The sequence below is a fragment of the Psychrobacter sp. T6-4 genome (assembly GCF_052258425.1).
Lineage (GTDB): Bacteria > Pseudomonadota > Gammaproteobacteria > Pseudomonadales > Moraxellaceae > Psychrobacter.
In genome coordinates this window covers 57,672-113,459 of record NZ_JBQQEZ010000007.1, presented here as the reverse complement: position 1 = coordinate 113,459, position 55,788 = coordinate 57,672, and the positions used below count along the sequence as shown (strand labels likewise).

Annotated in this window: 66 protein-coding genes and 1 tRNA gene (1 of these 67 cut by a window edge); 13 read left to right on the top strand and 54 right to left on the bottom strand. The window is 44.7% G+C overall.

Annotated elements, in window-relative coordinates:
- Positions 1-1,120, bottom strand: partial view of an acetolactate synthase 3 large subunit gene (locus ACTXGE_RS06780; protein ID WP_435951014.1) — the 5' portion only. It extends 593 nt beyond the left edge of the window; the window shows 1,120 of its 1,713 coding nt (coding positions 1-1,120); its start codon is at positions 1,118-1,120; the stop codon falls past the left edge of the window.
- Between the two features lie 895 nt (positions 1,121-2,015).
- Between ACTXGE_RS06780 and ACTXGE_RS06775 the strand changes: the two genes are divergently transcribed.
- Entirely contained in the window at positions 2,016-2,516 is a 501-nt protein-coding gene (locus ACTXGE_RS06775) for a DUF4124 domain-containing protein (RefSeq protein WP_317200629.1), read from the top strand.
- A 42-nt stretch (positions 2,517-2,558) separates the two neighbouring features.
- Here ACTXGE_RS06775 and ACTXGE_RS06770 read toward each other — a convergent pair whose 3' ends face one another.
- Positions 2,559-4,289, bottom strand: a complete 1,731-nt coding sequence (locus ACTXGE_RS06770; RefSeq protein WP_443542556.1) for an NAD(P)H-hydrate dehydratase — start codon at positions 4,287-4,289, stop codon at positions 2,559-2,561.
- Positions 4,290-4,382: 93 nt separating this feature from the next.
- Here ACTXGE_RS06770 and queG point away from each other — a divergent pair, with 93 nt between their 5' ends.
- Positions 4,383-5,609: a tRNA epoxyqueuosine(34) reductase QueG gene (queG, locus tag ACTXGE_RS06765; protein ID WP_443542557.1), complete on the top strand. Its 1,227-nt coding sequence runs from the start codon at positions 4,383-4,385 to the stop codon at positions 5,607-5,609.
- Positions 5,610-5,688: 79 nt separating this feature from the next.
- Here queG and lysM read toward each other — a convergent pair whose 3' ends face one another.
- From lysM to ACTXGE_RS06735, 6 genes are all read right to left on the bottom strand, one after another.
- Entirely contained in the window at positions 5,689-6,198 is a 510-nt protein-coding gene (lysM, locus tag ACTXGE_RS06760; protein WP_317200626.1) for a peptidoglycan-binding protein LysM, read from the bottom strand.
- 247 nt (positions 6,199-6,445) lie between these two features.
- Positions 6,446-6,682: an acyl carrier protein gene (acpP, locus tag ACTXGE_RS06755; protein ID WP_317200625.1), complete on the bottom strand. Its 237-nt coding sequence runs from the start codon at positions 6,680-6,682 to the stop codon at positions 6,446-6,448.
- Positions 6,683-6,861: 179 nt separating this feature from the next.
- Positions 6,862-7,590, bottom strand: coding sequence for a 3-oxoacyl-ACP reductase FabG (gene fabG / locus ACTXGE_RS06750; RefSeq protein ID WP_317200624.1), 729 nt, complete (start codon positions 7,588-7,590; stop codon positions 6,862-6,864).
- Complete coding sequence (gene fabD / locus ACTXGE_RS06745; RefSeq protein ID WP_317200623.1) at positions 7,587-8,555, bottom strand: ACP S-malonyltransferase; 969 nt, start codon at positions 8,553-8,555, stop codon at positions 7,587-7,589. The genes fabG and fabD overlap by 4 nt, the downstream gene beginning before the upstream one ends.
- A 411-nt stretch (positions 8,556-8,966) precedes the next feature.
- Positions 8,967-9,149, bottom strand: coding sequence for a 50S ribosomal protein L32 (rpmF, locus tag ACTXGE_RS06740; protein ID WP_010196743.1), 183 nt, complete (start codon positions 9,147-9,149; stop codon positions 8,967-8,969).
- Positions 9,150-9,461: 312 nt separating this feature from the next.
- A complete protein-coding gene (locus ACTXGE_RS06735; protein ID WP_317200622.1) occupies positions 9,462-10,040 on the bottom strand; it encodes a YceD family protein in 579 nt (192 codons plus the stop codon).
- A gap of 214 nt (positions 10,041-10,254) precedes the next feature.
- Between ACTXGE_RS06735 and ACTXGE_RS06730 the strand changes: the two genes are divergently transcribed.
- Together ACTXGE_RS06730 and ACTXGE_RS06725 are read left to right on the top strand one after the other, a co-directional pair.
- A complete protein-coding gene (locus ACTXGE_RS06730; protein WP_435951013.1) occupies positions 10,255-10,875 on the top strand; it encodes an elongation factor P hydroxylase in 621 nt (206 codons plus the stop codon).
- 214 nt (positions 10,876-11,089) lie between these two features.
- Entirely contained in the window at positions 11,090-11,710 is a 621-nt protein-coding gene (locus ACTXGE_RS06725) for an L-threonylcarbamoyladenylate synthase (RefSeq protein ID WP_443542559.1), read from the top strand.
- Between the two features lie 69 nt (positions 11,711-11,779).
- Here ACTXGE_RS06725 and rplQ read toward each other — a convergent pair whose 3' ends face one another.
- The 33 genes from rplQ to ACTXGE_RS06560 form a co-directional block, all read right to left on the bottom strand.
- A complete protein-coding gene (gene rplQ, locus ACTXGE_RS06720) occupies positions 11,780-12,139 on the bottom strand; it encodes a 50S ribosomal protein L17 (RefSeq protein ID WP_075102287.1) in 360 nt (119 codons plus the stop codon).
- A gap of 19 nt (positions 12,140-12,158) precedes the next feature.
- Positions 12,159-13,166, bottom strand: a complete 1,008-nt coding sequence (locus ACTXGE_RS06715; protein WP_062533658.1) for a DNA-directed RNA polymerase subunit alpha — start codon at positions 13,164-13,166, stop codon at positions 12,159-12,161.
- Positions 13,167-13,247: 81 nt separating this feature from the next.
- Complete coding sequence (gene rpsD / locus ACTXGE_RS06710) at positions 13,248-13,889, bottom strand: 30S ribosomal protein S4 (RefSeq protein WP_317200619.1); 642 nt, start codon at positions 13,887-13,889, stop codon at positions 13,248-13,250.
- Positions 13,890-13,937: 48 nt separating this feature from the next.
- The gene (gene rpsK, locus ACTXGE_RS06705; RefSeq protein ID WP_010196728.1) at positions 13,938-14,327 is read right to left on the bottom strand and encodes a 30S ribosomal protein S11; all 390 of its coding nucleotides are present in this window, start codon (positions 14,325-14,327) and stop codon (positions 13,938-13,940) included.
- Positions 14,328-14,347: 20 nt separating this feature from the next.
- A complete protein-coding gene (rpsM, locus tag ACTXGE_RS06700; RefSeq protein ID WP_317200618.1) occupies positions 14,348-14,704 on the bottom strand; it encodes a 30S ribosomal protein S13 in 357 nt (118 codons plus the stop codon).
- Positions 14,705-14,944: 240 nt separating this feature from the next.
- A complete protein-coding gene (gene rpmJ / locus ACTXGE_RS06695) occupies positions 14,945-15,061 on the bottom strand; it encodes a 50S ribosomal protein L36 (RefSeq protein ID WP_010196721.1) in 117 nt (38 codons plus the stop codon).
- 32 nt (positions 15,062-15,093) lie between these two features.
- On the bottom strand, positions 15,094-16,425 hold the full coding sequence (secY, locus tag ACTXGE_RS06690; protein WP_317200663.1) for a preprotein translocase subunit SecY: 1,332 nt from the start codon (positions 16,423-16,425) through the stop codon (positions 15,094-15,096).
- A gap of 19 nt (positions 16,426-16,444) precedes the next feature.
- Positions 16,445-16,885 (bottom strand): 50S ribosomal protein L15, encoded by a 441-nt coding sequence (gene rplO / locus ACTXGE_RS06685; RefSeq protein WP_443542562.1) that lies wholly within the window; start codon positions 16,883-16,885, stop codon positions 16,445-16,447.
- Entirely contained in the window at positions 16,885-17,064 is a 180-nt protein-coding gene (gene rpmD / locus ACTXGE_RS06680) for a 50S ribosomal protein L30 (protein ID WP_201623017.1), read from the bottom strand. The genes rplO and rpmD overlap by 1 nt, the downstream gene beginning before the upstream one ends.
- Positions 17,065-17,094: 30 nt before the next feature.
- On the bottom strand, positions 17,095-17,604 hold the full coding sequence (gene rpsE, locus ACTXGE_RS06675; protein ID WP_317200615.1) for a 30S ribosomal protein S5: 510 nt from the start codon (positions 17,602-17,604) through the stop codon (positions 17,095-17,097).
- Positions 17,605-17,606: 2 nt separating this feature from the next.
- A complete protein-coding gene (gene rplR / locus ACTXGE_RS06670; RefSeq protein ID WP_317200614.1) occupies positions 17,607-17,957 on the bottom strand; it encodes a 50S ribosomal protein L18 in 351 nt (116 codons plus the stop codon).
- A gap of 11 nt (positions 17,958-17,968) precedes the next feature.
- Positions 17,969-18,502: a 50S ribosomal protein L6 gene (rplF, locus tag ACTXGE_RS06665; RefSeq protein WP_317200613.1), complete on the bottom strand. Its 534-nt coding sequence runs from the start codon at positions 18,500-18,502 to the stop codon at positions 17,969-17,971.
- A gap of 272 nt (positions 18,503-18,774) precedes the next feature.
- The gene (gene rpsH / locus ACTXGE_RS06660) at positions 18,775-19,173 is read right to left on the bottom strand and encodes a 30S ribosomal protein S8 (RefSeq protein ID WP_317200612.1); all 399 of its coding nucleotides are present in this window, start codon (positions 19,171-19,173) and stop codon (positions 18,775-18,777) included.
- A 10-nt stretch (positions 19,174-19,183) separates the two neighbouring features.
- Positions 19,184-19,489, bottom strand: a complete 306-nt coding sequence (rpsN, locus tag ACTXGE_RS06655) for a 30S ribosomal protein S14 (protein ID WP_317200611.1) — start codon at positions 19,487-19,489, stop codon at positions 19,184-19,186.
- A 12-nt stretch (positions 19,490-19,501) separates the two neighbouring features.
- On the bottom strand, positions 19,502-20,038 hold the full coding sequence (gene rplE / locus ACTXGE_RS06650) for a 50S ribosomal protein L5 (protein WP_317200610.1): 537 nt from the start codon (positions 20,036-20,038) through the stop codon (positions 19,502-19,504).
- 21 nt (positions 20,039-20,059) lie between these two features.
- Entirely contained in the window at positions 20,060-20,377 is a 318-nt protein-coding gene (gene rplX, locus ACTXGE_RS06645) for a 50S ribosomal protein L24 (protein WP_317200609.1), read from the bottom strand.
- An 8-nt stretch (positions 20,378-20,385) separates the two neighbouring features.
- Positions 20,386-20,754: a 50S ribosomal protein L14 gene (gene rplN, locus ACTXGE_RS06640; RefSeq protein WP_317200662.1), complete on the bottom strand. Its 369-nt coding sequence runs from the start codon at positions 20,752-20,754 to the stop codon at positions 20,386-20,388.
- A gap of 177 nt (positions 20,755-20,931) precedes the next feature.
- On the bottom strand, positions 20,932-21,207 hold the full coding sequence (gene rpsQ, locus ACTXGE_RS06635; protein ID WP_317200608.1) for a 30S ribosomal protein S17: 276 nt from the start codon (positions 21,205-21,207) through the stop codon (positions 20,932-20,934).
- The gene (rpmC, locus tag ACTXGE_RS06630; RefSeq protein WP_317200607.1) at positions 21,204-21,401 is read right to left on the bottom strand and encodes a 50S ribosomal protein L29; all 198 of its coding nucleotides are present in this window, start codon (positions 21,399-21,401) and stop codon (positions 21,204-21,206) included. Before rpmC ends, rpsQ begins: the two co-directional genes overlap by 4 nt.
- The gene (rplP, locus tag ACTXGE_RS06625; RefSeq protein WP_443542567.1) at positions 21,401-21,814 is read right to left on the bottom strand and encodes a 50S ribosomal protein L16; all 414 of its coding nucleotides are present in this window, start codon (positions 21,812-21,814) and stop codon (positions 21,401-21,403) included. Before rplP ends, rpmC begins: the two co-directional genes overlap by 1 nt.
- A gap of 3 nt (positions 21,815-21,817) precedes the next feature.
- Complete coding sequence (gene rpsC, locus ACTXGE_RS06620; protein ID WP_435950370.1) at positions 21,818-22,540, bottom strand: 30S ribosomal protein S3; 723 nt, start codon at positions 22,538-22,540, stop codon at positions 21,818-21,820.
- 3 nt (positions 22,541-22,543) lie between these two features.
- Complete coding sequence (rplV, locus tag ACTXGE_RS06615; RefSeq protein ID WP_025644408.1) at positions 22,544-22,873, bottom strand: 50S ribosomal protein L22; 330 nt, start codon at positions 22,871-22,873, stop codon at positions 22,544-22,546.
- Between the two features lie 10 nt (positions 22,874-22,883).
- On the bottom strand, positions 22,884-23,159 hold the full coding sequence (rpsS, locus tag ACTXGE_RS06610; RefSeq protein ID WP_317200605.1) for a 30S ribosomal protein S19: 276 nt from the start codon (positions 23,157-23,159) through the stop codon (positions 22,884-22,886).
- Positions 23,160-23,171: 12 nt separating this feature from the next.
- Complete coding sequence (rplB, locus tag ACTXGE_RS06605) at positions 23,172-23,999, bottom strand: 50S ribosomal protein L2 (protein ID WP_317200604.1); 828 nt, start codon at positions 23,997-23,999, stop codon at positions 23,172-23,174.
- 11 nt (positions 24,000-24,010) lie between these two features.
- Positions 24,011-24,361, bottom strand: a complete 351-nt coding sequence (gene rplW / locus ACTXGE_RS06600) for a 50S ribosomal protein L23 (RefSeq protein WP_317200603.1) — start codon at positions 24,359-24,361, stop codon at positions 24,011-24,013.
- Positions 24,358-24,960: a 50S ribosomal protein L4 gene (rplD, locus tag ACTXGE_RS06595; RefSeq protein WP_435950369.1), complete on the bottom strand. Its 603-nt coding sequence runs from the start codon at positions 24,958-24,960 to the stop codon at positions 24,358-24,360. The genes rplW and rplD overlap by 4 nt, the downstream gene beginning before the upstream one ends.
- Before the next feature lie 14 nt (positions 24,961-24,974).
- Positions 24,975-25,613, bottom strand: a complete 639-nt coding sequence (gene rplC / locus ACTXGE_RS06590; RefSeq protein ID WP_317200601.1) for a 50S ribosomal protein L3 — start codon at positions 25,611-25,613, stop codon at positions 24,975-24,977.
- 40 nt (positions 25,614-25,653) lie between these two features.
- Complete coding sequence (rpsJ, locus tag ACTXGE_RS06585; RefSeq protein WP_025644420.1) at positions 25,654-25,965, bottom strand: 30S ribosomal protein S10; 312 nt, start codon at positions 25,963-25,965, stop codon at positions 25,654-25,656.
- Between the two features lie 432 nt (positions 25,966-26,397).
- The gene (locus ACTXGE_RS06580; protein WP_443542571.1) at positions 26,398-28,038 is read right to left on the bottom strand and encodes an Rne/Rng family ribonuclease; all 1,641 of its coding nucleotides are present in this window, start codon (positions 28,036-28,038) and stop codon (positions 26,398-26,400) included.
- A 108-nt stretch (positions 28,039-28,146) separates the two neighbouring features.
- A complete protein-coding gene (locus ACTXGE_RS06575) occupies positions 28,147-28,809 on the bottom strand; it encodes a Maf family protein (RefSeq protein ID WP_443542572.1) in 663 nt (220 codons plus the stop codon).
- A gap of 42 nt (positions 28,810-28,851) precedes the next feature.
- Positions 28,852-29,337 carry a rod shape-determining protein MreD gene (mreD, locus tag ACTXGE_RS06570; RefSeq protein ID WP_317200598.1) on the bottom strand — a complete coding sequence of 162 codons (486 nt, stop codon included), beginning with the start codon at positions 29,335-29,337 and terminating at the stop codon, positions 28,852-28,854.
- Positions 29,338-29,434: 97 nt separating this feature from the next.
- Positions 29,435-30,385, bottom strand: coding sequence for a rod shape-determining protein MreC (gene mreC, locus ACTXGE_RS06565; protein ID WP_443542574.1), 951 nt, complete (start codon positions 30,383-30,385; stop codon positions 29,435-29,437).
- Between the two features lie 106 nt (positions 30,386-30,491).
- The gene (locus ACTXGE_RS06560) at positions 30,492-31,529 is read right to left on the bottom strand and encodes a rod shape-determining protein (protein ID WP_317200661.1); all 1,038 of its coding nucleotides are present in this window, start codon (positions 31,527-31,529) and stop codon (positions 30,492-30,494) included.
- A gap of 563 nt (positions 31,530-32,092) precedes the next feature.
- On the opposite strand from ACTXGE_RS06560, the gene gatC reads away from it, so the two are divergent.
- The 6 genes from gatC (at position 32,093) to ACTXGE_RS06530 (ending at position 36,918) form a co-directional block, all read left to right on the top strand.
- Entirely contained in the window at positions 32,093-32,416 is a 324-nt protein-coding gene (gatC, locus tag ACTXGE_RS06555) for an Asp-tRNA(Asn)/Glu-tRNA(Gln) amidotransferase subunit GatC (protein ID WP_317200596.1), read from the top strand.
- A gap of 57 nt (positions 32,417-32,473) precedes the next feature.
- On the top strand, positions 32,474-33,970 hold the full coding sequence (gene gatA / locus ACTXGE_RS06550) for an Asp-tRNA(Asn)/Glu-tRNA(Gln) amidotransferase subunit GatA (protein WP_443542576.1): 1,497 nt from the start codon (positions 32,474-32,476) through the stop codon (positions 33,968-33,970).
- Positions 33,971-34,054: 84 nt separating this feature from the next.
- Positions 34,055-34,393 (top strand): hypothetical protein, encoded by a 339-nt coding sequence (locus tag ACTXGE_RS06545; RefSeq protein WP_443542577.1) that lies wholly within the window; start codon positions 34,055-34,057, stop codon positions 34,391-34,393.
- Positions 34,394-34,736: 343 nt separating this feature from the next.
- Positions 34,737-36,233: an Asp-tRNA(Asn)/Glu-tRNA(Gln) amidotransferase subunit GatB gene (gene gatB / locus ACTXGE_RS06540; protein WP_443542655.1), complete on the top strand. Its 1,497-nt coding sequence runs from the start codon at positions 34,737-34,739 to the stop codon at positions 36,231-36,233.
- Positions 36,234-36,325: 92 nt separating this feature from the next.
- Positions 36,326-36,402: transfer RNA gene (locus tag ACTXGE_RS06535), tRNA-Pro, on the top strand.
- A gap of 210 nt (positions 36,403-36,612) precedes the next feature.
- Complete coding sequence (locus ACTXGE_RS06530) at positions 36,613-36,918, top strand: addiction module antidote protein (protein WP_443542579.1); 306 nt, start codon at positions 36,613-36,615, stop codon at positions 36,916-36,918.
- A gap of 204 nt (positions 36,919-37,122) precedes the next feature.
- Here ACTXGE_RS06530 and ACTXGE_RS06525 read toward each other — a convergent pair whose 3' ends face one another.
- Positions 37,123-37,425 (bottom strand): monooxygenase, encoded by a 303-nt coding sequence (locus ACTXGE_RS06525; RefSeq protein ID WP_443542580.1) that lies wholly within the window; start codon positions 37,423-37,425, stop codon positions 37,123-37,125.
- A gap of 90 nt (positions 37,426-37,515) precedes the next feature.
- Entirely contained in the window at positions 37,516-38,250 is a 735-nt protein-coding gene (gene bioD, locus ACTXGE_RS06520; RefSeq protein WP_443542582.1) for a dethiobiotin synthase, read from the bottom strand.
- 178 nt (positions 38,251-38,428) lie between these two features.
- Between bioD and ACTXGE_RS06515 the strand changes: the two genes are divergently transcribed.
- On the top strand, positions 38,429-39,652 hold the full coding sequence (locus ACTXGE_RS06515) for an 8-amino-7-oxononanoate synthase (RefSeq protein ID WP_443542583.1): 1,224 nt from the start codon (positions 38,429-38,431) through the stop codon (positions 39,650-39,652).
- Positions 39,653-39,688: 36 nt separating this feature from the next.
- Here the strand turns inward: ACTXGE_RS06515 and bioA are convergent, their stop codons facing one another.
- Positions 39,689-41,032: an adenosylmethionine--8-amino-7-oxononanoate transaminase gene (gene bioA, locus ACTXGE_RS06510; protein WP_443542585.1), complete on the bottom strand. Its 1,344-nt coding sequence runs from the start codon at positions 41,030-41,032 to the stop codon at positions 39,689-39,691.
- A gap of 157 nt (positions 41,033-41,189) precedes the next feature.
- Between bioA and ACTXGE_RS06505 the strand changes: the two genes are divergently transcribed.
- A complete protein-coding gene (locus ACTXGE_RS06505; protein ID WP_443542586.1) occupies positions 41,190-42,125 on the top strand; it encodes a DUF1853 family protein in 936 nt (311 codons plus the stop codon).
- Positions 42,126-42,141: 16 nt separating this feature from the next.
- Here the strand turns inward: ACTXGE_RS06505 and ACTXGE_RS06500 are convergent, their stop codons facing one another.
- The 9 genes from ACTXGE_RS06500 to ACTXGE_RS06460 all read right to left on the bottom strand — a co-directional run bounded on the left by ACTXGE_RS06500 (position 42,142) and on the right by ACTXGE_RS06460 (position 53,019).
- Positions 42,142-43,398, bottom strand: coding sequence for a hypothetical protein (locus ACTXGE_RS06500; protein WP_443542588.1), 1,257 nt, complete (start codon positions 43,396-43,398; stop codon positions 42,142-42,144).
- 132 nt (positions 43,399-43,530) lie between these two features.
- Positions 43,531-44,991 (bottom strand): hypothetical protein, encoded by a 1,461-nt coding sequence (locus ACTXGE_RS06495; RefSeq protein WP_443542590.1) that lies wholly within the window; start codon positions 44,989-44,991, stop codon positions 43,531-43,533.
- A gap of 229 nt (positions 44,992-45,220) precedes the next feature.
- Positions 45,221-45,751, bottom strand: coding sequence for a DUF2726 domain-containing protein (locus ACTXGE_RS06490; protein ID WP_443542592.1), 531 nt, complete (start codon positions 45,749-45,751; stop codon positions 45,221-45,223).
- 187 nt (positions 45,752-45,938) lie between these two features.
- Positions 45,939-47,168, bottom strand: coding sequence for an SPOR and LysM peptidoglycan-binding domain-containing protein (locus ACTXGE_RS06485; RefSeq protein ID WP_443542593.1), 1,230 nt, complete (start codon positions 47,166-47,168; stop codon positions 45,939-45,941).
- 237 nt (positions 47,169-47,405) lie between these two features.
- Positions 47,406-48,764 carry a bifunctional tetrahydrofolate synthase/dihydrofolate synthase gene (folC, locus tag ACTXGE_RS06480; protein ID WP_443542595.1) on the bottom strand — a complete coding sequence of 453 codons (1,359 nt, stop codon included), beginning with the start codon at positions 48,762-48,764 and terminating at the stop codon, positions 47,406-47,408.
- A 192-nt stretch (positions 48,765-48,956) separates the two neighbouring features.
- Positions 48,957-49,832 carry an acetyl-CoA carboxylase, carboxyltransferase subunit beta gene (gene accD / locus ACTXGE_RS06475; protein ID WP_443542657.1) on the bottom strand — a complete coding sequence of 292 codons (876 nt, stop codon included), beginning with the start codon at positions 49,830-49,832 and terminating at the stop codon, positions 48,957-48,959.
- A gap of 286 nt (positions 49,833-50,118) precedes the next feature.
- Positions 50,119-50,943, bottom strand: coding sequence for a tryptophan synthase subunit alpha (trpA, locus tag ACTXGE_RS06470; protein ID WP_443542596.1), 825 nt, complete (start codon positions 50,941-50,943; stop codon positions 50,119-50,121).
- Between the two features lie 98 nt (positions 50,944-51,041).
- Complete coding sequence (trpB, locus tag ACTXGE_RS06465; RefSeq protein ID WP_443542598.1) at positions 51,042-52,295, bottom strand: tryptophan synthase subunit beta; 1,254 nt, start codon at positions 52,293-52,295, stop codon at positions 51,042-51,044.
- A 64-nt stretch (positions 52,296-52,359) separates the two neighbouring features.
- Positions 52,360-53,019 carry a phosphoribosylanthranilate isomerase gene (locus tag ACTXGE_RS06460; protein WP_443542600.1) on the bottom strand — a complete coding sequence of 220 codons (660 nt, stop codon included), beginning with the start codon at positions 53,017-53,019 and terminating at the stop codon, positions 52,360-52,362.
- Between the two features lie 185 nt (positions 53,020-53,204).
- On the opposite strand from ACTXGE_RS06460, the gene ACTXGE_RS06455 reads away from it, so the two are divergent.
- Entirely contained in the window at positions 53,205-54,815 is a 1,611-nt protein-coding gene (locus ACTXGE_RS06455; protein WP_443542602.1) for a cryptochrome/photolyase family protein, read from the top strand.
- Between the two features lie 32 nt (positions 54,816-54,847).
- Here the strand turns inward: ACTXGE_RS06455 and ACTXGE_RS06450 are convergent, their stop codons facing one another.
- Positions 54,848-55,591, bottom strand: coding sequence for a DUF4230 domain-containing protein (locus ACTXGE_RS06450; RefSeq protein WP_443542603.1), 744 nt, complete (start codon positions 55,589-55,591; stop codon positions 54,848-54,850).
- Between the last annotated feature and the right edge of the window lie 197 nt (positions 55,592-55,788).

The window sequence follows — 55,788 nt, the reverse complement described above, 5'->3', positions numbered from 1 at the left end:
TCTGCGGCTTGATACCGTTTTCTGTGCTGGTGTCATAGCGCAAACCATGGCGCTTGCGCCACTCATTAATTTGCGACCACCAGTCTAGTAGAGCATGTTGATCAAGCTGCTTGTCATCACCGATACTATCGAGCATATCTGTTAGTACCGACTTAACGTCGCCTACAATTGGGATATGAGCAAAGATGGTCTTTGAGATAGACGCTGGATCTATATCGATATGGATAATGGTGGCGTTAGGACAGAACTTTTTGACATTGTTGGTGACGCGATCATCAAAACGCGCACCGACTGCCAAAATAACGTCTGCATGATGCATGCTCGTATTGGCCTCGTAAGTACCATGCATACCTAACATACCCAAAAATTGACGGTCCGAACCTGGGAACGTACCCAAACCCATCAAGGTATTAGTCACAGGTAAGTTCAAACGATGCGCAAGCTCAGTCAGCTCCGCGTGTGCTTTGCTCCAGATAACGCCGCCACCTGCATAAACTACAGGACGTTTTGCCGCAAGCAAAGTCTCAACCGCTTTTTTGATCTGCCCGCTATGACCCTTGATTGACGGCTGATACGAGCGCATAAAGACGTCTTTTGGATATTCATAAGCATACTTTTCGCTCGGCGCGGTCATATCTTTTGGTACGTCTATGACGACAGGACCTGGGCGGCCTGTCTGCGCGATATAAAATGCTTTTTTGACGATCATAGGGATTTCGCTGGCATGACGCACCTGAAAGCTATGTTTGACGATAGGGCGTGATACCCCAATCATGTCGGTCTCTTGAAAGGCATCTTCGCCGATCAGGCTACTTGGCACCTGACCTGAGATCACAACCATAGGTACTGAGTCCATAAACGCAGTAGCGATAGCCGTTACTGTGTTGGTGGCTCCTGGGCCTGAAGTTGCAAGTACGACGCCAGTATTACCAGTCACTCGAGAGTAAGCATCGGCCATATGACCTGCTGCTTGCTCATGACGCACAAGGATGTGCTCAATGGTTTCTTGCTGAAATAGGGCATCATAAATATGAAGAACCGCACCGCCTGGATAGCCAAAGATGTACTTGACCCCTTCATCGGTCAAAGACTGCACCAAAATCTCAGCCCCAGAGAGCATTACAGGCTCTTGACCTTCAGCAATGCGTTGCTGCTTTTCTTCAAAGTTCTTGGCGGCATTAGCCGTTTGCGTGTGCCCGGTCATATTCGGACTTTGCGTGGTTTGCGTCACTGTCATCACCTTTTGTTCGGCGCAGACTTACTACTTAATCATAAAAACAACCACGCCTAAATGCGGCCATTCGTACTCAAAAATAATGAGTCTTTGTCTATATAAAGAATAGATATTTGCTATGTCAAAACATCATCACTAAAAAAACTGTCATTAAGACAATGATGTTTGAGCACAGTAAATTTTAGGATCAGTGTTGAAGCAGCGGATTATCGGTATACAGTGACAAGATGCTAGGCATCTATAAAAGAGGCTTATTATTTATGTTGCGCATAGTAGTGACAACTGCACTGATAAAAACAGGATCAGCAGTTATGCTAATACTACAATACAAAACACTTTTATCAGCAGGCATTACTGTGACAGTACGCTGTATTGTACTTGCCATCCATGCAAACATCGCGTTTGATGTTTATAAATAATAAGTTTATCTTAGTCATTGTAGACAGATAAGTCCGGAGACGATGTATATAACAAACATATCATCATCACAAAGAAGAAAAAACCACATAAGCTACCGATAAGTAACTTGTGGTCTTTGTCCTCAAGTGCCACGGCAATAAAGTAAAAGCCGCTCACTGACCAATCAACTGCTAATATTTTCAATGGTTCAAGCGCTATTGTCAAGAAAAACTTCTAACACTTGCGTCTAACTATTGGTTATTATAGCAAGGATATCTGTATCGACGGTCTGTTGGCATAGAACACCGTCATAACCTACTCATTAATATAGATATAAACGCTTCAAACTACATCTCTTCAAACTATATAAAGGATCGTTGCTATGGCAAATGTGCCTACCACTATTGCGACTAAGCTATTTGTAATACTCGCTATGCTCTGTGCTTTGCTGCTATCTACGAGCATGACTCACGCTGTGCAAGTTTATAAGTCGATTGGCGCCTATGGTGAAGTCAAGTACAGTCAGCACGCGCCGCAAAATGGCAAAAATATTGAAGTTATCGAATTTCGTAGTGATGGTCGACAAAATAATGCCGGTCAAATGGCAGGCAAAACCAATAGCGAGCAAAACAATAGTGCCCCAGATGCAGAGCAGCAGCGCGTGGCGCAGCTAGAGGCGCGTATAGAGGAGCAAGAAGCTCAAGCGAATGCTCAGCGCTGTCAGTCACTGCGTAATAACCTGACCAATCTAAACGTTGGTGGTCGCATCTATGAGATGGATACTAATGGCGAGCGTCGCTACTTGGATGGGCGCGAAATTGAACTTAAACGTGAACGCGTGCAACAAGCTATTAGTCAGTATTGTACGGGCGCTACGGTATAATGTAACTGATAGACATTGCTAGGTAGATTATACTCTTGGATTTTAACGAGTCAAAGTGTGTATTACATGACGAATGGCTGCTGGCATATCTTGAGCCTGTAGCCCTCGCTCACCAATTAGCAGTGCATCATTAGAGAATAATTCATTCACGAGTACATCACCTGCACTACCATGAATAAGTACAGCTTGGCGCAGATGCTGTAAGAGTTTTGACAAATCTTGCTGTGCTAACAAGCCTGCTGCGACTCCTGATAAGACATCTCCCATACCTGCTGAGGCCATACCTGCGTTGCCAGTTGTACAGACATAGATCTGCTCATCCTCTAACACCATAGACCCGGCTCCCTTGAGCACCCAATCACCGCCATAAATACTCGCAGCTTGTTTAATCGCAGCTAGTCTATCGCTCTCTACCTCTTTTACGTCTTTGTCCAATAACCGCGCCATCTCACCACTATGCGGCGTTAGGCAAACCTTGTGAGCCGTACTATAACGGCGCAGCTGCGCGATTAGCTCATGGTTATCAGCTTGTAGCGATGCTAGATGGTACAGACCATCAGCATCAATCACTATTGGAATATCTTGCGACATTGTGGTTTGTAAATAATATATGAATAAATCTTCTGCTTTTTTATCTCGGCCTAGTCCCATACCTATGGCTAGAACGCTGGCATCTTTAATTAACGATTCAGCGCTATTCTTATCATGTAAATCAAGCGTCATCGCATCAGGCAACGAGGTTAATAGCGCACCATGAAAAGCGCTATGACAAGCAACGGTTATCTTGCCTGCGCCTGTTGCCATAGTGCTAGCGGCAGATAGTATCGCGGCCCCGCCCATACCCTGTGAGCCATCAATACGGTTACCGCCAACGATTAACACATGACCATAGCTGCCCTTATAGCTGTTTTGACGGCGCTTAGAGACCTTATATGGTCGGGTAAGCATAAGAGCGGCGGGCTCAATGTCTGCATAAGGAATAAGCGGTATATCAAACACTGTTCCGCTGTGATCCATACCATCTTTGATATGTAGGCCAAGCTTACGGGCGATCAAGCACAATGTCACGTCTGCCTCGATCGCACACCTGTCAAAGACTTGCCCAGTTGAGGCGATTAGTCCACTTGGGATATCAATAGCTATGCTTAAAGCATGATAGTGTCTTGAGTAGTGATTAAAGGCTTGAATAGCTCGTTTGTAGACACCTGCAGGCGCGCGATCTAAACCTATGCCAAACAGAGCATCGATATATACATCGGCCTCTGCCCTATAGTGCTTTGGGTGACTGATGACTTTAAAGCCATTATTTTTAGAGCCACTATCTTCAAAACGCACTGTTTCGATATCACTGTCCATAGTGATCTGGCGCGCTTTTATTGCGTCAGTCATGGATACTATGGTGTTACTATCAACAGCTAAATTATCCATATCCAAACCAACCGTAATGACTCGTACTTGCCAGTCTGCTTGTTTTAGATAGTGCGCGACAAGCCAGCCATCGCCGCCGTTATTGCCTTTGCCAACCCAAATAATAGCGCTGGGCTGATGATTCTCCTCATGACAGACTGTCTTGCTAGCCGCATCAGTACTACGATATTTTTGCTCATAAAGCGTTCTGATATGCTGCGTTACTTGCCAAGCAGCTTGTTGCATTAGGGCGAAGCTGTCATAACCTTGGGCAAACCAAGCCTTTTCCATAGCATAAATTTGCTCACTACTGTAAAGAGCGACTGGCATTGTGTTTTTGGATAACGAACTTAGTAAGGCTGACATGACTGACTCTCTGCGTTAATTATATTTTTTAGACTTGCGCTTAGGACTTATAAGCTTATCATATAAGTATCTTAGCCAACATCTAGCCCATTTATGACTCATAATATTCAGTCCACTCAAAAATCAGCGATAAGCCATAGTAAATTACCATCAAACGCCGTCGAGATTGATAACGTTAATAGCATCGATAACGTCAACAACATAGACACGTTTACGTCCGCTGCTGAGGTTAAAGAATGGATCAAAGCACAAGCAAAGTCTCTCGGTTTTGCTGATTGTGGTTTTTTGTCTGTACACCACCCTTTGTTTGCCGAGCAAATAGAGCAGCTACAACGCTGGCTGGATAAAGGCTATGAGGGTCAGCTCAATTTTATGCACAACAATCATAAGCTGCGCGCGCATCCTGAGCAGTTAGTAGCAGGGGCTAAAACTATTATCAGCGTGCGTATGGATTACCTCACTCAAGTACCGACGCCGCGTACTATCACTGACAACCAATACCCCAATCAAGGCATTATTGCCCGCTATGCGCGCGGGCGCGATTACCATAAGACCATGCGCTCTCGCCTCAAACAATTAGCGCTACAGATTGAGGCGATGCTCCCTGAGTGGCAACATTTAGATATTGGCAATACATCAAATTTTATCTTTCGTCCCTTTAGCGACTCAGCACCGATATTTGAGCGTCCTATTGCCGATGCAGCAGGTCTTGGCTGGACGGGTAAGCATACCTTACTACTCAATAAACAAGCAGGCTCTTTTTTTGTGTTGGGCGAGCTGTTTATCAGTCTAAAGCTACCTGATGACAAGCCCGTAGAGGCTCACTGCGGCAGTTGCCGTGCTTGTATAGATATCTGTCCCACTCAAGCTATCGTCGCGCCTTATGAGCTTAATGCGGCAGCCTGCATCTCTTATTTAACCATTGAGCACAAGGGATCTATAGACATCAAGTATAGACGCGCTATAGGCAACCGCGTCTTTGGCTGTGATGATTGTCAGCTGATCTGCCCTTGGAACCGCTACGCTAAAGTCACAGACGTCGAGGACTTTGCCCCTCGTCATCATTTAGATAACAGCAGCTTGCTCGATCTTTGGCGATGGACGGAAGACGACTTTTTGAATAACACTCAAGGCAGTCCGCTTAGACGTACAGGCTACGTCAACTTTTTACGCAATATCGCTATCGGTTTAGGTAATGCAATTGCTAGTAATAAGGTAATAGTCGAGCTTGAAGCAAAGTTGAGCGTTCACGATGAGATGCTGGACGAGCATATTAATTGGGCAATAAAGGAGCAGCAAGGTAGACTGACAGAGTGTTAGTCAAGTACAAAAAACGCCCCTCATATAAGGAGCGTCATGACAAATATATAGCATTTGCGATTAGAAAATTCTGATAACTTTATGGCTTAGGAATACGTAATACTTGACCTGGATAAATCTTATCTGGATCAGAAAGCATAGGTTTGTTAGCCTCAAATATCTTCATATAGTCGCTTGATGAACCGTAAACGTTTTGGGCAATTTTAGATAAGCTATCACCAGACTCTACGGTATACATAGTAGATTCAGGCGCGTCTTCTTCGATGTTGATATTATCGATCACTTTTGCGACGTTCTGTACGTTACCAATAGCGATAATAGCTTTTTCGCGATCAGCTTGAGTTTTGGCATCACCACTGATCTCAGCGGTATCTGTTGAGCCATTGTATTTGACTTTTAGATTACTGATATTGAGGTTTTGCTGCTGAATGCGGCGTAACAATAAGCTCGCTACAGATTGAGCCGATGGCTCACTCGATTTGACTTGCGTATTAGCATCAGCTTTGGTTTCAGTCTTAGCATCATGCTTGTCATCATCACGGTTAAAAATTTTGTCACCTATATCCTTTGCGAAACTGAACATTCCCATATTATTGCTCCTTCACTATTGTTATTAACGTTTTTTGTTTGCGCTATCGAGTATAGCAAAACACATCGCTTTGCCAAGTAAAGGTATGTTGAATAATGTTAGTCTCGCGTAGAGACGCTATATTCGAGCATAAGTATTTAAGTACAAGTATTTAAACACAAGTATTCAAGCACAAAAGTTTAGGTACAAAAAAACCGCTTACCTAGATAGATAAGCGGTCAATCAACTAATAATGACGGTTTGTCAGTTATAGCTGAGCTTGTACATAATCAATTGCTTTTTGTACAGTAGTCAATTCTGCTGAATCTTCATCTGGAATAGTGATACCAAAATCACTCTCAAACGACATAACCAACTCAACCAAATCTAACGAATCAGCACCTAAGTCTTCCATGAAGGCTGCATCGTTATTCACGTCTTCAACGTTCATACCTAGCTGTTCAGCTACTGCAGATTTTACTCTTAATTCAACATCATTACTCATATAGATCTCTCCCTTTTTGTCTATCATTTTTTAAGATTGATAAAGCGTTATTTTATATACTATCCAATAAAACCTCATTATCATACAAGGTTTTGACATAAAAGTATGCGTTATTATAACACCATTTATTAGAGTTTACACTCGTTCACACAGTATTTTATTATCAGTGTGTAACGATGCTACATATACATACCACCATTGACTGGAATGACCGCACCTGTAATATAACTGGCCTCGTCACTAGCTAAAAACGAGACTGCAGCAGCGATGTCTTCTGGTTGACCTAAGCGGCTAATAGGTACGGCATCTAGCATAGAATTAAGCAGACGCTCATCAAGCTCATCCGTCATATCTGTTTCAATCAAACCTGGTGCGACGCAATTGATAGTCACTTGGCGTGAGCCAATTTCACGGGCTAATGTGCGGCTAAAGCCTTCAAGACCTGCTTTGGTCGCTGCATAATTGGACTGACCTGCATTGCCCATCTTGGCAACAACGGAGCTGATATTAATAATACGGCCGCGGCGAGCTTTCATCATGCCGCGAATCGCGCGTTTGCTCATACGGTACACCGAAGATAGATTAGTATCGATGACGTCATCCCAGTCTTCATCTTTCATACGCATGAGTAGGCCATCTTTAGTGATACCCGCATTATTTACCAGTACTTGTACGGCCCCATAGACGCTCTCAATCTCTTCAAAGAGCTTATTGATTTGTTCGGTATCACGCACGTCCAGCACGCGTCCAATACCGCCTGTATCGTGTAGATATTCATCAATAAGCTCAGCGCCTTTTTCAGTAGTCGCTGTGCCAATGACAAAATGCCCTTCTTTAGCAAAACGTTTGGCAACAGCTTTGCCAATACCGCGACTTGCGCCCGTTACTAGGGTAATTGTACGGCTCATGATAGCACCTCCATTAACTTATCCAAACGAGCAAGCTTGTCAGTAGGATAGCTTGTAATAGGCTCTGCTTGGCGCTTGGCTAGATTACTCAAAACATTACCGCTACCGCATTCGATTAATATACCGATTTGTTTGTCTGCCATCTCTTGCATCGTTTTGGACCAAAGGACAGGTTCACTCAATTGTTCTGTCAATGCCTGCTTGATACCTAGTGCGCTACTCTCAACGCGGGCATGACGATTTTGAATAACTGGAATAGCGGCCTGCTCAAATTCGATATTATCCAACGCCTCAGCGAGCGCTCGACTAGCAGGCTGCATAAGTGCACAGTGCGAAGGCACGCTAACCTTTAGAGGTATGGCTTTTTTACCTGTGTTTTGGACTTTATCTATGACAGCGTTTACGCCAATAGCATTACCAGATACCACGACTTGACCTGGGCTGTTGAAGTTAGCCGCACCGACGATAGCGCCATCAACGTGCTCGGTCGCCTGCTCGCACAAGGTTTCAACTCGTGCATCCTCAAGACCTAGCACGGCTGCCATAGCCGTATCGATACCGACTACCGCCTCTTGCATAAACTGCCCACGCTTATGTACTAACTTGACAGCATCAGCAAAACTGATCACGCCAGCTGCACATAGCGCACTATACTCTCCAAGTGAATGTCCAGCTAAGTAACACGGCGTCTTGGTTAACTTATCTTGTAAAATACGCCAAATTGCGATGCTAGCCGTTAAAAGTGCCGGCTGAGTGTACTGAGTCTGGTTGAGTCGCTCTTCGTCTTGGCATATTGCCCACAAGTCTTCGCCAAGTACCGCACTTGCTTCGGCAAAAGTATCTTTGATCTGAGGGTAATGCTCGGCAAGCTCTGAGGTCATAGCGACCGTTTGCGAGCCTTGTCCTGGAAAAATAACAGCGATACGCGTAGGCGGCGTTTTTGTTGAATCGGGTGCTACTGCCATAACCCATATTCCTTATATTGTTGAATAATTCCCTAAAAGCGAGCGCTTATTTATATTCTATTATTATTAATTTATCAGTAAATGGTAGGTACTAGCTATCGTCTATGTATTTGTAATCATCGTAATAGGTTATCTAGTCTTTGCAACTAAGAAGTCTATACAACAAAATTCTACTGATATAGTAAGCCTAAATGACTCAGACTGTCAAAGGTTAGAAAATTAACCTTTACTACTGCAATAACAGAAAGCTGCAATAACAAAAAGCCAAGTTATCTGCATGCCTAATATATGACAGCGAATAACTTGGCTCTTGCTACAAAAATACTTAAGCGCTCATAATCCTTTGACGAATAATACCTATACTTATCAAATCACGGATAAACATATCTATTAGTCTTAGGACTACTTCATTTAAGCATCTTGACTGACTTTGAACAACTGACGACCACGATAAAAACCGTCTTTGGTCATGTGATGACGACGATGCTTTTCACCAGTGGTAGCATCTACGCTTAATTCAGCCACTTCCATACGGTGGTGTGAACGGCGCATGTCACGACGCGAACGGCTTTTACGACTTTTTTGAACAGCCATGATGTAGCTCCTATACTTAAGGGAATAAACTTAAAATTCAGTTTTAACCGATACAGGTTTAGGTGTATTGATAACCACTCAAACCTTATGCATCGTTAAATTAACGAGTTTGCCAATTGCTTTAAAGCTCTGACTAAATCCAAACCAAACGAGCGGTTTGTCTCATTGACGCTTTAAGCAAGCGGCACGTTGCCAGAATGCAATAAACCGGACATTATACGCATGTTTGACGTATTAATAAAGCCTTGGTTTTGTAGTTCGTTTTAGGACATTTTGCACTAGGGCGCGTTGCTTCTACAACTTATTATTCGATTATAACTTACCCTTTAGTGAGGCAAGCGCAGCGAATGGGTTTTCGTTTTCTTCTTCTGGAATATCACCAACTTGCGAGGTCGCCATTTCACAATCCTCATGCTTTGGCGATAAAGGGGCTTTGAGTAATATCTCATCTTCAATCAGTTTTTTTAGAGGCAGTAAGCGCTCAGGTGACTGCTCTGTTACGATCTCATCTAGCAATAAGTAATCTTGTTCTTCATCGATCAGACTCTCTTGACTATCATCATCTAACAAAGCAATGTCATAATCGTCTGATAAGTCAATAGCAACCGGCTGTAGGCAGCGCTGACAAGTCAGCCAGACCTCTCCTGCCAAAGTAAAAGCCAAATGTAATACATTGCTACGTCGATATAACTTGGCATCTAGCTGTAACTGTGGCTGCTCGTGCTCTGTTGTGAGTACGTCTTTGAGACGAGCAAAAGTATGCGGTGCCAACAGGCCTGACCATTCAAAACCAGTGTCTTCCCACTTATTTAATGAGATATTATCAGGTAAAATGCTTGATGGTGCCTTTTGAGTATCGCTGTTAGACGCTGTGGCTGAAGTGCTCGACATACGCGGCCTCTCAATATAAATGGTGTATAATATTGCCTGCCATACTAACGCAAAGCCCTATATGACGCTAGCGCTAGTATGTTACGATTTTTACTACTTTTTATATGCACTTTCGCCTTAAACCTATACCTAAACCAGCCGTTGTCTTATGACTTATAACATGACTATTCATGATTTTTCATCTTTATTAACTGCTACTGACGCTCTGTCTTTAATGAATGAACTCAAGTCTTATATACAGTCATATGATTCTCCATCAATCCTCACTGATATTCATTCATTATGTGATAAAGGTTTGATGATCTATGAGTGGTCAGAGGCCAAAGAAGAAAAAAGCGTTAATGCTTTGATTGATTTGTTTAATACCTTATTTGCCAGTCAAAACGTAATATTGATGCACAGTGATAGCGAACCTGAGTATTTTGCCGCAACTTATGATAAACCAGCTCGCATAGCCTTTGCTCATGGGTTTTTTGCCAGCGCTTTGCATGAAATCAGTCACTGGTGCATTGCAGGACAAGCACGTAGGCTTCTTGATGATTTTGGCTATTGGTACGCAGCAGATGGGCGCAATCAAGATGAACAACTGGCCTTTGAGCGCGTGGAGATCAAGCCGCAAGCTTTGGAGTGTTTATTTAGTCTTGCCTGTCACAGACCGTTTCGAGTGTCGCAGGATAATATCTTTGCAACCTTTGATACGAGTAGCAGCACGTTTGCAGCTGACGTCTATAAGCAAGCTTTAAACTATAAAAAAAACCCAGAGTTACTGCCGCGCGATGCCAAAATATTGTTGTTAGCGTTGTTGCATATTCAGCTTAACAGCCAAGCAGCCTAGAAGCTAAAACATCATCTTTATATCGCCCGAAACTGACTTCTAATCAGAGCTTAGCTAAATTTGAACCAATAGAGTATCTATGGTGTTTTACGCTTGTATACGCTTGTTTACGGCAGGCTCCTACAACTCTTATCACTCTAAGGGTTATACTTCAACAACTATAAATCTAAAAGCCTAGCTCTAATAAAGGCAAAAAACCAAAATAGGAGTCCGTATGCAAACTTTATATATCCATCCAGAAAATCCGCAGCCTCGCCTCATAGAGCAAGCAGCCGATATGCTACGCGGTGATAAGCTGATTATCTACCCCACTGATACCAGTTATGCCTTTGGTTGTCGCCTTGGTGCCAAAGACGCTCTAGAGAAGCTCAAACTCATACGTGAGCTTGATGATAAGCATCAGTTTACGTTGCTATGTCGTGATTTAAGTGAGATCGCTAATTACGCCACCGTTGACAATCAACAATTTAAACAACTAAAGGCCTGTACTCCAGCGCCTATTACCTTTATCTTGAACGCTACCAAAGATGTCCCTAAAAAACTGTCTCATCCAAAGAAAAAAACTATAGGTATACGAGTACCTGGCAACCCTATTGCTCAAGCGCTGTTAGAAGCAATGGATGAACCTATATTAACCAGCTCATTAGTGCTGCCCAATCGCGATGACATACTCGATGATCCTTTCGAGATTGAGGAGCTATTAGGTCATGTTATAGATGGTCTGATCAACGCAGGTATCAAGACTACTAAGCTGACTACGATCGTAGACATGACTAATAATCAGCCTGAGATTATCAGACAAGGTGCGGCGGACGTTAGTGCTCTAATGGTATAGACAGCACATTAAGCACAAAAAAAAGCTCCAACGAATGGGAGCTTTTTTTATTATAAATGATAGCTAATTTTAGTCACGATCAACTAATTCTACATAAGCCATTGGCGCGTTATCACCATCACGGTGACCACATTTTACAATGCGAAGATAGCCACCTGGACGCGTCTGATAACGTGGACCTAGCGTACCAAATAGTTTACCGACCATAGCTTTGCTACGCATACGGCTAAATGCCAAGCGGCGATTAGCAACGCTGTCTTCTTTAGCCAATGTGATTAGTGGCTCAGCGACGCGGCGTAACTCTTTTGCTTTTGGCAACGTCGTTTTGATCAACTCGTGCTCAAATAATGAGTTGGTCATATTTTGGAACATGGCTTTACGATGACTGCCGGTACGACCCAGCTTGACTCCACTCTTACGATGGCGCATAGTCAAATATCCTTAAAGTTTAGCGGCTACGATAAGAAAAGCGATCATCAACACGTAAGTCAGCAGGTGGCCAATTGTCTAGGCGCATACCGAGCTCTAAATCTTTAGACGCTAGTACGTCCTTGATTTCAGTTAATGATTTCTTACCAAGATTTGGGGTTTTTAATAATTCAGTCTCTGAACGCTGTACCAAATCGCCGATATAGTAAATGTTTTCAGCTTTTAAGCAGTTGGCTGAGCGAACCGTTAGTTCAAGATCATCCACAGGGCGAAGTAGCACTGGGTCGACCTCTTCTTTTTCTTTCACAGGCTCAGGCGCTTCTTCAGCTTCTAGATCAACAAAGATAGAAATCTGTTGTTGTAAAATAGTGGCAGCTTTACGAATTGCTTCTTCTGGATCTATAGTGCCATTGGTTTCAAGCTCAATGATGAGACGATCAAGATCGGTACGCTGCTCGACGCGAGCGTTCTCAACTTGATAAGCAACACGAAGCACTGGGCTAAAACTTGCATCAAGCTTTAGACGGCCAATTGCTTTGGTGTCGCCATCTTCACGGCGCTGATTTGCTGGCTCATATCCACGACCCATCACTACGCGCAAACGCATCTTAAGATGACCGCGCTCGCTCAATGTGCCTAATACCAATTCTGGATTGATAATGTCTACATTGTGCGGTAGTGCGATGTCTGCAGCAGTAATAGTGCCTGGACCTTGCTTGTCCAAGGTCAAAAATACTTCATTTTGGTCATGAAGGGTAATTGCTAGGCCTTTTAAGTTCAAAAGCAAATCAAGTACGTCCTCTTGCAAGCCTTCAAGCGTAGAGTATTCATGGTCAACACCATCAATCTCAGCTTCAATAACCGCAGCACCAGGTAATGAAGATAACAAGATACGACGAAGAGCATTACCTAAGGTATGCCCAAAGCCGCGTTCTAACGGTTCGAGCGTGACTTTCGCAATCGTTTCGTTAACCGTGTCCACGTTAATGGCATTTGGCGTTAGAAACTCAGTTGCATTTAGCATCATAATGTCACCTCGATAGATTAAACAGGTTTAAATGACATAACATATCCACTGACCGAATCAGTAGATATGCTAAGGTATCACTTATTTTGAGTATAGCTCAACGATCAAGCTTTCGTTGATTTCAGCAGGAAGATCAATGCGATCAGGCGCTTGTTTAAACGTGCCTTGTAATTTGCTGTGATCAACATCTAGCCATTCTGGAATACCGCGCTGCGTGGCAAGCTCAATAGCGTTCTTGATACGTAGCTGTTCGCGAGATTTTTCTTGAATAGCGATAACGTCACCATCTTGCAACTGGATTGATGGAATGTTCACACGAACAAACTCATCACGACCTGCTTTTTTAAGCATGACAGTGCGGTGACTGACCAACTGACGCGCTTCTGCACGAGTTGAGCCAAAGCCCATACGGTATACGACGTTATCGATACGGCTCTCAAGCATAGCTAGCAAGTTCTCACCTGTAGCGCCGCGTTTGCGAGCAGCTTCTTTATAGTAGTTTGCGAACTGACGCTCAAGCACACCATAAATACGCTTAACTTTCTGCTTTTCACGCAGCTGTAAAGCGTATTCCGAAGTCTTGTTACGGCTAACGCCATGTTGACCTGGTGGACGACCAGCTTTTTTGGTCTTAACGTCATAAGGTTTAACACCAGATTTAAGACCTAGGTCAGTGCCTTCACGACGTGATAACTTTAGTTTTGGTCCAATATAACGGGCCATGTTTATGTCTCCTATAAGCTTTTATGATAAAAAGCTTCGTCTTTAGTATTAGACGCGGCGCTTTTTCGGCGCACGGCAACCATTGTGTGGAATTGGGGTCACATCAGAGATGCTGTTCACTTTATAACCCAATGCACCTAGTGCTCTTACCGCAGACTCACGACCCGGTCCTGGTCCTTTGACCAAAACGTCGATATTCTTAACACCGTATTCCTGAGCCGCTTTACCAGCGACTTCAGCTGCAACCTGAGCTGCAAATGGTGTAGATTTACGTGAACCACGGAAGCCTTGTCCACCTGAGGTGGCCCAAGCCAGTGCATTACCTTGACGATCGGTAATCGTTACAATGGTGTTATTAAAAGACGCATGGATGTGGGCAATGCCCTCCGATACTGAACGACGAGCCACTTTTTTGCGACTACGAGTGTCTTTAGCCATCTTTTAGCTTCCTAAGTTAATTATCTTTTGAGAGGGCGTGTCGGACCCTTACGAGTACGAGCGTTATTCTTGGTGTTTTGACCTCTTACTGGTAAGTTACGACGATGGCGAATGCCACGGTAACAACCAAGATCAACCAAGCGCTTGATATTCATTGACACTTCACGACGAAGGTCACCTTCAGTCATGTATTCTGCAATTTGTGCACGGATAGCATCTAACTGTGTATCATCTAACTGACTGACTTTAGTAGTAGGGGCAATGCCAACTGCTTCTAAGATTTTCTGAGCAGTGGTACGACCTACACCAAAGATGTAAGTTAGTGAAATAACAGCATGCTTATTATCCGGAATGTTGACACCGGCAATACGAGCCATTTATTTCTCCATCAAAGAAAAACAGATATCGTTTGTTTAGACGATATGTTGTTTTCCAAAATTATTGCTGTTAACACCTAAAGATCTGTATGCTTTAAAACTCGTATAATCTTTCAATCGATACGCGTCATAAAATGAAACAAATAAAAAGGTATGAACTACGGCAAGTGGCGGATGATATCGCATCCGCCGCGTTTTTTCAAGTGTTAATTGATTTAACAATAAATCTTCGTTAGTCAATTAACCTTGACGTTGCTTGTGGCGAGGTTCAGCAGTACAAATAATATGTACACGACCTTTACGGCGAACTACTTTACAGCTACCACAAATCTTTTTTACTGATGCTTGAACTTTCATCGCATGCTCCTTGAAATATCACGCCGCTCAGTTTATGGCTGAGTGGGCGACTGAATTAACGTCTGATCGTGGTATTGATGCGTCATCAAATGCGCTTGAATCTGCGAAATGAAATCCATTACCACTACTACCATAATCAATAGTGATGTACCACCAAGATTAAATGGCACACCAAAACCTGACTGGATGACCATAGGCATCAAACAAATAACCGTCATATACATCGCGCCGATGAAAGTTAATCGATTTAATACGTGATCAAGATAACGCTGAGTTTGTTGTCCGGGACGAATACCTGGGATATACGCACCGCTTCGTTTAAGGTTTTCGGCGACTTCACGAGGACTAAAAACTAATGCCGTATAAAAATAACAAAAGAAAATAATCATCGCACCAAACAGTACTAAATATAACGGCTGTCCAGGAGACAACACTAGTGCCATATTTTGTAGTATCTTTTGCACAAAGGTAGGATCGGTTGAATGACCTACCCATTGACCCAAACTTGCTGGAAACAGTAACAAGGAGCTGGCAAAAATAGCAGGGATAACCCCTGCCATGTTTATTTTCAGTGGCAAATGTGATTGCTGCTGAGCGTATATTTTGCGGCCTTGCTGCTGCTTTTGTGCATAGTTAACAGGAACACGACGCTGAGCACGTTCAATATAAACGATACCCGCGGTTACCGCGATGCCTAATATAACAAAGATAAAGAGTACAATCAGATTCATCTGACCCTGATTGACCTGTTCAATAGATTGTGAAATCATGCCAGGGGTACCTGCGACAATGCTTGCAAAAATAAGCATTGAGATACCATTACCCACGCCGCGCTCTGTGATCTGCTCACCAAGCCACATCAAGAACATAGCGCCCGCTACCAATGAGGTCACCGCCGGTATATAAAAGGTAAGACCGCTAGATAACGTCAAGTTCTGACTGATCAATCCTGCACACATTCCAAGCGACTGCACTAAAGCTAAAGCAAGGGTGCCTTGACGGGTATACTTGTTTAGCTTGCGACGTCCAGCCTCACCGTCTTTTTTGAGCGCTTCAAGCGACGGAACGACTGCTGACATCATCTGTACAATAATAGAGGCAGAGATATAAGGCATAATGCCGAGCGCCATAATAGACATACGCTCTAAAGCACCACCTGAGAACATATTGAACATGCTCAAAATGGTGTTTTCATTACGCGAAAATAAATCAGCTAAATTGACAGGGTTGATACCAGGAACAGGAATATGTGACCCTAAACGATAAACAATCAACGCACCGATCAAAAATAGTAAGCGCGTCCAGAGCTCATCATACTTGCGTATAAAGGCGAAAGGATTAAGCGGTATACCAGTCGATGACATTGATTGCTTTGACACGTTACTACTCCTCGATACTACCACCAGCAGCTTCGATTGCCTGCTTAGCGCCTTTAGTCACTTTGATACCTTTAAAGGTAAAAGCTTTAGTGACTTCGCCTGATAGCATAACGCGAGCACGCTTCATATCACGGCGGACAAGGTTAGCCGCTTTAAGCGTCTCTAAGCTGACTACATCACCGTCAATTTTGTTAAGCTCAGACAGACGGACTTCAGCCGTAGTCATTGCCATTTTACTAGTAAAGCCAAATTTTGGTAGACGACGGTACAAAGGCATTTGACCACCCTCAAATCCTGAGCGTACGCTAGAACCTGAACGTGATTTTTGACCTTTCACACCGCGGCCGCCTGTTTTACCAAGACCTGAACCGATACCGCGACCACGACGTTGGGCAGTTTTCTTTGCGCCAACGCCTGGTGATAATTCGTTTAATCTAAGACCCATTACGCTTCCTCCACTTTTACCATGTAGTTAACGCGATTGACCATGCCACGAGTTGATGGGGTATCTTCAACTTCTACAGTATGGTTAATACGGCGTAAACCCAATCCTTTCAAGCTAGCTTTGTGGCTCTTGAGGCGATGGGCACCTGATTTTACTTGAGTGACTTTCATTGTTTTCATCAATATTCACCTAGTCCTATCTACTAAAGGTTAGCCCAAAATTTCGTCTACAGATTTACCACGTTTTGCTGCCATCTTTTCTGGAGTTGACATATCACGTAAACCGTTAAATGTTGCGCGAACAACGTTAGCAGTATTGGTAGAGCCATAACACTTAGTCAAAACGTCTTTGACACCAGCAACTTCTAATACAGCACGCATTGCGCCACCAGCGATAACGCCAGTACCTTCAGATGCAGGTTGCATATAGACTTTACTTGCGCCATGACGGGCTTTGATCGGATGATACAAAGTGGCTTCGTTAAGCTCCACTGTGATCATATTACGCTTCGCCGCTTCTAGAGCTTTTTGAATAGCCGCTGGGACTTCACGTGCTTTACCACGTCCAAAACCAACGCGACCATTACCATCACCCACAACGGTTAAAGCTGTGAATGAAAAGATACGACCACCTTTGACCACTTTTGCAACGCGATCAACGGTGACTAGACGCTCTACTAAACCGTCTGAAGGTTCATTTTTGTCATTATTTCTAGCCATGATTAAAACTCCAATCCGTTTTCGCGAGCAGCTTCAGCTAAAGCTTTTACTCGACCATGATATTTAAAACCGCTACGATCAAAGGCAACTTTGGTAATACCAGCTGCTTTTGCACGTTCTGCGATCATTTGGCCTACAGATGTCGCAGCATCAGTGTTGCCAGTTGCACCTGAACGCAGACTGCTATCTAGTGTAGATGCCTGAGCGATCACTTCACCACCACTTGGAGAGATAATCTGGGCATACATATGCTTTGGCGTGCGAGTGACGGTTAGACGATGAACGCCCAAAAATCTGATATGCGCACGGGTTTTCTTAGCTCGACGCAGACGAGCTGCTTTTTTATCAAACATTTCAACTCACCTTATTTTTTCTTGGCTTCTTTGCGAATCACGTGCTCGTCACTATAACGAATACCTTTACCTTTATAAGGCTCTGGTGGACGGAAGGCGCGGATATTTGCCGCGGCTTGACCAAGCTGCTGCTTATTGTTTGATTTTAAAACAATTTCAGTTTGCGTTGGGGTTTCGGCCGACACACTCTCTGGCAACGTATACTCTACTGGATGTGAATAACCGACGTTCAAGGTTACTTTATCACTAGTAGCTTGAGCACGATAACCAACACCGATGAGTTGAAGACGTTTTTCAAAGCCTTCGGTTACGCCGATAACATGGTTGTTAAGTAAGGCGCGTACGGTGCCAGTATGCATCATGGCTTCTTTTGAATCGACTGTAGGTGAGAGAATGATAGCATCATCTTCCTGTTTCAGCTCGACCAATTCATGCAGGTGTAAAGACAAAGTACCGTTCTTGCCTTTCACTTCGACCTGCCGATCGTTCAAAGTAACACTAACGCCGTTTGGCAAGGTTACTGGGGCTTTAGCCACACGAGACATAGGAATATTCCTTAAAAAATTAACTTCTTCTGTTAGCCAATTATCATCAATAAAAATAGGAGAAGATAATAGCGAAAAAACTAACAGGCTAAAAAGCGTGCTAGTTTATCATAATTAAGCTTGCCTAGCACCTATCAATTGCTATTAACTAAAAAAGCATTATTGCATCTGATGGTGCTTTGTTTATTGCTGTCCTCAATAGAATAGCAATAAACAATAAGGCCTAAGTGGTATCTTAGTTGCTTAGTAACTTAATATTTGATAACCAAATATTAAGCAACAAAAGCAACGATTTCGCCACCGATACCAGCAGCGCGTGCAGCACGATCACTCATGATGCCTTGACTGGTTGATACGATAGCAACACCCATACCTTGCTTAACAGTTGGGATGTTATCTTTACCGCGATGCTGGCGCAGACCAGGACGGCTAAAGCGTTGAATAGTTTCGATGACAGGTTTGCCTTCGAAGTATTTTAATTCAATAGACAACGTCGCTTTATTGTTATCTTCTTGAGTAACAGTTGCGTTTGCCACATAACCTTCGCTAACTAATAGATCAGCGATTGATTTGCGTAGCTTTGAGCTTGGCATCGCAACCGATACTTTGTTCGCCATTTGCGCGTTACGAATACGGGTTAGCATATCAGCAACAGTATCTTGCATACTCATGTCTTACTCCTTACCAGCTTGCTTTACGAACACCAGGTACATCACCTTGCATGACACGCTCACGCAACATGTTGCGAGATAAGCCAAACTTACGGTAGTAACCATGAGGGCGACCAGTGATAGCACAGCGATTACGCAGACGTACTGGAGATGCGTTACGTGGTAGAGACTGAAGCTCTAACATAGCATCCATACGCTCTTCGTCACTTGCGTTGACATCACTGATAGTCTCTTTTAGCTTAATACGCTTCTCAGCATATTTAGCAACCATTTTTTCGCGCTTTAATTCGCGATTAATCATGCTCTTCTTTGCCATAACGTCTTTACCTTATTTAAATGGGAAGCCGAATGCTTTGAGTAACGCACGACCTTCTTCATCATTACCTGCAGAGGTGGTGATCGTTACATCCATACCGCGAATACGATCAATTTTATCATATTCGATTTCTGGGAATACGATCTGCTCTTTAATACCTAAAGAGTAGTTACCACGTCCGTCAAAGGCTTTAGGTGAAAAACCGCGAAAGTCACGAATACGAGGAATCGCAATAGCAATGAGACGATCTAAAAATTCGTACATTTGCTCACCGCGAAGCGTTACTTTACAGCCAATCGGCCATTCTTCACGAATCTTAAAGCCAGCAACTGACTTACGAGCTTTAGTAACAACAGGCTTTTGACCAGCAATTGCGATCATGTCAGCTACCGCACCTTCAAGCAATTTCTTGTCTTGAGACGCACCGCCCACACCCATATTAAGTGTGATCTTAGTGATTTTAGGCACTTGCATCACGTTAGCTAAATCAAGTTCTTCTTTGATCTGTTGCTTTAGTTCTTGGTTATATAAAGTCTTTAATCTTGCCATTACCATTACACCCTTAGTGTCTTACGCAGTCGCCACAACTTCACCATTTGAACGATAAACGCGTTGTTTGACGCCTTCATCATTCGTCTGATAAGTAATACGGTCTGCTTTTTGGGTTTGCGCATTTAAAATCGCGACGTTTGAGATATGCAAAAAAGCTTCTTGCTTAACAATGCCACCCTCAACGCCAGTTGCCTGATTTGGCTTCTGATGTTTAGTGACGATGTTGATGCCTTCAACTTTAATACGATCGTTTTTTACAGCTTGAACAGTACCTTGTTTGCCTTTATCTTTACCAGCAATAACAATAACTGTGTCGCCTTTTCGTAATTTAGCCATGGGTTACCTCACAATACTTCTGGTGCTAGGGATACAATTTTCATAAACTGATCACCACGTAGTTCACGAGTTACCGGTCCAAAAATACGAGTTGCAATCGGTGCTTTGTTTTGGTTGAGCAATACCGCAGCATTGTCATCAAAACGAATAACCGAACCATCAGGGCGACGAACGCCTTTTTTGGTACGTACAACTACTGCATTCATCACGTCGCCTTTTTTGACACGACCGCGAGGAATAGCTTCTTTAACCGTAATCTTGATAATATCGCCGACAGATGCGTAACGACGATGAGAACCACCCAGTACTTTAATGCACTGAACTCGTCTTGCACCGCTATTGTCTGCAACTTCCAGCATAGATTCAACCTGAATCATAGCGTTACTCCACAGGTATGAGCAATAAAAACCAGTTGCTGCCGCTAGCACAGAATGAGTAGACGGCATTTTGGTATAAATAGCGCCTTACTCATAAGTGAGCGATTACGGCAAGCGCAATCAGCATCCTTAAAAAGGCGGGTATTTTAACAGCTTCTGGTATTCAATGCAATTTACTTAGATTTTTTCTACTTTTTCAACCACATCAACTAAAGTCCAAGACTTAGTTTTTGAGATTGGACGTGTCTCTTTGATACGGACAAGATCGCCTTGTTGGCAAACGTTGTCTTCATCATGGGCTTTGATTTTGGTAGAACGACGAAGCTGTTTGCCATACAAAGGATGACGAACCAGACGCTCAATCAAAACTGTGATGGACTTGTCCATCTTGTCGCTGACAACTCGTCCTGTCAATACGCTAGCGTTGGTGGCTGTTTGATTGTTTTCGCTCATGAGTCGCCTCGTTGTTTCTCGTTGATCAAAGTCTGAATCTGGGCAATCGTGCGACGATTGCCTCTGACTTCATGGGTATTCCCCAACTGACCTGTTGCTTTAGCCATACGAATACGGAAAGCATCAAGTTGCTTTTCATCAAGTAACCCGGTCAGCTCTTCTAATGATTTATCACGTAATTCACTGATCTTCATTACATTATCGTCCGCTTAACAATGGTAGTTTTAAAGGGCAGTTTGGCTGCTGCAAGCGTTAGAGCATCGCGAGCAAGCTCTTCTGAAACCCCTTCGATTTCATATAGCACTTTACCAGGTTTGATCTCACATACCCAATATTCAACTGGACCTTTACCTTTACCCATACGTACTTCTAATGGCTTGTTGGTAATAGGTTTGTCTGGGAATACGCGAATCCAAATCTTACCACCACGTTTGATTCTACGAGTAATGGTACGACGTGCTGCTTCGATTTGACGAGCTGTCATACGACCACGCGTCAAAGATTTTAGACCAATTTGTCCGAATGCAACGGTGCTTCCACGATGAGCGAGCCCTGTGTTACGACCTTTATGCATTTTGCGAAACTTGGTACGTTTTGGCTGTAACATAGTTTAACCTCTGTCTGAGTTTCGACGGTTTCCACCACGGCCACGGCGTTTTGGCGCACGAGGCTCTTCTTTGACCGGATTATAAACACTGTTCATACCGTCAAGGATTTCTCCGCGGAAGATCCAAACTTTCACACCGATGGTGCCGTAAGTTGTTTCTGCACGTACTGACGCATAGTCAATATCAGCGCGTAGTGTATGTAATGGCACGCGGCCTTCACGGTACCATTCAGTACGAGCAATCTCAGCACCGCCAAGACGGCCTGACAACTCAACTTTGATACCTTTAGCACCAGAGCGCATGCTGTTCTGTACGGCGCGCTTCATAGCACGGCGGAACATAACACGACGCTCAAGCTGGCTACCAATACCATCAGCAACGAGACGAGCATCTAGATCAGGTGATGTGATCTCTTCAATGTTGACCTGAGCAGGTACGCCCATAATTTTGGTCAATTCTTTTTGAAGTCTTTCGATATCTTCGCCTTTCTTACCGATAACAATACCAGGACGCGCAGTGGCGATGGTAATTTTAGCAGCGCCAGTAGGACGCTCGATCATGATGTTACTGATCATAGCGCTATCTAGCTTTTTGCGTAGATACTCACGAACTTGAATGTCGTTGATGAGGTATTCTGAGTACTGTTTAGGATCAGCATACCAGTTTGCGTTATGCTTTTTGACAACACCAAGACGAATTCCGATTGGATGTACTTTTTGACCCATAACTTATTCTCCTACCTTTATAGTGATGTGACAGGTACGCTTGCTGATACGATCAGCGCGACCTTTTGCACGTGGTAGGATACGTTTTAGCGTAATGCCTTCATCAACGTAGATAGTAGCGACTTTTAGGTCGTCAATATCTAGGCCATGATTATGCTCGGCATTGGCGATGGCTGAGTTAAGACATTTCTTAACAAACACAGCGCCTTTTTTATTGCTATACGTTAGGATATCCAGAGCACGCTCAATGGGCTTGCCACGAACTTCATCAGCAACGAGTCTAACTTTTTGTGCCGAGATGGCGGCACCGCGTAATTTTGCAGTTACTTCCATGGTAAGCACCTTATCTCTTAGCTTTTCTGTCAATGCCATGACCACGATACGTACGAGTCGGGGCAAATTCACCTAGTTTATGACCAACCATCTGTTCGCTGATAATGACAGGTACGTGAGTACGACCATTATGAACAGATAAAGTTAGGCCAACCATTTGTGGCAAAATCATCGAGCGGCGCGACCAAGTCTTAATAGGTTTGCGTGAGTTGGCATCAATTGCAGCTTCAACTTTGGCAAACAGGTGCGCGTCTATGAATGGACCTTTTTTCAATGAACGAGGCATGAAATTCTTCCTTTATTTCTTCTTGGCGCGACGGCGGATGATCATATTGTCAGTACGCTTATTGCTACGCGTTTTAAGTCCTTTAGACTTCTGACCCCAAGGGCTGGTTGGATGGCGACCTTTGTTACGACCTTCACCACCACCATGCGGGTGATCAACTGGGTTCATCGCGACACCACGAACTGATGGGCGAATACCGCGCCAACGTGATGCACCGGCTTTACCAAGTGATTTTAGGTTATTCTCAGTGTTAGAGACTTCACCGATAACGGCACGGCAGTTGACGTGTACACGGCGAGTTTCACCTGAACGCATACGCAAAATAGCGTAAATACCGTCACGACCCAATAACTGTACGCTTGTACCCGCAGAGCGAGCCATCTGTGCGCCTTTACCGATTTTAAGCTCGATATTATGGATCACAGTACCTAAAGGTATGTTTTTGAGCGGTAAACAGTTGCCTGGACGAATAGGTGAGTTTTCACCTGACATCACAGTATCACCAACCGCTTGTTTTTTGGCAGCGATGATATAACGGCGTTCGCCATCAGCGTACTTAAGAAGTGCAATATGAGCAGTACGGTTAGGATCGTATTCAATACGCTCGACCGTAGCTGGGATATTGTCTTTAGTACGTTTGAAGTCAATAATACGATAATGCTGCTTGTGACCACCGCCGATATGGCGAGTAGTAATACGGCCATTGTTGTTACGACCACCTGACTTACTTTTTGATTCTAGGAGCGGTGCATACGGACGACCTTTATACAGGTGTGGATGCACTACTTTTTCAACAAAACGACGGCCGGGTGATGTTGGCTTTGCTTTTACGATAGGCATGAGTGTAATCCTTATTCGTTGTTCGCTGTTTCACTAGTAGAATCAGTTGCGCTTGCAACCTCTTCACCAGCATCAGCCATTTGTACATCTTGACCAGCTTTTAAGGTAACATAGGCTTTTTTGTAGTCATTACGACGACCGATGCTTTTACCAAAACGCTTCGTCTTACCTTTAACGTTCAAAGTGTTTACTTTGGTGACTTCAACACCTTCAAACATGAGCTCAACTGCTTTTTTGACTTCTAGCTTAGTAGCATTAGAATCAATTTTGAATACTTGTACACCAAGTGAGTCGCCAAGCATTTGAGATTTTTCTGAGAAGACAGGTCCTCTTAGGATCTGATAAAGTCTTGCGTTATTCATGCTAGTGCTTCCTCAAATTGTTTCGCAGCTTCAACTGACATGATCACTTTATCAAAGGCGATCAAGCTCACTGGATCCACTTCACTTGTACCTAGTACATTGACATGTGGAATATTACGGGCGGCTAGGTATAAATTTTCGTCAATGTTTGTCGTGACGATTAGGGCACGAGGTGCGCCTAAATCATTTAACTTAGCGATCAGCTCTTTGGTCTTAGGTGCAGAAACACTAATCTCTTCAACTAAAATTAGACGCTCTTGACGTACTAATTCAGCAAGAATGCACTGCATAGCACCGCGATACATTTTGCGGTTAACTTTTTGTGACCAGTCTTGTGGTTTTGCGGCAAATGCGCGACCACCAGAACGCCAGATTGGGCTACGAATAGAGCCTGCACGAGCGCGACCAGTACCTTTTTGGCGCCATGGCTTGATGCCACCGCCAGAAACTTCGGCACGGGTTTTTTGTGCACGTGTACCTTGGCGTCCGCCCGCTAAATAAGCGGTGACGACTTGATGCACTAATGCTTCATTGAATTCACGACCAAACGCTGTGTCAGAAAGTTCAACTGCCGCACCTGTAACTGTTTTTAAATCCACGTTAATCCCCTTGCTTAGGCTTTGATTGACGGACGCACGATGACATCGCCACCGGTAGCACCAGGGATTGCACCCTTAATGACCAGCAATCCTTTTTCGGCATCAACCGAGACCACTTCTAAGCCTTGAACCGTAACACGTTTGTTACCCATCTGGCCTGCCATTTTCTTACCTTTAAATACTTTACCTGGTGACTGGTTTTGACCAGTTGAACCATGGGCACGGTGAGAAACTGAGTTACCATGAGTAGCATCTTGCATGCTAAAGTTGTGACGCTTAACTGGACCCTGAAAGCCTTTACCTTTGCTTTGTCCTGTGACATCGACCATCTGACCTACTTCGAACAAGTCAGCTAAGATCTCACCACCGATTTCGCGACCCTCAAGGTCACCCTCGGTAGCACGAAATTCCCAAACACCACGGCCCGCTTTTACGCCAGCTTTGGCAAAATGTCCTTTTTGAGCTGCAGTTACGCGGCTGTCACGACGAGTGCCTGTGGTGATTTGGATGGCTTGATAGCCATCTGTATCTTCATTTTTTACTTGAGTAATGCGGTTTGCATCGACCTCAATCACGGTTACAGGGGTAGACGCACCTGCTTCAGTGAAGACACGGGTCATGCCGCATTTTTTACCGACTAAACCGATCGCCATTTTAAACCTCTTTATATCTTATTAATGGGTTGGGTGTGTGTTAGCCCAAAGCAATTTGAACGTCAACACCCGCCGCTAGATCTAACTTCATCAGCGCATCCACAGTTTTGTCAGTTGGCTGAACGATATCAACCATACGCTTGTGAGTACGAATCTCGTACTGATCACGCGCGTCTTTGTTGACGTGTGGTGAGGTTAGAACGTCGAAGCGCTCAATGCGAGTCGGCAACGGTACAGGACCACAAACTTGCGCACCGGTGCGCTTTGCAGTATCGACAATCTCTTGCGCCGACTGATCAATCAGGCGATGGTCAAAAGATTTGAGTCTGATACGGATTCTCTGGTTAGCCATGCCAGCAAGCTCCTAATATATGTTTTCGTCATTCTTGCAAAACAAGGTGATGACCAAAAGCCGTTTAATTAAATATTCACTCAAGATAGTTATCTGTTCTTTATCAAAACAAGCAACGACCAAAAGTAAAATAGTTTAAAGCCCAACCGAATCTCCTATTAATATGGAAATCAGTAAAGGCATATGAAATAGTGCTAGAAACGATGCTCTAGCTGTCATAGCGCCAGCAACTTGCTAAGCGGCGCTCTTGTAATTCAGTGGTGTGTATTATACATAGTATATAAGTCATTGCAAGGACAATATAGGCAATGGCCCCTGCTTTTACTTAAAATATAAGATAAAACGCGTCTATTTACCAGTGGTGAGTCGTCATAAAGATAACTTTTGACGCTTATATCTTTGAGACTTATAACGCAAGCAACAACTGCTTTGTTAGTCAAGTACAATGTCATATTGCTCTTGATTATACAAGTTCTCGACCTCAAAAGTAATGACTCGCCCAAGGAGATACTCAAGCTCGGCAACTGTGTCAGCCTCTGAGGTTAATAGCAGATCTATGACTGCTGCATGAGCGACTACGGTGAACTTCTTTGGGGAATTATAAGTGCGAGCGCAGCGCATAATCTCGCGGAAAATCTCAAAGCATACCGTCTCTGCGGTTTTGATAAAGCCGCGTCCTTGACAGGTCGAACAAGGCTCGCACAATTGCTGCCCTAGCGACTCACGGGTACGCTTACGGGTCATCTCAACTAAGCCAAGCTCACTGACTTGGGTGATATTGGTCTTGGCATAATCTTGTGCAAGCTTGGACTGTAAGCTCTCAAGTACGTCGTCTTTATGCTCTTGCTCGAGCATATCGATAAAATCAAGAATGATAATCCCGCCCAAGTTACGCAGACGCAGCTGGCGGGCGATAGCATGAGTGGCCTCTAAATTGGTTTTGTAAACCGTATCCTCTAAGGAGCGACCACCAACAAATGAGCCGGTGTTGACATCAATGGTCGTCATAGCTTCGGTCTGATCAATAATCAGATAACCGCCTGACTTTAGATCAACGCGGCGTTTTAGGGCATCACGCAGGTCATCCTCGACGCGGTGCACATCAAACAGCGCCTGCTCTGCGGTATAGTGAACAATACGATCATAAATAAAAGGCACAAAAGATTTGGCAAAGTGGCGTACTTGCTCATATATCTGACTATTATCAATGATGACTTTTTCGGTATCGGTATGCACTAAATCGCGGATAGCGCGTATCGGTAATGATAGCTCTTGATAAATCAGCTCTGAGCTTTGATGAGCGGTGGACTCTTTGTGACGCGCGCAAATAGTACGCCACAATTGTACTAGGTAGTAGATATCTTCCTCTAGCTTATCCACAGGTACGCGCTCGGCAGCAGTACGCGCAATGAGTCCACCTCTTAGATTGACCGTTTGCATAAGACTTGTCAGCTCAGTCTTTAAACGCGTGCGTTCCTCCTCCCCATCGATACGCTGTGATATACCGATATGATCGCTTGATGGCAGGTACACTAGGTAACGCGAAGGCAAAGAGATATTAGTCGTTAATCGAGCACCTTTACTGCCGAGCTGATCTTTGGTGACTTGTACAAGAATACGCTGAGATTCATGTAATCGGTGCTGAATAAGCACTTTGGCGGAGACAGGCGTAATATCTGTGCTGCGCGCGCTCACCACTGGTGGCGACATGGCGAGACTCTCTGCTGCTATAGCTGTTTTACTTTTGGTAGTATCTATTAGCGCTTCACTATCGTCAGTGGTCGTTGTATTGTCAGCGGTGTCTTTGATGGTTTCGCTTGCAGGTTTTTTTGTGCTCGTTGACGGCAAACGTTGCATATCGTTGACGTGCAAAAAGGCGGTGCGCGACTGACCAATATCAATAAAAGCCGCTTGCATTCCTGGTAGTACGCGTACAACGGTACCTAGATATATATTACCAACGAGACCTAGCTTATGATGACGCTCAATATAGATCTCACCCAGTATTCCACTATCTAAAACTGCTACGCGCGATTCCATAGGACTGATATTGATTAGCAGCTCTTCTGACATAACCTCTGTTCTCTTTATTTAATAACGAAATATGCTCTAGTGTAGCAAATGGGGCTGAGCCTTGCCCATAACCCTGCGTATCATTATGTGCACTTCAATCCATAGCTATCAATTCAACTTTTTTATATCATCAATTAATGCAAGCGTTTGTGCAAGCGGTAAGCCGACGACATTGGTATAGCTGCCATTGATACGAGTGACCCAAGCAGCTGCTAATCCTTGAATACCATAAGCCCCAGCTTTGTCAGCAGGCTCGCCGGTGTTCCAGTATGCGCTCATCATATCTTGAGTTAATGGAACAAATGTCACTTGAGTACGCTCCATAATTTGGTGCAGGCTTACTAGCTTTATATCCAATTGAGTAGTGCCTATCTCGCTGCCCTGACCCTTATTTTTGGTTAATAAAACGTGGGTTGCCTGTACGCAAGTCCAAACTTCATGAGTATTGTCAGACATCTGCTGCCACATACTACAAGCGTGCGCATAATCGCTTGGTTTGACCAGTACCGTCTGACCATCAGGCAATACGCCAATGGTATCGGCAGTTAGAATAATAAACGCTTTATTATCGCCTGCATTGTTCCTCTCAACACTAAGCTGCGCTATCGCCGCTTGCGCTTTGATGACGACCATACGCTCGATGTACGCGGTTGGCGACTCATTGTCTTTGGGCGTTTCATCAACATCTACCGCCATAACGCTAAACTCTAGTGAGACACTCGCTAATAGTTCACGGCGACGCGGCGATCCTGAAGCCAAAATGATATCCATCACTGCTCTCTTTATTTTTGAAGTTTAAAAGCTTGAGACGTCTTAACGTACAAATTTGCGTAATATCAGTAATACTAATGGCCAGCTGACGATACTCATCAGTAAAGAGAACGCAGATTGAGCGACAAACACGCCTTGGGTAAACATCTGAAGTAGCCATAAGTTGAGCTGAAATATTATAAGCGCCGCTGATGCTAACAACCAAGCGCTGCTCGTTCTAAGCTCTTTGATATAGATGCTACTTATCTTAGTAAAAAAGGCGACAACAACCGCTGCAAATGCTTGCTGACCTAAGCGCGTATCCATAAGCAAATCGGCTATAATACCAATAAGAAAAGCGGTAAAAACCCCTACGTAACGCGGCTGAAAGAGCAACCAAAATATGAGCACCATGATCATGACCATAGGACGCAAGGTTGCCATGCTTGAATTTAGGGGATAGACCACAAGTGAGGAGGCGACAACGAAGCTTGAAACGATTGCTAGTAGCAAAAGAGAGGTGGGTTGTTCAGAATCTGGATACGCCATGAGCTTACCTACATCAGTTGTATAGCAATCATTGGTTAGTGATGGCCAAAACCGCTATAAATCAGAGCAGAAGTTTATATGCTTGTTCGATACCGATTTAATTGGTGGTTGGCTGCAAAGTCTCATTAGTCGCCGCCATATTGTCTGTAGACCCTATTTCAATATTTGGCTCAGTATTTAGCGTAGCGTCCGTCTGCGGTAGTGAAAAGCGCTGAGTATCTGTCATTTTATCTTGCAAAATGAGTACATAAGCATTGTCAACGAAGTTGGCAGCGGGCGTCACCTCGATACTTCTAAAGTTATCCGCTTGCGTGTCTTTTATTAAAGCAATGCGCCCGACGCGATACCCTGCTGGAATACGTCCGCCTAAACCAGATGAGATCAGCTCATCGCCCACGCGGACATCTGAGGTTTTGAACACATAATTGAGATGTAGTGCAGTCGGTATACCCTTGCCTGTGACAATAGCGCGCTGGCCAGTACGCTTGATGGTGACCGCAACAGACTGCTGCTCATCGGTAATCAGTAACAAGCGGCTGGTATTGGGGTAGACGTTGATGATTTGACCCAAAATACCGTCTTCGTCAATGACCGTTTGCCCCACTTGTACGCCATCTTGCTTGCCTTTATTAAGCACAACAATCTGCTTAAGCAAGTTGGTATCAGTACCAATGACCTGAGCCAGATTGAGGTCAAACTGCTCAGGCTTGGTCGTTGACAAGATACCTTGCAAGCGCGCGTTTTGCGCTAAGATATAATCTTGCTGCTGTAATTTGGCTTGTGCATGCAGTAGTTGTGATTTGAGCTGTACGTTTTCGCGGCGCAACACTTCTTTTGACTCAGTGCGACCTGACACCCAGTGCACCGCATAGCTTGGTAGTATAGATAACTCGTAAATAGGTTGCATCGCTGCATGACTGATATTACGCACAGGATTGAACCATTCTGGATTTTTGCTATCAAACCACATCAATATCAAAGCGACGATCAGTGCAATTGCAGTGATACGCAGTGACAAAGGCTGGCGAGCAAAAATACTTGGGGTCATAAGGATCTAATATCAGGTATTTAGAGCAGGGTTGATGGCATTAAAGGCAGCACAGCAGGCTACCTTTAATAAATGCTTAGTTAGATTTAAAAAAAGCTAAAAACGTTTATACAAAAATCATATTTAGGCTTTTGTTATTGATAAATTCAAGAGCAATACCACCACCGCGGCTCACACACGTTAAAGGATCTTCGGCTACGGTCACTGGTAGACCCGTCTCTCTAGAGATAAGCTTGTCCAAATCACGTAACAGAGCGCCGCCGCCCGTCAGTACGATACCGCGCTCAGCGATGTCTGATGACAGCTCTGGCGGCGTTTGCTCAAGCGCTGCTTTTACAGCGCTGACGATACCGCTTAATGGATCGCTTAGGGCTTTTTGCACTTCTTCTGAATTGACAGTAAAGGTCTTGGGCACGCCTTCTGCCATGCTACGTCCACGCACTTCTACTTCTAATTGACTGTCTTCGTTGAGTGCTGAACCCACCTCTGTTTTGATACGCTCAGCAGTCGTCTCACCAATAACGCAGCCATGGGTACGGCGCACATGGGTAATAATAGCCTCATCAAACATATCACCACCGATGCGAATCGATTCGGCATACACGCAGCCTGATAGCGCGATAACTGCAATCTCTGTCGTGCCGCCGCCGATATCAACGACCATAGAGCCGCTTGCTTCGTGAACGGGCATGCCAGCACCAATTGCTGCCGCCATCGGCTCCTCAAGCAGTAGTACTTTGCTTGCGCCTGCTGATGAGACTGCTTCGCGAATAGCTTTACGTTCAACCAAAGTAGATTTGCAAGGCACACAAACGACAACGTTAGGCTGCGCCATAAAACGCTTGGCCTTTACCTTGGCAATAAAGTGCTTAAGCATCTTTTGCGTGACTTCAAAATCAGCAATCACGCCATCTTTTAGCGGGCGAATAGCGGTGATATTGGCAGGCGTACGACCTAGCATTTGCTTGGCGTCAAGACCTACAGCTGCTACAGTAGGATTTTGCGTACGATTGCTACGCAAGGCGACGACGGTTGGCTCATCGAGCACAACGCCTTTGCCAGGAATAAAAATTAAAGTGTTCGCAGTACCGAGATCGATTGCGATATTATTTGATAAAAATCCAAACAGGTTCATGACTAATATATCCAGCGTCTTACGGTGAGGCGAATGAGAGGCTAAGTCGTTCTTATTGGTATTGGTCAAAGGGTTTAATGCCTTTTAACCCTTTAATTTTCTTGATGAGTCTCAAGAGTTATCGACCCAATAAGTCGAACCTAAACAACAAAGATTAAATTGGGCTAAATTATACCGATTTGGCTTAAAAAAAACAGCGCTATTTGCATCTACCTAGTAATAACGTCTTGCTAAATACTAGTATCTGAACAAGATACGAGTAAATAGTAGATAAAGCACTATCATTAATCACCCAACTTTGACTGCTCATTATCATACCTTGAATGCTGGCGCATATAAACCCTTGATATTAAATCAATCTTTTAGCCTCTAAACTCCTATTAACGTAATACTCAGCTTAGGCGGCCTGACTCCTTGTAAAGCTAGGCCTGTAAACCTAGGACTGTAAAGTTGGGATAGATGCTTTATAATAAACGCATATTACACCTATACCTTTATGCCTAAGTTTATGACGCGTTTAAAGGTAGTCATTTTTGCCAGCTTTTATATCCTGTTCTTAAATCGGAGATTTTATGTCACAACAAACGCCCGAAGCTGACCTTAATAACAGCAATGTTAGCCGTCAAGAGATTATAGAAGTGGCTCGCCTAGCGCGCTTGGGTATCGATGAGGATACTGCAAGCAGTTATGCCAGTGAAATCAGTAAGGTTTTGACCCTGATGCAGACGCTTGAGAGCGTTGATACTGCTGATATCAAACCGTTATCGAACATTCATGAAGTCTATCAAGACTTTCGAGCTGACATAGCCAAGCATGATATCGATCGCGCGCGTAACCAATCTGTCGCGCCAGCTGTCGAAAACGGTCTATATCTTGTGCCGCAAGTTATTGAATAAGCGGTTACTTTTTGATTTTTATCATCAACATCTACCTTCTCTAACGGACGACGACTTATGTCTGAACTTCATCTTTTAAGCACCCAGCAACTGATCACAGGTCTACAAGACAAGCAATTTAGTAGCGCAGAATTAACTGAGCACTATATCAAACGTGTACAAGCGCTAGATAACAAGGTCAATAGCTTTATCACTACGACCTCCCAGACCGCACTTGCCCAAGCAAAAGCCGCTGACGAGCTACGCGCGCAAGGGGATAAGCGAGTGCTGCTAGGCATGCCAATGGCACACAAAGATATCTTTTGTACCCAAGGCGTACTCACCACTTGCGGCTCAAAAATGCTGCATAATTTTGTCTCGCCTTATGATGCCACAATCGTCTCCAACATTGATCAGGCCGGCATGATTAGCCTGGGTAAGCTCAATATGGATGAGTTTGCAATGGGCTCAGACAATAGCAGCTCATACTGCGGCAGCGTACAAAACCCTTGGAATTTAGAGCGCGTACCAGGCGGCTCCTCTGGTGGTAGCGCCGCTGCCGTCGCTGCAGGCTTCGTCCCTGTCGCCACCGGTAGCGATACAGGTGGCTCTATTCGCCAGCCTGCCTCGTTTTGCGGACTCACCGGTATCAAACCGACTTATGGCCGCGTCTCACGCTTTGGGATGATTGCCTACGCGTCAAGTTTAGATCAAGCAGGTAGCATGGGACGTAGCGCTATGGACTGCGCATACTTGCTTCAACCTATGGTCAGCTATGACGAGCGTGATGCCACCTCAGTCAAACACGATATCCCAGACTATGTACAAGACCTCAATGAGGCTCAGGCCAAAGCAGGTGACAAACCGTTTGCCGATTTGCGTATTGGCGTGGCAAAAGAGTACTTTGGTAAAGGGCTTGATAAAGAAGTCGAGCAAACCGTCAAAGCCGCTTTGCAAAAGTACGAAGAGCTAGGTGCAACGATCGTAGAGGTCAATATCACCGATCCTGATATCACTCTTGCCACTTATTATATGCTTGCCCCTGCCGAGGCCTCCTCTAACCTATCGCGTTTCGATGGCGTGCGCTTTGGTTATCGCTGTGAGAATCCCAAAGATTTGACTGATCTCTATACGCGCTCTCGCTCTGAGGGTTTTGGTCCTGAGGTGCAGCGCCGTATCTTGACGGGGACTTATGCGCTATCGGCAGGCTATTTCGATGCTTATTATACTAAGGCGCAAAAGATTCGCCGTCTTATTATCAAAGACTTTGATGAGGCCTTTGCCAATTGTGATGTGATTGCCAGTCCTACTGCTCCGACTGCTGCTTATAAGCTCAGTGATAACCTCGACCCTGCGACGATGTATTTGGGCGATGTCTATACTATCGGGGTCAATCTGGCAGGCCTGCCCGCACTGAGCCAGCCTGTTGGTCTTACCTCTGAAGGTCTGCCTGTAGGTTTACAGTTAATTGGGCAATATTGGCAAGAGAGTAAGCTGCTTGCCACCGCGCATCTGTTCCAGCAGCATACCGATCATCATTTGCAACACTCACTCATTGCCAAAGAGGGCGTATAATACGTTTATCTAGAGCTAACTCACTGATCGTATTAGCATATACGGTTTTGCATAAGCATAAATTAACGCTAATAAGGATATAAGATGACAGTTATCGAGATGTTAAAACAAGAGATCGGCTTAGATGAAAATCAGGCGCAAGCTCTAAAAGCCGAGCTAAAAGCGTTAGAGGCGTTTTTTGATAAAAACTTTGAAGATAGTAAATCTTTTTTTGAAGCGTTTTATGCTAAGTTTGAGGACGTCATTGCTCCGTATGGTTTTGAAAAAGGGGATGCTGAACAAGCTGAGCCTTTAGTCAGTAGCCTATACAGACAAGGCAAGTTTAAGATTTTGGTGACTTATATTATCCCCGCCTATTATCAAAGTGGCGGAGATAGTGATATCTTCAAAGACACTTACGAGCAGATGTTGAATCATCACTGATGCTCTAAAGTATGTGCTGCGCGCTAACCTATGTTAATGGCATTACTAGAGCTTGAGCATAAACAGCTTGATTGGTTTTAGAGAATATCGAACCTTACGATAACAAGGTCGTTTAGCCTTGATTGAAGCGGATATACTGCTTGGATAAGCGCATTATGAGGGCTTGGTTTTGCTATGGCTACGCGGAGCAAGAGACATGGCAAGCGCTAGCCCTCGCTTTGCTTAGATGAGCAGATAGTAGCGAAAAGCGAGATTAGCTGCAAATATTGATAACAACTAACCCGTAACACTTTATAGCTTAATAATTATTTATTTTAATTTTTGATAGGATTTTACAATGGAAATGACAGAGTTTGCGCCTCGTAAAGAGCTGCTCGTCGATGGCTATGAAGTGGTCATCGGCATTGAGATTCATTGCCAGCTTAATACCGAAAGTAAGATATTCTCTAACGCGCCAACCGACTTTGGTCATGAGCCAAACTCGCAAGCGAGCATTGTCGATTTGGGTCTACCAGGTGTCTTACCTGTGTTAAACAGAGGCGTATTGGATCGTGCGTTGAAATTTGGTATCGGCGTCAACGCAGAATTGGGTCTGTTCAATACCTTTGATCGTAAAAACTACTTTTATCCCGATTTGCCTAAAGGCTATCAAATCACTCAAATGGCGCACCCTATCGTCGGCAAGGGCTATATCGATGTAGTCGTCAATGAAGGCGACAAAAATGAATACCCCAAACGCATGGGTATCACGCGCGCGCATTTAGAAGAAGATGCGGGCAAGTCAGTGCATGATGCGGTTGAAGGTATGACGGGCGTCGATCTCAACCGTGCGGGTACGCCACTGATTGAAATCGTCTCTGAACCTGACATGCGCTCAGCTCATGAGGCACTCGCCTACATCAAGGCCATTCATCAACTGGTCACGTGGCTGGGTATCTCGGATGCGGTGATGGCAGAAGGCTCGTTTCGCTGCGATTGCAACGTGTCGGTACGCCAGCCTAGCGGCGAGCTTGGCACACGTACTGAGCTGAAAAACCTTAATTCATTTCGATTCATTGAGCGCGCTATCAATCGTGAGATTGAGCGTCAAATCGATATTATCGAGGATGGCGGTACAGTGGTGCAGGCGACGATGCTCTATGATCCTGATCTTGATGAGACGCGTATCATGCGTACCAAAGAGAATGCTGATGACTATCGCTACTTCCCCGATCCTGATCTGACTCCTGTACGTCTCGATCAGCATACTATCGATAAGATAAAAGAAGAAATGCCTGAGCTACCTGTAGCACGTCGAACGCGGTTTGAGAATGAGCTTGAATTATCAGAATACGACGCGCGTATCTTGACGGGTAGCCGCGAGCTTGCCGATTACTTCGAAGACGTCGTTACCGAAGTTGGTACACTCAATACTAAAATGGCGGCAAACTGGGTCATGGGTGATCTGCTCGGTGCACTCAATAAAGATGATCAAGACATCACAGGCTCCCCTATCAGCGCCAAGCAACTGGCGGTACTGCTGGCTCGTATCAATGATGACACGCTATCAGGTAAAATGGCAAAACAAGTCTTTAGCGCGCTATACGCCCACGAAGGCGGCAGTAGCGACGATGCGGCTGATAAGATCATCGAAGAAAAAGGTCTTAAGCAAGAGACGGATACAGGTGCTATCAAGGCTATGGTCGAAGAGGTCATCGCTAACAATGAAGCGATGGTCGATGAGTATCGCGGCGGTAAACAAAAAGCCTTTAATGGTCTGGTTGGGCAAGTGATGAAAGCCAGTCGCGGTAGCGCTAATCCGCAACAGGTCAATCAGATCCTAAAAGAGCTGCTCGGCTAAAATGCCTGCTATGCGTCAAATGTGATGGCTGTATTTGGACAAAATAAATAGCCCTTGCAATAAAAGTAAATTTGCGTAAAATAGCAGTCATTCGGGGCGTAGCGCAGTCTGGTAGCGCACTACACTGGGGGTGTAGTGGTCGCAGGTTCAAATCCTGCCGTTCCGACCAAACACAATATTAGGGCATACCGTCATAGACCGTATGCCCTTTATTTTGGGCATTTTTCAGGTATTGAGCGTTATATAGGTGTATGGCGTTCTATATAGAATGTTGGTATTATTTTTGGTACTGAGCGATATTAATGTGACAACTGATGTGTTAATTATTAAAGTGAAAGCTGATAGTAACAAGTCAAGAATGACAAAAAGGACCACTCTAGTGACTAATATTAAAACCAGCCGTTTTGATGTGGCAGAATATCTAACAGATGAGACCCTTATCAGTGCTTATTTAAACGAAGCACTGACTGATGGCGCACCTAGTGAGTTTATTCAAGCCTTGAATGATGTGGCACGCGCAAAAGGCATGAATGAGTTAGCAGAAAAGACAGGCATAAGACGTGAAAGTCTGTATAAAACCTTACAGTCTGAAAAGCCACGTTTTGACACTATGCTAAAGATCATTGATGGTATGGGCTTACAATTAACCTTAAACCCTAAAGTCGAGCCTTGTGTAGAGGCTTAATTGTTTCGATATTTTTGACTATTACTACGAGAGGCGGACATTTATAGCTTGCCTTTTTTTGTGCCGTAACCCTTTAGACTTATTCAAATGCTCGATTGGTTTAGAAGGTACGACGTAACGACCATACTAAGCTAGAACTAATTAATACAAAGCCAGCCCTTATATTTGAGGGTTGGCTTTACTTATATAGACTACTTATCAATATCAAACAGAAGCTTTAGTAATAGCGCTCAATTCCTGATTGATAATAAAGGTCTTAGCCCGAATACCCGTAATACCAAACGACTCTAAGCGCTCGGTATGTTTAGCTTGATATCTATTAGCGTCCTCTAAATTATCAAACACATATATTCCGCCCGCCTCCTGCGTGTCTGCGTTTTCTGTCCACAGCTTATAGACCAGACCACTCTCGGTCGCGATATCGCTAGCCAAGTCCTTCATTTGCGTATAAAACTCGTCACCAAAAGGACCACTGTACGGAAAATCCATTTGTAAAAGGTATTGCATAATTCGCTCCATTATTTATTAATGATCAAGCTTATTACTCTATCATAAAGCATGCTAAACCATATAAAAGGACGATAGCGTTATAGCACTCTATTTAAATACTTGCGCGTAGTTCGCGAGTGAAAAGTCTGTATCAGCTTTGATGTCCGTATCGGCCGTTTGAGGGTGTAGATTGGATGAGCTATCCGGTAAATCCACCCAGTAGCTTTGCGGATGGTTAGCTTGCAGATACTCATATAGATACTGTCTGGTACTATCGACAATCTCATTATCTTTTGGATAGCTTGAGTCAGGCTGCCACTGATTATATATCAGCGCATGTAGGGTCAATGAGCGGCTTTTTATGGCCTCAATGCTCAGTAACGTATGGTTAATACTGCCAAGTCTACCAGAGCTAACTAAGACAACAGGATAACCCTGCTCGGCGATATAATCTAGAGTTAGTAACGTATCGGTAATAGGCACCATAAGCCCGCCAGCACCCTCTAACAATACGATATCGTAATCCTTTAGCAGTGCATTGGTCGACGCTGTGATAAGCTTAGGTTCAATCACCGTATGCTCAAGCGCGGATGATAAGTGCGGCGAGGCAGGCTTGCTAAAGACGTAAGGACAACTCGTCCCCTCCTTATCTACTGTCTGTAGAGGGATACCCATCATATTTCTATGGGCGACGATATCCTCTGCAATATCAGAGCATCCTGTTTGCACAAGCTTTTGCGTGATGACCTTGTGCCCTTGCTGATGCAGAGTTTTGGCCAACTGCCCTGTCGCTACTGTTTTGCCAATATCGGTATCTATACCACCGATGAATAGTACCGTCATAGTTATTAATCCTTATTTTAAAGCGTATAAAATTTTAGCGTTTTATTGATGGCAATATACCGTTAGAATGACTAGCTGCATCATTGTAGTAGCCAAAATCTAGTGACTACTGATGCTAATACTAGAATCAAATACTAAAAGCATCAAATAACCTTTAAATTAATGTAGGATTGCTGTTATGACAGGACCCACGCGCGCCCGCGTCAACGATCATTTAGATATGCTCCGTGCTAACAATCAGTATCGACAACTTCCTAACATTAAGCATCAAGATCAGTGCATCATCGCTGATAATCAATCCCTGCTAAATATCTCCAGCAATGACTACTTAGGCTTAGGCAATGACACTGGCTTGCAGAGCGAGTTTTTAGACAAGCTACAAGCGCTACCTGTATCACAGCTACCCAAAATGGGCTCGACCTCCTCACGTTTGCTGACGGGTAATCACGAGCAGTTGCCACTACTAGAAGCAGATTTATTAAACTGTTATCACCTTGCCTTATCAGATGATGAACGTCAAACCTCCACCAAGTCTATCTTGGTGCTTAACAGTGGCTATCACGCCAATATCGGCATTTTGCCTGCGCTTGCCAAACTGCCCCTTGAGACTTGTATACTATCAGACGACTTGATACACGCCAGCATAATTGATGGCATCCGTCTTATCCGTAGCAAGCAGTGTACTTATAAGCGCTATCGTCACAATGATTTAGCGCATCTGAAAGCTATTATTGACAGCTTAGATAAGTCTGTTGAACGCATTATCATCGTCACCGAAAGTGTCTTTAGTATGGATGGCGATCGCGCGGACTTAAAGGCCTTGGTCAAACTCAAAGCGGGCGATCCTCGAATTGAACTCTATGTCGATGAAGCTCATGCCGTCGGCGTCTTAGGCTATAACGGACTGGGATTGAGCGAGGAGACGCAAACCTTAGAAGACATAGATTATCTCGTCGGCACCTTTGGCAAAGCCTTTGCCTCAACAGGCGCTTATATTATATGTGATGAAAAGGTGAGAGAGTGGTTAATCAACCAAATGCGCTCCTTTATCTTTAGCACCGCACTGCCCCCTATTATGCATAGTTGGACCCGCTTTATCGTAGAGAAGATGCCTTCGCTTCACTATTTGCGTACCCATCTTGCCAAGCTATCTTTGCAAGTGGCAGATGCTATTAAAGCTACAGAGGGTAGCTCAATTAGCAGCTATCAATCACCTATTATCCCTTATGTACTTGGGAGCAATGACAAAGCGATAAGTAAGGCCGAGCAGCTGCGGGAGGCGGGGTTTTATGTACTGCCAATCCGCCCACCTACCGTCCCTGTAGGCACAGCGCGCATTCGATTAGTGATGAATGCTAGGCTTACCACAGAGGACTGTGACCGTTTAATATCGCTCTTATAGAATACTGAAGTTGTTTTTTGCTGTGAACAGAATATCCTAGTCACTACTTATAGATAAGTACTGGTTAATCACGGCTTTTAATCGATCACATAGTGTAGCGACTTCTGCTTGGGTCATGATGATCGGCGGCATAATGTAAATGAGTTTGCCAAAGGGTCTGACCCAGATCTGATTCTTAATGAGCAATTTTTGAAAAGTAGGCATATCCACGCTGTTATTGAACTCAATCACGCCTATAGCGCCTAGGGTACGTACATCGGCTACTTGAGGATAGTCTTTGATTGCAGCGAGCTGCGCTTGTAGATATTTCTCTATTTCTCTAGCTTGAGCAGGATAATTCTGAGTGATGACCAAGTCGAGGGACGCAATAGCTACTGAGCATGCTAGCGGATTGCCCATAAAGGTCGGACCATGCATTAAAGCTGCATAAGGGCTAGCCGCAATAGTATCAGCAACATCACGCTGGCATAGGGTCGCCGCAAACGTCATATAACCGCCAGTTAGGGCTTTGCCTATGGTCATAATATCTGGGGTTATATCAGCATGTTCACAGGCAAACATTTTGCCCGTACGTCCAAACCCTGTGGCGATTTCATCAGCTATCATCAGCACATCATAGCGCCTGCACAACTGACGTATCAGCTGTAAATACTGCGGACTATAAAAACGCATGCCGCCCGCGCCTTGCACGATAGGCTCAATAATAAAAGCGGCCATATGAGTATGATTCGTCTCAAAGAACTCAGTCAGCTGCGCGCGCGCACTCTCTGGCATCTCATTGTTAAAGCCATCAATAGGCTTGTCTGTGAATAGCTGTACGGGTAGTTGATTGCCATAGATGCTGTGCATGCCGCCAACAGGATCGCAGATGCTCATGGCATGCCAAGTATCACCATAGTATCCAGAACGGGTAGTAGCGATTTTATTTTTCTCGGGTTTGTCTTTAGCGAGCTGATATTGCATTGCCATTTTTAATGACACTTCAACGGCGATGCTACCGCTGTCTGCATAAAAAATCGCGTCAAGACCATTAGGGACGATAGAGAGCAGTTTTTTACCTAAATCGATAGCGGGCTGATGGGTAAGACCACCGAACATGACATGAGACATCTTTTGCAATTGCTCGCTGATGGCCTGATTGAGTGCAGGATGATTATAGCCATGAGTACAGGCCCACCACGATGACATACCATCTATGAGGGGTTCGCCCGACTTTGTATACAGATAGACCCCATCACAGCGCTCGATGACCAGGTTGGGATAAGCAGGTGGCAGCGAGGTATAGGGATGCCAAAGATGATGCTGATCAAACGCATCCGTATCCTCAGAGTCTGTAGCCAATCTAGATGTTTTATCTCTAGCTATTAAGTTATCGCTCATAAATCTGTCAATCGCTAATTAAAGGGTTATCACAATATAGCGGTAACTCGTTATAAAAGCTAGACGCAGCCCCTTGCAAAAAAGGGCTAACTGTCTATAGACTTTTATAGGCGCAAGCGTTACGGTGAATGCTCCATAATCTTATATGATTGATACTATGTCCAAGCCTACCCTGCCCCTTTGTCCTGCTCAAACTAAGGCTCCTTGGGCATCATTTACCCGCCCTTATGTGCGCGACTTGGCGTATGTACTCGCCTGCCCTAATGTGCTGACTCAATGGCTTGATTTTGCACCGCATCAAAGCACTCATGAAGTCGAAGTCCATCCCAGTGAGTTTTGGCTGGCGCAATTTGACGCTTATCGTCAGCGTTTGGATGAGCTTGATACTACTCACGCCTATCAAAACTTGACTCGTTATCTACTTAGTCGGCCAAGTCCCAATCGTTTGGGCTTTCACTTTGAGGGTTTGTTATCATTTTGGTTAGAAGACGGCTTTGCGCGTGGATTACATCCGTATGAGACACTCGCCAATAACGTGCAGCTATATAATGGCAAGCAAACCGTCGGTGAGCTGGATTTGATTTTGTACAACCACAGCGAGCAGTTGATTGAGCATTGGGAGCTGGCGATTAAGTTTTTTATGGGTGCGTCGCCTTTTACCCCTGAGCACTGGGTCGGTATCAACTCCAATGACAATCTACAGCGTAAGATGACTTATATGCAGACTAAGCAGTTTAGAGTGGTTTGGGTCGATACCGAGGCGCATGGTCGCGTCAAAATCGATAAGCGTTATGGGGTGATTAAGGGGCGCTTTTTTTTGCCGATAAACACCATTGACTTCGATAAACCTGATTGGCTAACACCAACCTTCCCTTTGCACGAGTGGTGCGATAAAAATGACGATGCAACACTTGCCACACTTGATACCTCTACACTTAGAGCCGCTCACTATATTGAATGGTTCACTAAACGCGACTTTTATGATGCTCGTCAACCTCTAGCCACTTGCCTAGAGAACAAAAAACCTAAAGCTGGGTTATATTTTGCCCAAGATTGTCCATTAGTGATTTATCCGCCTGTCATTATTAGCTAAACTAAATTAAGAGCCGTTACCAAGCGTAGCGACCATATAAGCTGATTTCACTACGCTTAGCTTTTTCAGAATCTAAGTCATCAGTCAGCACTTTTATACCGCCGTACTGACTGTCTAACGCCAGTCCCATAGCTTGCGTCTGCGGCTCAATTAATGCGGTAAGTATAAAGGGGGAGCGATTATTATTGAGCAGATAACTCGCTGAGAGTTGATATAAGTCTTGCACCTCATTGGCTTGTCCATGTGCGCCAAGCTGCCAATTATTATCTAGTTGATGCATAAGACTACCCTCAACCCGCCAAGGTAGCGTCTGCGTGACATCCTTCGTCTCAAGCTGACCTTCCAGACTATATAGCGGTCGTCCATTAACATCATAATCAAGCGCATAGCGAGTGCTCGGCATCTCCTTCCAGCGCATACGTCCAAGGACATCATATCCGCGAATATTTAACTGCGTCTTATCTGAGAGCTTACCGGTTAGATTCAAATCAATTGAGTAACCGTAACCTGAAGGATTATCAGGATTCCAGCCTAGATTCTCCTCCCCTAGCGCTGGCTCGTCGTAGTAGTAATCAAGATAAGCATCCGCTTTATCAATAGTATCTCGAATAGTATTGGACTCACTAGCTGCTAACACACGGCTGTTTAGAGTACCCGTCACCTTACCATCTAAAGCATGCAACCCCTGCCAAATATTGGCTTGTGCCGTCAATTGCCAATTCGGTATCATACTCTGGGTAAAGCCAATATTAGCCCCTACTCTCTCGTTATGTTTGGCCTCTAAAAATAGCGGATAAGACTTACTCTGTGTTGGGTTTTGCTTGTTCTCGTATTGCCAGTAGACTTCTGCCGTCTCCTCACTAAACTCCATCAAATAATCATAGCGCCAAGCTAACCCGTAGCTAATAGCGCTGTTGGCAGGTTGTACATTAAGCCCCATCCGTCCTTGTACATAAGCATGCTCACCTGACTCTAAAGGCGCATCCCAATCATCGATAAAAGCGGCAATAGGCTGAGCAGGGCTATCTGCGCTCGCCATAACCTCAAACCCTACTTTGGGTGTTTGCGTTGGTATTTGGCTAGCAAAAATATTGGCGGACAGAAAAGTTGGCGCTCTACTCTCTGAAAGACTAGATTCTTGCGCGATAGCAGATATAGATAAGCTCGACCCTAAGCATATCAATGTCATAGAAGTAATAGAACTATCGAGTCGATAACGAGTTAATGGTTGCCAAGTTGTACGTACAGCTATAAGTAGTCTTGAGGAGATCATGGACGTTCCATAGATGACAAGCGATAGAATTTGGAGAGCAAAAAAAAGAGACAGGCCTTACTGTCTCTTTTTATATCTTCAATCATTTTATAGATTTCAAAACCCTTGAGGGATCATGTTGAATCTATAATCTTATAAAACAATTAAGCTGTTATCGGTAAACTTAGCCGTAATCTTACCGTCATTGTCCATCAGATCACCCAAGTCTTTACCATTAACGATGATATCACCAAGCTTACCATTACTATCGGTAATAAAATCACTATCCTCATCGACATTTAGAGTGATAGAGGCATTATTTTGCTTAATGATAAACTGAGTGCTGACGACGTCGTAGTCATTGTTCAAAGTCGATTTTCCAGTAACAAATAGAGTCTTACCCTTCACGCTGGCAGTTAGGCCTTTAAGCTCAACAGCATTGCGAGCCGTACGCTCAAGCTGGGCTTGGAAGTCAAGTGGAATCGTTAATTTATCATTTTTGGTGACATCGCCTTTGATAGCTAGTAATACTTTCATACCTACAAAATTGTTAGCACTCTCTACAATATTACCCGTACTATCCACAGTGATAAACTTCTTGATATCATCGGCATCAGCAAGAGCATTCAGGGTAAGCGTTACATTAGTTGCTGGATTTTCCTTAATCATCTGACCAGTTAAATCGATCTTGTAAGGTATAGTGCGTACTGCTAAGGTACCGTCGGCAAGCTCTTTGCTAATGTCCATGACTTCAATAGCAAAGTTTCTCGCTTCGATCACGCTATCATTGGCTTCTAATTTTAGCTTACCTAAAGTAATGACGCCTTTTTCGAGAGTGACGCCTGCTGCATTGGCTTCATCAAAATCAAACTCGTCATTGAAAGTGACTTTTTCGCTGAACTGGCCATTGACTGTGGCGCCTTTGGTCGTTGAACTCAATAGTATAGCTTCTTTGCCAGTACCAATTTTAATACTATTAAAACCAAGACTACCCTTAAAATTGTCAGTATTAGTGTTTGAGCTCAAGGCATTTTGATAATCATCGAAACTTAGGTCAAAAGTATCCACGATTATAACTATTTCATCAAACTGACCCGTTTGCGAGTTGTAGTCATACTCATACTCTTCGAGCTCTACCTCAGTGGTTCCGGTTAGAGCAAACTGACCATCTGCATTTAAGGTCGCTAAAAAACCTGCTTTTGGCTCAAGAGAAATATTACCTAAAGCGACTTCAAACTCTTCATCATTAGCTAAAGCCATAATGTTTGCAGCCGTTAGTCTTGAGAGATTGTTCTCTTGCATATAATAAGAAAGATTGTTCGGCACCTCTAAAGCATAGCCAAGCCGATCGTCCTGCTGGTCAGTGATGATGGCACTGGCACCCTCATAAGCTTCAGTGACTGCTTGATTATCACTAACAAACAGCTTAGCGGTACGTATCATCTCTTTAGCTTGCTCAAGATCAGACAGACTATTATCAACAGGAGGCTGAGTGGGAACACCTGGTGTGCCTGAGCCGTTATTAGAAGAAGTATTGCTATCATTATCATCGCCACAAGCGCTCAATGCTAAAGTAGTGGCTAAGGCTAGTACCGAAAGTTTAAAAAATTTCATTGCAATATCCTTAATGTCAGACGCCTTTATCAAAGACTATTCTGATTCAAATTATTTTATATTCCGTATTATAAGTAACCTTAAAGATTTTTATAGAAACAAAACAAAGAAACTAAAGTTCGCTCATTTGTTGCCAGAATATTACAACTAACGGTGAGATTAGTCTACAAGTTTTTGAGAAAATATAATTTTTCTTTGCAATAGTCATCGGCTCATTTCAATCTGATAGTTAGTAGTTCTCAATCACCTGCATAATCTCATATCTGAGCATATCAGCGCTCGGCATACGCTCAGCGTGAAAACGTACGATAGCGATGCCTGCACTAGCCAGCGCTTTATCTTTTTTGTCATCTGCTTTTTGCCGCGCTTTGCTATTGTGAGTCCAATCATCAAGCTCAATAGCCACAAGCGTCGTCTGCATATCGATATCTGTAATGACATAGTCCACACTCTGACGACAAATACGATTAAACCAAAAACTACGCTCGCTGGTCTCCTCGCTATTGGCCTCGATAAGACGCGATAGTTGCACCTGTACAAAAATATGATACTCAGGCAAGGCGTTTTTGAGCTTATTAAAGAAGATAACTTCGGTATCTGTCATGATGGGAATAGGTGCAAAGGGCCATATAGCCAAATCGTCACCGCGGACCGGCTGCGGTTCTGGATCTGCTCTTTTTGCGGTTGACTGCTGTCTAATGACTATGATCAGTCCTAAAAACCCTACTGCTGCGAGCAAAAATATAACACCAAATGACATGGTTGTGCCTTATGAATAAAAAAAGACTAGGCGACCTTTATAGGCCGATAAGTCGTACAAAAACAAATAAAAAGGTGCGAGTAGAATATAGCTCATCGTATATAAATCACTCAAAATCAGCAATTCACAAAACAAAAAACACGACAATGAATGTCGTGTCTTAATATATGATCTTATGCAGTTATGCTTACCAATACAAAACCCAAGCACCGGTGGTGTCGACTTTAGGGTCGCTGTTGACCTTGTCTTTGAGTGCTAACGCGGCAATCTTACCGCGCTCAGGACCAACGACGACGCGTACGCCGCGACTGGTTGCACTGGTTTTGACTTGATAGCCTGCCGACTTGAATTTTTTGGCGACTTCATCCGCCTTGGCTTGATTGCCAGCTAGCGCCACTTGTACCCCAAAGCTGCCTTTGGCGTCTGTCTCTTTGACAGTTTGGCGCGCAGCGCTTAGCTTTTGTTGTGCGTCGCGTTTGGCCTCAGTCGATTTTTTGGCGAGTGCTTCTTCTTTTTTACGTTTCTCTTCGCGTGAGCGTTCGGCAGCGGCGGCTTCACGCTCCAAGCGCTCGATTTGCTTACGCGAGGGAATAGTCAGGGTTTGGCCCAATCGTAGGTCAGTTGAAGGCGCGATGTCGTTCGCTTGTGCTAAAGCGGCAACGGGGACATTGTATTGACGAGCCAGCTTAATCAGACCATCGCCGCGCTTAACCTTATAATCTGTAGGCGATGTCGGTGGCTCACTTTTAGCCTTTTCGGCAGCGGCCCTATCTTCTATTTGCTTTTGACGAGCAGCAGCTTGTTCTTGCTCTTTTTGTTTAGCTTTGGCGTCTGTTTGCGCCTGTTGTTGTGCTTTAGCCTGTTGTTGTGCTTGAGCAAGTCTGGCGGCTTCTTGCGCCTCGGCACGCTTAGCAGCTTCTTGCGCTTGTCGTTCTTGTTGCTGTTGCGCGGCGATAGCGACTTGATTATCAGTTGAAGCTACCTCGCTCGTTGCAGCTATTGTCTGCGGTTGCACAGTAGGCGTTACTAGCGTGGTTTCTTGTACAGGCTCTTGTTCTGGCCCATCATTCTCTGATTCAGCGATATTGTCTCTGTAGCGCTCATTTTCTGCGCGAGCTTTTGCCAGCGCTTGGCTCTCAGCCGTTTCTTGCTCGGCTAAGAACTGCTCAGCGCGCCTCTCTTGCTCAGCGACGCGAGCGGCGCGCTCTTTTTGCTTTTGTGCCAAGAGTCGTTTTTCAGTATCGATATCTGTGGTCAATGGCGCTACTGCTACGGTATCAGGGCTTGCGGTATCAACGATAGCGGTCGTTTGCTCAGGGTTATTGTCGCCGCCTACTTGCTGCACCATAGCGTATAGCATGACGCTACCGCCTACAATCATTCCAATGCCCAATAAGGCTTGTCTCGAAAAGTTCATTCGTTTACGTCTCTTAGTAGGTTTAAGTCCGATTCGTTAGCGTCGCTATTTGTCTGGCTATTCGTTAGCACAAATTTCGGTCACTGTTGACCTCAATCGTCACTGTTTTAACAACGCATACATTATATTAGCTATTTTTTGATTATAGAGTATATTTTTGATGCTGTCTGCTACTAGGCTATGCCAAACAAGAACTACCAAGCAAACTATTTGATGATTATGACCACTTATTCACTATCAGCTATTTAGAACAGCGAGCGACTCCCCTATCGTATGAAAAGAGCCGCAAACAACAATTAGGTCCTGCTCAGTACTCGCCTCAATAACCGCTTGCACAGCCTGTGCTAGGTTTGCAAACTCCTTTATACTATCTGTATCAGCATAAGCTGTCAAAACGCCCTTTAATTGCTCAGTACTGGCAGCACGAGGATAGTCAATCTCGGCGATAAACCACTCACTAATAGGTAAATCAGCTTGCGTCAACTGCTGTACCACGCCTTCAATATCTTTGTCCCCAAGCATAGAAAACAGCATTTTTATCGTGCCGGTTTGAGCACTAGACGTTTTCTGTGCTTGCTCTTGTAGATGCTGTTGCCAAAGCGGTAATAATTGCGCGAGCAAAAACGCAACGCCTTGCTCGTTATGCGCCACATCAAATAACCAATGGCGATTGTCAATCGTACGATAATCAAAACGTCCTGCTAACTTTACAGTTTGTAGCGCTTGCTTGATAGCAGCACTATCGACTTTTAATGGACTGGCTAACACAGCAGATAACGCATTAGCAGTATTGGTAAGTGATAGCGCTGGGCGCGGTAGCTCGAGCGTGACAGCGGCATTACTGTACTGCCATCTTTGGATATCCAGATTGCGATAGCCAAAATCTTGCTCGGCTTGATAGCAAGTAATATGCTGCTCATCAATGAGCTTCCTGACGCTATTTGGCATCTCATATGCACCATATATTAAAGGGATGCCTTGACGTAAAATGCCTGCTTTTTCGCGGCCAATGTCCTCAGTATTGTCCCCTAGCCAATCGATATGATCGATACTGATGTTGGTAATAACCGCTAAGTCTGGGTCTATGATATTAACCACATCTAAGCGCCCACCGAGTCCGACCTCTAATACCCAAACATCGCAGTCCGCGTTCGCAAATATCAATAAGGCAGCCAAGGTCGTCATCTCAAAAAACGATAACGTCAGCTCACAAGCCAAGCGGGCGCGCTCAACACTATTAAAAGCGTCAATCAAAGTCTCATCGCTGACCATCTCGCCATTAATACGGACGCGCTCATTAAATACGCTCAGATGCGGCGACTGGTACAGCGCGGTTTTGTACCCTGCTGCCTGAGTCATCGCCGCGATAACTGCTGTCGTTGAGCCTTTGCCATTGGTGCCAGCGACAGTAAACACATAAGCGTCGTCTTTCGCCGATTGTACAACGCCTAAATACTGTGCCACAGGCAGTACCCGTGATAGCCCCATGTCTATGGCTGAGACATGAATATGCTGCATGTAATTCAGCCACTCGGTGAGACTGGCGGTGCTATCCGGCGTGGCTGGACTGGGCTGGGATGCGCTAGAGACGGACATAGTAGAACCTACATTAACCTTTATAAGGTGACACAAAATTAGACAGCCGTAAATGACTTACGGTGATTTACAGCAACTGGCTAGGCAGTGTATAACATGGATACCAAAAACCAAACCTAAAAAAATAGCACTCATCGCCTATGCACGATAAATGCTATCTCTATATAAGTATAACCCAGCTGATATTTTAGCTTAAGCATCTACATTAGGCTTGTGACACATCTTTGCCAGCAAACGATAGATGGTATCTATCATCTGATGACGATGCACGACCTCATCGACCACGCCATGCTCAAGTAAGAACTCAGCACGCTGGAATGGCTCCTCTAGCGTCTCGCGCACCGTCTGCTCAATGACGCGCTTACCTGCAAAGCCAATCATCGCTTTGGGTTCAGCCAGATGAATATCGCCTAGCATAGCAAGAGATGCAGTTACCCCGCCATAGACTGGATTGGTCAATACTACAATATAAGGAATGCCCGCGATTCTCAAGCGCTCAATCGCGGCTGCCGTACGTGCCATCTGCATGAGCGATAGCAAGCCCTCTTGCATACGTGCGCCACCAGATGCAGCAAAGCATACCAAAGGTTTACGCTCTGCCAATGATTTTTCAGCCGCCTGTACAAAGCGATCGCCGACCACAGAGCCCATCGAGCCGCCCATAAAACGAAAGTCAAAAGCACAAGCCACCAGATCGATATTACGCAGTTTGCCGTACATGACGATTAATGCTTCACTCTCCCCAGTCTTAGCTTGCGCTTCATCCATACGCTTAGAATAAGGCTTACTATCGACGAAGCGTAAGGGGTCTTTTGCAGTAAATTCCTGTCCAAGCTCACCGTCTACTTGCTCCAAAAACCACTGCAAGCGCTCGCGTGCAGTCATCGTCAAATGATGCTCACAGTGCGGACAGACGTAGCAGTTGAATATCAGCGCGGTATTAGTAATTTTGGAGTGACAATTGCTGCATTGAGTTGACGGCTCTGTCTCTACCGCAGAAAGCGTTGGCGTCAATTGATGCTTGACCCCAGGTACCGGCCTGTCAAACCACGTACTAGGCTTGGTCATACCATCATTGGTAGCATCTGGTTTTTCTATCGTATCAGTCATAGTATTGGCCCTTATCCTAGGCTATTTGACAAGTCTACTCATAAACTTGCCGCTAATCGTTAAGTGTCGTTGCAATAATCCCTCATGTAGCACCATAACTTTGATAGTTATAGGCTTGACAATCATATATGCACAGGCTTAGTTTACACACGTAAACTAAATTTAGCAAAGCCAATCGGGTCTGCTGTTCTTTAGCCAAAATAATGTCGATGAGCCTGATTTATTGTTAATACGATTTAGCCATTTATGCACTTAGACTATCGAGTGCGGCGCGCAACTCATCCATCTTCGCCATGATTTTTTGCTGCGCGCTAGCAACGGCATTAGCGTCACTACCATCAATATCGGCAAAGTTTTGTACTAGTGCGCTACCGACAATAATACCATCAGCATGAGCACCAATCGCTTTGGCGGAAACGCCGTCACGGATACCAAAACCAACGCAGACAGGTAGATCGGTCTCTGCTTTGATCGCTTGTACTTGAGTGGCAACATCATCGGTATCAAGTGTGGCAGAGCCTGTCACCCCTTTGAGCGAGACATAGTAAATATAGCCGCCACAATGGGTCAGTACTTGCTCACGGCGCTCAGGCAAAGTGGTGGGCGATAGTAAAAAAATCTCGTTAATTGCATTATCCGTTAGATGCTGGGTAAAGCTACCCGCCTCCGCTGGTGGCAAGTCGACCATCAAGATACCGTCAACGCCTGATTGCTCACAAAGCGCAACAAATTTGTCATAACCGATAATTTCAACAGGATTGAGATACCCCATTAAGATAATCGGCGTCTGCGTGTTTGTCTTACGAAACTCACCTACCATCTGTAGCGCTTCGCGAGTACTCGTGCCTGCCGCTAGTGCCCGCTCACCTGCCAAGGCAACCGTTGGGCCATCTGCCATCGGATCAGAGAATGGCAAACCCACTTCTATCATATCTGCGCCATGCTTGACGAGATCATGAAGCAAGCTGACAAAGTTGCTCGGATTGGGATCGCCTGCCATTACATAAGGGATGAGGGCTTTTTTGTTCTGTGATTTTAAAGTTTCAAAGGTGCTTTCAATTCGGGTCATAGGGGTCTCTAAATATAATCAATGCGGCTTTAATCAAAGGGCCGCTATTAACAGCCCTTTTCTGATAGTTACTTGCTAATAGTTATTGGAGTATGGGACTAAAACTCAATCCCTTCTGCGCTCATTACCGAATGCAAATCCTTATCACCACGACCTGACATATTGACGACGATGGTTTGATCTGGGGTCATGGTTTTAGCAAGCTCTAGTGCATAGTAGCAAGCGTGAGCGGTCTCAAGTGCTGGGATGATGCCTTCTTTGCGCGTGACTTCATGGAAGCCCTCTAATGCCTCAGCATCCGTGCAGCCGACATATTCTACGCGGTGCATATCTTTTAAGAAGCTGTGCTCAGGGCCAACGCCTGGGTAGTCGAGACCTGCTGAGATAGAATGCGTTTCTTGGATTTGTCCATCGTCATCTGCCATAAGATACGTGCGGTTGCCGTGCAATACCCCAATACGACCTGCCGCAAGTGGCGCAGAATGGCGACCTGATTCAATACCATCACCTGTGGCCTCGACGCCGTACATTTTGACGTCAGTATCGTTGAGAAAGTCAAAGAACAAACCGATAGCGTTTGAACCGCCACCAACGCAAGCGACTAGGGCATCAGGTAACTTGCCCGTTTGTTGCAAATGCTGAACGCGCGTCTCTTTACCGATGATCGCCTGAAAATCACGTACCAAGAGCGGATAAGGATGCGGACCTGCGACCGTGCCAATGATGTAATAGGTGGTATCGACGTTGGTGACCCAATCGCGCATCGCCTCGTTCATCGCATCTTTGAGCGTGCGTGAGCCTGAGGTAACAGGGACAACAGTGGTGCCCAATAAACGCATACGATAGACGTTCATCTTTTGACGCTCAACGTCGTCTGCACCCATATAGACGATACATTCTAGCCCTAAACGCGCGGCGATCGTCGCTGTCGCGACCCCATGCTGACCTGCGCCTGTCTCAGCGATAATACGTTTTTTACCACTCATCTTGGCAAGGAGTGCTTGCCCGATAGTGTTGTTTACTTTGTGTGCGCCAGTGTGATTTAAGTCTTCACGCTTAAAATAAATTTGCGCGCCGCCGATCTCATCGCTTAGACGCTTGGCGTGGTATAGCGGCGTAGGACGACCAACGTAATTGACTAGGTCGTTATGATACTCCTCCCAAAATGCGGGATCGGCTTTGACTCTAGTATATAGCGTCTCAAGCTCTTCAAGCGCCGCCATTAGCGTCTCAGAGACAAAGCGGCCGCCATGTACACCAAAATGTCCGCGAGCATCAGGGTATTGGTTAAAATCTTGTACGCCTTCTAGATTGGCAATCGTTTCTGCTAAATTGGTTGCGAGCTGACTCATGATATTTCCTACTTAATATGGGAGGTTTTAAAATAGATAGTGTTGCTAATAACTTGAAGTTCGCTTACAGCGTCTCGTTTTGCCATCGATCACGCTTGACCGCTTTTATAAATCCGCGCATTTTTGCTGTATTTTTTTTGCCTTTTGCAGACTCTATACCACCGCTGACATCAACCGCATAGATAGGTAGCTTATGAGTTGCGGTGACGTTTTTTTCATCTAGTCCACCTGCCAAAATAATGGGCAAGGCACTCTCAGATGGTATTAAGTCCCAGTCAAAATGATCACCAGTACCGCCGTATTTTTGCGGATGATAGGCATCGAGCAAAATACTACTTGCGCCAGCATCAGCAAAAGCGTCAATCTGAGATTTTACGCTATCTTGTGTCTCTTGCTCAGCATTAATGCGTAAGGCTTTTATCCAGCGCTTGCTTACGCTAGCAGCGAGCGCCTGACACTGCTCGGCAGACTCGTCACCGTGAAACTGGATAATATCAAAGGATACTTGCCCCGCTAACTGCATAAGCTCATCCTTTGACATATTGACTACTAACGCCACTACGCTCACAAAGGCGGGAATAGCGCGAGTTAAGGTTTGCGCTTGCTCTATTGTTACCGTGCGCGGGCTTGGTGGATAAAACACTAGACCCACAGCATCCACGCCCAACTGTATCGCGGCATGAATATCATCAAGACGAGTAAACCCGCAAAACTTTACGTGCATGAGATGACCTTTAAACACCAAAGGGGGTTAATTAGGAGGCGAAAACTAAACATTTATCATCGAAGAAATTACCATCAGAAATGATGATGATTTGTTACCTGTGGGGCAAATCAATTGCATCCAAAAACTTATCCTAGCATACTTTTATGCATCGTTTTGTTTATGATTAGGATAAGGAAAGCTAAATGGCAAATAATGACAATAAGGCTGAAAAAGACAAGGGGCGCACGCCGCACTATTTGATGTGGTTTCGCCGTGATTTGCGTATACATGATAACACTGCATTAGCCGCACTTTGTGAGCAGGCTGACGATAATGACGCGTCAGTAACAGCCGTTTATTTTTATACCCCTGAGCAGTGGCACACTCATGATATGTCACTAGCGCAAGTGGATCATATCGCCCGCACTCTGCCTATTTTGGCGCATGATTTGCGCAAAGATTTTAATATCACGCTACAAGTCTATGCCTGCGCGCATTTCGATGACAGTATCGCGGCTCTCCTTGAGTTTTGTGAAAAAGAAAAAATCAGCTGCCTAATGGCCAACCACGAATATGAAGGGCGCGAGATCGCTCGGGATGAAGCACTAGCCAAGCAGCTCGCTGAGCTAGACATTGAGTTCATACGTCATCATGACCAGTGTATATTGCCGCCGCAAAGCATCACTACCAATGATAGTGACACCATGTACAAAGTGTTTACGCCGTTTTACAAAAAGTGGCGTCATACCTTAGAAGTCAGTCAGCTTGAGAGCCACAACGCGGTGGTGGTAAAGAGTAATAATGAGACGACTGATGCACTCATTAATCTTACGTCAGTAGATAGCAGCGCAAGCACGCTCAAAGATATCGAAGAGCTAAGCACTCAGATCGTACAAGACTATCAAGCGGCATTAGATAAAAACGCCGCTTATCAACATATTGATTATAGCGCGCAGTTAGAGCAAGCACGCGAGCACTATCCTGCTGGCGAGGCCGCAGCACGCGCGCGATTAGAGCAATTTACAAGCGATGATATCAATAATTACAACGTCAGCCGTGACAAGCCTATCTTGCAAGGCACCAGCCACATGTCAGCCTATCTCACCATCGGCAGCATTAGTCCTAGAGAGTGCTACCTACAGGCGGTAAAAGCGCAAGATAAATTACATGGCAATGATGGCGACAATGAAGACATCAATCGCTGGATTAGTGAGCTGGCATGGCGCGATTTTTATCGTCATGTATTAACTGTCAAACCTAAACTCATCCGCCACAAAGCCTACAAAGAAGAGACCGACGCCAAGATTAACTGGTCATACAACGAAGAGGACTTTGAGGCATGGTGCACGGGCAAGACGGGCGTACCCTTCGTTGATGCCGCGATGCGTAGCTTAAATACCAATGGCTTTATGCACAATCGCTTGCGTATGGTCACAGCAATGTTTTTGACCAAGGATTTATTAATTGATTGGCGCTGGGGTGAGCGCTACTTTATGAGTCAGCTTGTTGATGGTGACTTTGCCTCTAATAACGGCGGCTGGCAATGGAGCGCTTCAACGGGTACTGACTCTGCCCCTTACTTTCGTATTATGAATCCCTTTAGCCAAGGCAAAAGCCACGATCCAAAAGCGCTGTTTATCAAGACTTGGCTGCCTGAGCTCAAAGACGTTCCTGCCAGCATATTGCATGATGAGAATAAACTACGTAAAGCACTGACCAAAGGCGGCGACTTTGCTGATATTGACTACCCGGCTCCTATGGTCGATCATAAAGAAGCAAGGCAGTTGGCTATCGCAGAGTTTAAAAAAGACTGAGTAGGGTTTTTAGTGATAAGACTGGGTGACCACTACGAAGCAGACGCTGGCAGACGACATGCGCCCGCGCCTTGAGTGGTAACCGTCACAGTAGCGCCCGTTAGAGCAAAGAGCTGCTGCAATTGAGATTGGGCGTTATCAAGAGCGATGGTCATAACATCGCCGCGGCAAGCCTTCTCTAACACTTCTGTCTTGCCCATCTTTTGCGCTTGCTCAAAAATTCTAGGATCAACCTGCGTCATACCAAAGACGCCAGCTTGCCAGTCATAGATTTCGATATCGTCTAAATATACTGAGAATATCTCAGACTGCGGCAAGGTGATATCAATCTTTGGCATCAATACGGCAGGATTACTACCTAAGTTTGCGTCATCTTCAGTAGCACTCTCAAACGCTGCAATGTCCTCGGCGCTAGGCTGGGTCACTCGTACCATATCAGGTGTCAAATTAGCCAGATCGACGCCTGCCTCAACGCGGCCACGAACGATAAATAGCCCCTTTTGCTCATCAGTCCAAAGCTTCTGCCAGCTACCCTCGCGCTGACTGGTGATGACCGTATCTACGCTAAAGCCAACCGTTTGCAAGCGATTGAGCTGCTGGATCTGCGTTACCACCCCTTCGCGTGTGATGGTCTCGATAGGCTCGTCTTCTACTTGATTTTGCATCTTATAAAAAGCGGCGAGTAAAGCAAGCAGACCTATTATTAACAAAAGCCACGAGGTTTTAGCTATCTTGGTTTTAGGCTTGGTCGAGAGTCGATTGTCAGACGCTGGCATGGCGATATCCTTTTAGGGGTCATGGGCTTAAAGACGATTGAATCATAGATGATCAGCGCATAAGCGAAGACTGCGTTTGTGAATAGGAGATGGGATATAAATGATACCGTCAACGCCGCACTTCAAGTTATGGCTACCAATTGCTACACATAAGCCTTGCTCAAGACGCCTTTTAGTACGGTAATTTAAGCCATATT

Coding starts and splice junctions, on each gene's coding strand:
- ACTXGE_RS06775 (WP_317200629.1), top strand. CDS start 2,016: ATGGCAAATGTGCCTACCACTATTGCGACTAAGCTATTTGTAATACTC.
- ACTXGE_RS06770 (WP_443542556.1), bottom strand. CDS start 4,289: ATGTCAGCCTTACTAAGTTCGTTATCCAAAAACACAATGCCAGTCGCT.
- queG (WP_443542557.1), top strand. CDS start 4,383: ATGACTCATAATATTCAGTCCACTCAAAAATCAGCGATAAGCCATAGT.
- lysM (WP_317200626.1), bottom strand. CDS start 6,198: ATGGGAATGTTCAGTTTCGCAAAGGATATAGGTGACAAAATTTTTAAC.
- acpP (WP_317200625.1), bottom strand. CDS start 6,682: ATGAGTAATGATGTTGAATTAAGAGTAAAATCTGCAGTAGCTGAACAG.
- fabG (WP_317200624.1), bottom strand. CDS start 7,590: ATGAGCCGTACAATTACCCTAGTAACGGGCGCAAGTCGCGGTATTGGC.
- fabD (WP_317200623.1), bottom strand. CDS start 8,555: ATGGCAGTAGCACCCGATTCAACAAAAACGCCGCCTACGCGTATCGCT.
- rpmF (WP_010196743.1), bottom strand. CDS start 9,149: ATGGCTGTTCAAAAAAGTCGTAAAAGCCGTTCGCGTCGTGACATGCGC.
- ACTXGE_RS06735 (WP_317200622.1), bottom strand. CDS start 10,040: ATGTCGAGCACTTCAGCCACAGCGTCTAACAGCGATACTCAAAAGGCA.
- ACTXGE_RS06730 (WP_435951013.1), top strand. CDS start 10,255: ATGAATGAACTCAAGTCTTATATACAGTCATATGATTCTCCATCAATC.
- ACTXGE_RS06725 (WP_443542559.1), top strand. CDS start 11,090: ATGCAAACTTTATATATCCATCCAGAAAATCCGCAGCCTCGCCTCATA.
- rplQ (WP_075102287.1), bottom strand. CDS start 12,139: ATGCGCCATCGTAAGAGTGGAGTCAAGCTGGGTCGTACCGGCAGTCAT.
- ACTXGE_RS06715 (WP_062533658.1), bottom strand. CDS start 13,166: ATGATGCTAAATGCAACTGAGTTTCTAACGCCAAATGCCATTAACGTG.
- rpsD (WP_317200619.1), bottom strand. CDS start 13,889: ATGGCCCGTTATATTGGACCAAAACTAAAGTTATCACGTCGTGAAGGC.
- rpsK (WP_010196728.1), bottom strand. CDS start 14,327: ATGGCTAAAGACACTCGTAGTCGCAAAAAAGTGGCTCGTCGTTCAGTA.
- rpsM (WP_317200618.1), bottom strand. CDS start 14,704: ATGGCTCGTATTGCCGGTGTCAACATTCCGGATAATAAGCATGCTGTT.
- rpmJ (WP_010196721.1), bottom strand. CDS start 15,061: ATGAAAGTTCAAGCATCAGTAAAAAAGATTTGTGGTAGCTGTAAAGTA.
- secY (WP_317200663.1), bottom strand. CDS start 16,425: ATGTCATCGACTGGTATACCGCTTAATCCTTTCGCCTTTATACGCAAG.
- rplO (WP_443542562.1), bottom strand. CDS start 16,885: ATGGGTCTTAGATTAAACGAATTATCACCAGGCGTTGGCGCAAAGAAA.
- rpmD (WP_201623017.1), bottom strand. CDS start 17,064: ATGAAAACAATGAAAGTCACTCAAGTAAAATCAGGTGCCCATCGCCTC.
- rpsE (WP_317200615.1), bottom strand. CDS start 17,604: ATGGCTAGAAATAATGACAAAAATGAACCTTCAGACGGTTTAGTAGAG.
- rplR (WP_317200614.1), bottom strand. CDS start 17,957: ATGTTTGATAAAAAAGCAGCTCGTCTGCGTCGAGCTAAGAAAACCCGT.
- rplF (WP_317200613.1), bottom strand. CDS start 18,502: ATGTCTCGTGTGGCTAAAGCCCCAGTAACCTTGCCAAACGGCGTTAGT.
- rpsH (WP_317200612.1), bottom strand. CDS start 19,173: ATGAGTATGCAAGATACTGTTGCTGATATGCTAACCCGTATTCGTAAC.
- rpsN (WP_317200611.1), bottom strand. CDS start 19,489: ATGGCAAAGAAGAGCATGATTAATCGCGAATTAAAGCGCGAAAAAATG.
- rplE (WP_317200610.1), bottom strand. CDS start 20,038: ATGGCAAGATTAAAGACTTTATATAACCAAGAACTAAAGCAACAGATC.
- rplX (WP_317200609.1), bottom strand. CDS start 20,377: ATGGCTAAATTACGAAAAGGCGACACAGTTATTGTTATTGCTGGTAAA.
- rplN (WP_317200662.1), bottom strand. CDS start 20,754: ATGATTCAGGTTGAATCTATGCTGGAAGTTGCAGACAATAGCGGTGCA.
- rpsQ (WP_317200608.1), bottom strand. CDS start 21,207: ATGAGCGAAAACAATCAAACAGCCACCAACGCTAGCGTATTGACAGGA.
- rpmC (WP_317200607.1), bottom strand. CDS start 21,401: ATGAAGATCAGTGAATTACGTGATAAATCATTAGAAGAGCTGACCGGG.
- rplP (WP_443542567.1), bottom strand. CDS start 21,814: ATGTTACAGCCAAAACGTACCAAGTTTCGCAAAATGCATAAAGGTCGT.
- rpsC (WP_435950370.1), bottom strand. CDS start 22,540: ATGGGTCAAAAAGTACATCCAATCGGAATTCGTCTTGGTGTTGTCAAA.
- rplV (WP_025644408.1), bottom strand. CDS start 22,873: ATGGAAGTAACTGCAAAATTACGCGGTGCCGCCATCTCGGCACAAAAA.
- rpsS (WP_317200605.1), bottom strand. CDS start 23,159: ATGCCTCGTTCATTGAAAAAAGGTCCATTCATAGACGCGCACCTGTTT.
- rplB (WP_317200604.1), bottom strand. CDS start 23,999: ATGCCTATCGTAAAAGCAAAGCCAACATCACCCGGCCGTCGTTTTGTT.
- rplW (WP_317200603.1), bottom strand. CDS start 24,361: ATGAATAACGCAAGACTTTATCAGATCCTAAGAGGACCTGTCTTCTCA.
- rplC (WP_317200601.1), bottom strand. CDS start 25,613: ATGGCGATCGGTTTAGTCGGTAAAAAATGCGGCATGACCCGTGTCTTC.
- rpsJ (WP_025644420.1), bottom strand. CDS start 25,965: ATGGCTAACCAGAGAATCCGTATCAGACTCAAATCTTTTGACCATCGC.
- ACTXGE_RS06580 (WP_443542571.1), bottom strand. CDS start 28,038: ATGTCAGAAGAGCTGCTAATCAATATCAGTCCTATGGAATCGCGCGTA.
- ACTXGE_RS06575 (WP_443542572.1), bottom strand. CDS start 28,809: ATGGATATCATTTTGGCTTCAGGATCGCCGCGTCGCCGTGAACTATTA.
- mreD (WP_317200598.1), bottom strand. CDS start 29,337: ATGGCGTATCCAGATTCTGAACAACCCACCTCTCTTTTGCTACTAGCA.
- mreC (WP_443542574.1), bottom strand. CDS start 30,385: ATGACCCCAAGTATTTTTGCTCGCCAGCCTTTGTCACTGCGTATCACT.
- gatC (WP_317200596.1), top strand. CDS start 32,093: ATGTCACAACAAACGCCCGAAGCTGACCTTAATAACAGCAATGTTAGC.
- gatA (WP_443542576.1), top strand. CDS start 32,474: ATGTCTGAACTTCATCTTTTAAGCACCCAGCAACTGATCACAGGTCTA.
- ACTXGE_RS06545 (WP_443542577.1), top strand. CDS start 34,055: ATGACAGTTATCGAGATGTTAAAACAAGAGATCGGCTTAGATGAAAAT.
- gatB (WP_443542655.1), top strand. CDS start 34,737: ATGACAGAGTTTGCGCCTCGTAAAGAGCTGCTCGTCGATGGCTATGAA.
- ACTXGE_RS06525 (WP_443542580.1), bottom strand. CDS start 37,425: ATGCAATACCTTTTACAAATGGATTTTCCGTACAGTGGTCCTTTTGGT.
- bioD (WP_443542582.1), bottom strand. CDS start 38,250: ATGACGGTACTATTCATCGGTGGTATAGATACCGATATTGGCAAAACA.
- ACTXGE_RS06515 (WP_443542583.1), top strand. CDS start 38,429: ATGACAGGACCCACGCGCGCCCGCGTCAACGATCATTTAGATATGCTC.
- bioA (WP_443542585.1), bottom strand. CDS start 41,032: ATGAGCGATAACTTAATAGCTAGAGATAAAACATCTAGATTGGCTACA.
- ACTXGE_RS06505 (WP_443542586.1), top strand. CDS start 41,190: ATGTCCAAGCCTACCCTGCCCCTTTGTCCTGCTCAAACTAAGGCTCCT.
- ACTXGE_RS06500 (WP_443542588.1), bottom strand. CDS start 43,398: ATGATCTCCTCAAGACTACTTATAGCTGTACGTACAACTTGGCAACCA.
- ACTXGE_RS06495 (WP_443542590.1), bottom strand. CDS start 44,991: ATGAAATTTTTTAAACTTTCGGTACTAGCCTTAGCCACTACTTTAGCA.
- ACTXGE_RS06490 (WP_443542592.1), bottom strand. CDS start 45,751: ATGTCATTTGGTGTTATATTTTTGCTCGCAGCAGTAGGGTTTTTAGGA.
- ACTXGE_RS06485 (WP_443542593.1), bottom strand. CDS start 47,168: ATGAACTTTTCGAGACAAGCCTTATTGGGCATTGGAATGATTGTAGGC.
- folC (WP_443542595.1), bottom strand. CDS start 48,764: ATGTCCGTCTCTAGCGCATCCCAGCCCAGTCCAGCCACGCCGGATAGC.
- accD (WP_443542657.1), bottom strand. CDS start 49,832: ATGACCAAGCCTAGTACGTGGTTTGACAGGCCGGTACCTGGGGTCAAG.
- trpA (WP_443542596.1), bottom strand. CDS start 50,943: ATGACCCGAATTGAAAGCACCTTTGAAACTTTAAAATCACAGAACAAA.
- trpB (WP_443542598.1), bottom strand. CDS start 52,295: ATGAGTCAGCTCGCAACCAATTTAGCAGAAACGATTGCCAATCTAGAA.
- ACTXGE_RS06460 (WP_443542600.1), bottom strand. CDS start 53,019: ATGCACGTAAAGTTTTGCGGGTTTACTCGTCTTGATGATATTCATGCC.
- ACTXGE_RS06455 (WP_443542602.1), top strand. CDS start 53,205: ATGGCAAATAATGACAATAAGGCTGAAAAAGACAAGGGGCGCACGCCG.
- ACTXGE_RS06450 (WP_443542603.1), bottom strand. CDS start 55,591: ATGCCAGCGTCTGACAATCGACTCTCGACCAAGCCTAAAACCAAGATA.